The 46,439-nt window shown below is 44.4% G+C and carries 35 protein-coding genes and 2 tRNA genes; 24 read left to right on the top strand and 13 right to left on the bottom strand.

What is annotated here, in order from left to right; all coding sequences use genetic code 11:
* The first annotated feature begins 118 nt into the window (after positions 1–118).
* The 7 genes from CXF58_RS10090 to CXF58_RS10060 all read left to right on the top strand — a co-directional run bounded on the left by CXF58_RS10090 (position 119) and on the right by CXF58_RS10060 (position 7,381).
* Positions 119–1,135 carry a hypothetical protein gene (locus tag CXF58_RS10090; protein ID WP_228706599.1) on the top strand — a complete coding sequence of 339 codons (1,017 nt, stop codon included), beginning with the start codon at positions 119–121 and terminating at the stop codon, positions 1,133–1,135.
* A gap of 109 nt (positions 1,136–1,244) precedes the next feature.
* A complete protein-coding gene (locus CXF58_RS10085; RefSeq protein ID WP_102077415.1) occupies positions 1,245–1,973 on the top strand; it encodes a hypothetical protein in 729 nt (242 codons plus the stop codon).
* Between the two features lie 210 nt (positions 1,974–2,183).
* Positions 2,184–2,594, top strand: coding sequence for an OsmC family protein (locus tag CXF58_RS10080; protein ID WP_102077414.1), 411 nt, complete (start codon positions 2,184–2,186; stop codon positions 2,592–2,594).
* 68 nt (positions 2,595–2,662) lie between these two features.
* Entirely contained in the window at positions 2,663–3,127 is a 465-nt protein-coding gene (locus CXF58_RS10075; RefSeq protein WP_102077413.1) for a flavodoxin family protein, read from the top strand.
* A 12-nt stretch (positions 3,128–3,139) separates the two neighbouring features.
* On the top strand, positions 3,140–3,790 hold the full coding sequence (locus CXF58_RS10070; protein ID WP_102077412.1) for a DUF938 domain-containing protein: 651 nt from the start codon (positions 3,140–3,142) through the stop codon (positions 3,788–3,790).
* Positions 3,791–4,246: 456 nt separating this feature from the next.
* Positions 4,247–6,334 (top strand): catalase, encoded by a 2,088-nt coding sequence (locus CXF58_RS10065; protein ID WP_102077411.1) that lies wholly within the window; start codon positions 4,247–4,249, stop codon positions 6,332–6,334.
* 264 nt (positions 6,335–6,598) lie between these two features.
* On the top strand, positions 6,599–7,381 hold the full coding sequence (locus CXF58_RS10060; RefSeq protein WP_102077410.1) for an MBL fold metallo-hydrolase: 783 nt from the start codon (positions 6,599–6,601) through the stop codon (positions 7,379–7,381).
* Between the two features lie 96 nt (positions 7,382–7,477).
* Here CXF58_RS10060 and CXF58_RS10055 read toward each other — a convergent pair.
* From CXF58_RS10055 to leuS, 7 genes are all read right to left on the bottom strand, one after another.
* Positions 7,478–7,553, bottom strand: a tRNA-Lys gene (locus CXF58_RS10055).
* A gap of 156 nt (positions 7,554–7,709) precedes the next feature.
* Positions 7,710–7,785 (bottom strand) — tRNA-Lys (locus tag CXF58_RS10050).
* Between the two features lie 388 nt (positions 7,786–8,173).
* Entirely contained in the window at positions 8,174–10,168 is a 1,995-nt protein-coding gene (locus CXF58_RS10045) for a MacB family efflux pump subunit (RefSeq protein WP_102077409.1), read from the bottom strand.
* A 100-nt stretch (positions 10,169–10,268) separates the two neighbouring features.
* Positions 10,269–11,666 (bottom strand): permuted SH3 domain-containing protein, encoded by a 1,398-nt coding sequence (locus CXF58_RS10040; RefSeq protein WP_102077408.1) that lies wholly within the window; start codon positions 11,664–11,666, stop codon positions 10,269–10,271.
* Between the two features lie 248 nt (positions 11,667–11,914).
* Positions 11,915–12,994, bottom strand: a complete 1,080-nt coding sequence (locus tag CXF58_RS10035) for a DNA polymerase III subunit delta (RefSeq protein ID WP_102077407.1) — start codon at positions 12,992–12,994, stop codon at positions 11,915–11,917.
* Between the two features lie 154 nt (positions 12,995–13,148).
* Positions 13,149–13,868 carry an LPS-assembly lipoprotein LptE gene (locus tag CXF58_RS10030; RefSeq protein WP_228706598.1) on the bottom strand — a complete coding sequence of 240 codons (720 nt, stop codon included), beginning with the start codon at positions 13,866–13,868 and terminating at the stop codon, positions 13,149–13,151.
* 97 nt (positions 13,869–13,965) lie between these two features.
* Positions 13,966–16,683, bottom strand: a complete 2,718-nt coding sequence (leuS, locus tag CXF58_RS10025) for a leucine--tRNA ligase (RefSeq protein WP_416375578.1) — start codon at positions 16,681–16,683, stop codon at positions 13,966–13,968.
* A gap of 227 nt (positions 16,684–16,910) precedes the next feature.
* On the opposite strand from leuS, the gene CXF58_RS10020 reads away from it, so the two are divergent.
* Positions 16,911–17,288: an arsenate reductase gene (locus CXF58_RS10020; protein ID WP_102077405.1), complete on the top strand. Its 378-nt coding sequence runs from the start codon at positions 16,911–16,913 to the stop codon at positions 17,286–17,288.
* 81 nt (positions 17,289–17,369) lie between these two features.
* On the opposite strand, the gene argB is transcribed toward CXF58_RS10020, so the two are convergent.
* From argB to CXF58_RS09995, 5 genes are all read right to left on the bottom strand, one after another.
* Positions 17,370–18,281, bottom strand: a complete 912-nt coding sequence (argB, locus tag CXF58_RS10015; protein ID WP_102077404.1) for an acetylglutamate kinase — start codon at positions 18,279–18,281, stop codon at positions 17,370–17,372.
* A 106-nt stretch (positions 18,282–18,387) separates the two neighbouring features.
* Positions 18,388–20,124: a phosphohexomutase domain-containing protein gene (locus tag CXF58_RS10010; RefSeq protein WP_102077403.1), complete on the bottom strand. Its 1,737-nt coding sequence runs from the start codon at positions 20,122–20,124 to the stop codon at positions 18,388–18,390.
* A 122-nt stretch (positions 20,125–20,246) separates the two neighbouring features.
* Entirely contained in the window at positions 20,247–20,711 is a 465-nt protein-coding gene (gene dut, locus CXF58_RS10005) for a dUTP diphosphatase (RefSeq protein ID WP_102077402.1), read from the bottom strand.
* A gap of 146 nt (positions 20,712–20,857) precedes the next feature.
* On the bottom strand, positions 20,858–22,261 hold the full coding sequence (gene mgtE / locus CXF58_RS10000) for a magnesium transporter (RefSeq protein WP_102077401.1): 1,404 nt from the start codon (positions 22,259–22,261) through the stop codon (positions 20,858–20,860).
* 103 nt (positions 22,262–22,364) lie between these two features.
* Positions 22,365–24,398, bottom strand: a complete 2,034-nt coding sequence (locus tag CXF58_RS09995; protein ID WP_068406542.1) for a UvrD-helicase domain-containing protein — start codon at positions 24,396–24,398, stop codon at positions 22,365–22,367.
* 954 nt (positions 24,399–25,352) lie between these two features.
* Here CXF58_RS09995 and ndhC point away from each other — a divergent pair.
* The 14 genes from ndhC to CXF58_RS09925 all read left to right on the top strand — a co-directional run bounded on the left by ndhC (position 25,353) and on the right by CXF58_RS09925 (position 42,689).
* Entirely contained in the window at positions 25,353–25,964 is a 612-nt protein-coding gene (ndhC, locus tag CXF58_RS09990; protein WP_102077400.1) for an NADH-quinone oxidoreductase subunit A, read from the top strand.
* A gap of 124 nt (positions 25,965–26,088) precedes the next feature.
* The gene (locus CXF58_RS09985) at positions 26,089–26,757 is read left to right on the top strand and encodes a NuoB/complex I 20 kDa subunit family protein (RefSeq protein ID WP_102077399.1); all 669 of its coding nucleotides are present in this window, start codon (positions 26,089–26,091) and stop codon (positions 26,755–26,757) included.
* A 106-nt stretch (positions 26,758–26,863) separates the two neighbouring features.
* Positions 26,864–28,651: an NADH-quinone oxidoreductase subunit C/D gene (gene nuoC, locus CXF58_RS09980; protein ID WP_102077398.1), complete on the top strand. Its 1,788-nt coding sequence runs from the start codon at positions 26,864–26,866 to the stop codon at positions 28,649–28,651.
* 130 nt (positions 28,652–28,781) lie between these two features.
* Positions 28,782–29,291, top strand: coding sequence for an NADH-quinone oxidoreductase subunit NuoE (nuoE, locus tag CXF58_RS09975; protein ID WP_068406529.1), 510 nt, complete (start codon positions 28,782–28,784; stop codon positions 29,289–29,291).
* On the top strand, positions 29,288–30,712 hold the full coding sequence (gene nuoF / locus CXF58_RS09970; protein ID WP_102077397.1) for an NADH-quinone oxidoreductase subunit NuoF: 1,425 nt from the start codon (positions 29,288–29,290) through the stop codon (positions 30,710–30,712). Before nuoE ends, nuoF begins: the two co-directional genes overlap by 4 nt.
* A gap of 10 nt (positions 30,713–30,722) precedes the next feature.
* Positions 30,723–33,809: an NADH-quinone oxidoreductase subunit NuoG gene (gene nuoG / locus CXF58_RS09965; RefSeq protein WP_102077396.1), complete on the top strand. Its 3,087-nt coding sequence runs from the start codon at positions 30,723–30,725 to the stop codon at positions 33,807–33,809.
* Between the two features lie 49 nt (positions 33,810–33,858).
* Positions 33,859–34,854, top strand: a complete 996-nt coding sequence (gene nuoH / locus CXF58_RS09960) for an NADH-quinone oxidoreductase subunit NuoH (protein ID WP_102077419.1) — start codon at positions 33,859–33,861, stop codon at positions 34,852–34,854.
* 58 nt (positions 34,855–34,912) lie between these two features.
* On the top strand, positions 34,913–35,461 hold the full coding sequence (gene nuoI / locus CXF58_RS09955) for an NADH-quinone oxidoreductase subunit NuoI (RefSeq protein WP_068406521.1): 549 nt from the start codon (positions 34,913–34,915) through the stop codon (positions 35,459–35,461).
* Positions 35,458–36,225 (top strand): NADH-quinone oxidoreductase subunit J, encoded by a 768-nt coding sequence (nuoJ, locus tag CXF58_RS09950; RefSeq protein ID WP_102077395.1) that lies wholly within the window; start codon positions 35,458–35,460, stop codon positions 36,223–36,225. Before nuoI ends, nuoJ begins: the two co-directional genes overlap by 4 nt.
* Positions 36,226–36,323: 98 nt before the next feature.
* Positions 36,324–36,632, top strand: a complete 309-nt coding sequence (gene nuoK, locus CXF58_RS09945; RefSeq protein WP_102077418.1) for an NADH-quinone oxidoreductase subunit NuoK — start codon at positions 36,324–36,326, stop codon at positions 36,630–36,632.
* Positions 36,633–36,636: 4 nt separating this feature from the next.
* The gene (nuoL, locus tag CXF58_RS09940) at positions 36,637–38,511 is read left to right on the top strand and encodes an NADH-quinone oxidoreductase subunit L (protein ID WP_102077394.1); all 1,875 of its coding nucleotides are present in this window, start codon (positions 36,637–36,639) and stop codon (positions 38,509–38,511) included.
* Position 38,512: 1 nt separating this feature from the next.
* Positions 38,513–40,141, top strand: coding sequence for an NADH-quinone oxidoreductase subunit M (gene nuoM, locus CXF58_RS09935; protein ID WP_102077393.1), 1,629 nt, complete (start codon positions 38,513–38,515; stop codon positions 40,139–40,141).
* A gap of 3 nt (positions 40,142–40,144) precedes the next feature.
* On the top strand, positions 40,145–41,623 hold the full coding sequence (locus CXF58_RS09930) for an NADH-quinone oxidoreductase subunit N (protein WP_102077392.1): 1,479 nt from the start codon (positions 40,145–40,147) through the stop codon (positions 41,621–41,623).
* Between the two features lie 223 nt (positions 41,624–41,846).
* Complete coding sequence (locus tag CXF58_RS09925; RefSeq protein ID WP_102077391.1) at positions 41,847–42,689, top strand: ferredoxin--NADP reductase; 843 nt, start codon at positions 41,847–41,849, stop codon at positions 42,687–42,689.
* Between the two features lie 330 nt (positions 42,690–43,019).
* Here CXF58_RS09925 and CXF58_RS09920 read toward each other — a convergent pair whose 3' ends face one another.
* Positions 43,020–43,799, bottom strand: a complete 780-nt coding sequence (locus tag CXF58_RS09920) for a hypothetical protein (RefSeq protein WP_102077417.1) — start codon at positions 43,797–43,799, stop codon at positions 43,020–43,022.
* A 563-nt stretch (positions 43,800–44,362) separates the two neighbouring features.
* On the opposite strand from CXF58_RS09920, the gene CXF58_RS09915 reads away from it, so the two are divergent.
* Positions 44,363–45,280, top strand: a complete 918-nt coding sequence (locus CXF58_RS09915) for an energy transducer TonB (RefSeq protein ID WP_180952571.1) — start codon at positions 44,363–44,365, stop codon at positions 45,278–45,280.
* 113 nt (positions 45,281–45,393) lie between these two features.
* A partial coding sequence (locus CXF58_RS09910; RefSeq protein WP_102077390.1) for an RNA-guided endonuclease InsQ/TnpB family protein occupies positions 45,394–46,439 on the top strand: 1,046 nt, incomplete at its 3' end.

Raw genomic sequence — 46,439 nt, 5'->3', positions numbered from 1 at the left:
GGCTATTAACAAGTGTATAGTAGTGTATGATATTTTTTTGATTACTATATTATTAATCAGGATACTGTTACTAGATTTCCGGAATGATAAATTGTTATGTTTTTCTTTGAGGATGAGTATGATTGAAGTAAAAATACCTCAAAATTTATCTCTTACCAATGCATTAAATTTCTGCAATCGCTTGTGGGATTTAGAGCATTCAGATAAATATGCGTTCAATTTTGTTAACTTGAAATTCATTGAACCATTTACGATGGCGTATGTTGCCAATGAATTAAAAAGATTTAGAAAAACTAAGTCAGAAAGTGAATTTGTAGCTTTGAATCATCAAGACAATACATACGCTGCACATATGGGTTTCTTTAGAGCTTTTGGACTCAATTGGGGAAATGAGCCTGGTCAGGCTTCTGGCAGTAGCACTTATCTTCCTTTAACAATATTGAAGGTTGCAGAATTACAAAGAGAAGCTGCTGACTCATATGATCATGTTGGAAATATAATTGAAGCTAAATCGGAAAGAATTGCAAGAATATTAACTCGTCAAGAAAATGGTGATTTGGTTGATACTCTTACTTTTTCTATTAGAGAGATAATTAGAAATATTGTTGAGCATTCTGATTCTGAAGTAATTGAGTATTGTGCACAATATTGGCCAACTAAAAACCTAGTTGAACTCGCTATCCTAGATACTGGTAATGGAATTATGAAAGGGTTATCTACTAACCCGTATTTAAAGATCAAGGACGAGAGAGAGGCTCTACACCTCGCTATGTTACCAGGAGTATCCGGTAAAATGTACAAAGGTGTCAAAAAGCGAAGAGATGATGAGTGGCAAAACTCTGGATTTGGTCTTTACATGACAAGTAGGATTTGTAGAAATGGTGGCGATTTCTTTATAGTAAGCAATGATAAAAGTATCTTTTTGGATAGTAAGTCAAAGCGAGACATCGAATGTAAGTATAAGGGGACAGCTTTAAGGCTTCGTATAGATACTAGTCGAATATATACGTATAGCGATATGCTTGCCCAGTATCGTAAAGAAGGCTTTGAGACTGCTAAAAATTTTTCTGGTAAAGACGCAATTGAACCCTCTATTGCATCTACTATGCTAGCTAGAGACTTTAAGGAAAATTAAATAATATTTTAAAATGGTAATTAGAATTGGCTTTTGCTACTTTGTGTCTAATTTAAATCACGATGTTTTAACCCCTAAAAAAACTTTATGTTGTAATTGAGATTTCACGATGAACCATACGTTTATAGATAGATATTTTGAGAGTCACCGTGCATTATTGAGTCTTGATACCATTGGTAAACATGAGGTGAATAGCTTATTTACGTATTTGAATAACCTTCATTCGACGGCTGATAAGCTCAAGGATTTGTTTGATGTTAATATCAAAGATTTTCCTGATTTTAAATTATTAAGAATCGTTAGAAACTATTTTCATCATGTTGGTGATGTGAATGAAGTTAGAATGCTTGTTTCGATTGAGAAAAATGTCCATTTTGATCGTGTTCAACACTTGATCATTCCACTTGAAACTTTTGCAAAGAGCGTAAAGTCTTTTATTGATAATGCTATGGTTCCTGAAACTAATAGGCTGTATAAGAAAAAGTTAAAGTATATTTCAAAAGAAATGGTTTCAATTTCTGAAGCCTATTCGTACAACAGAGATATTCTGAATAATATGGAGATGTGCTGCAATAAACCATCTTTAAAGCTTGACGGTGAAGTTTATGAGCTTGGTTTTGATTTATTTAGATTAATTCACAATGTTACAAACTTAATTGCTGAGCGTTGTAAGGAAGTTAAAGAGTTATCATCTAAGCCGATTATTAAAGATCTAGGTAGCGAGTTTGTACTGTCAAATAACATTGATCGAATGGACTTATTTTGTACACCGGATAAAATGCCTATCACTACCACTCAAGGAATGATCTACGCGAAGAAAGTCGAATTAGTAATATAATAAATTCTTCAACACACATTAACGAATGTGTGCCGATTTTTGCTTTGCTACAAATTATAAGCAAATATTTTTTGCCTTTCTGAGACAAATTCCGTATATAAAGTCTTGTCTTAAGAGCTTTCAACCTTAGTACTTATGGTCTAACAGTAAGTCATCTAAAAAATTTTCAAAAATGATAATTTAATAACGATCACTATCAAAGAGAACCTTATGACAACCTCAAAAGTAACCTACCAAGGCGACCTGCGCACTAATGCTATTCACTTGCAATCAAATAATGAAATCATTACCGATGCACCGACTGACAATCAAGGTAAGGGCGAGACGTTTTCACCGACTGATTTATTGGCGACGAGCTTAGCCAGTTGTATGCTGACGATTATCGGTATTAAAGCTCGTGATATGGATCTCGATATTGCAGGCACTACGGCTGAAGTGCTCAAAGTGATGGCAGCTGACCCAAGACGAGTCAGTGAAGTGCATGTTGCTATCACCTTTAATAAACAGCTAGATGATAAGACGCAAAAAATATTCTATAACACTGCGCTGACTTGTCCGGTTGCGAAAAGTATTCATCCTGATATCATTCAAAAAGTAACTATTCATTCTAAGAGCTATTAACTCTAAGAGTTATTGATTACAAGAATTGTTAATTCCAAAAACCAGTGACCTTTATAAGGATGGTTGAGATGGCTAGCAAAACCTTACTTATCGTTGCGCATGCGCCTTCACCTAATACCAAAAAACTAGCACAAGCGGCTTATGATAGTGCCAATCATCCTGAGTTAGACATTAATGTCATATTGAAGCCACCACAAGATACCCAGCCTGAAGATGTATTGGCAGCTGACGCACTATTATTAGGAACGACTGAAAATCTAGCATATATGGCAGGGTTGACCAAAGACTTCTTTGATCGTTGTTATTACCCTGTGTTAGAGAAGAAGCAAGGCATGCCTTTTGCGGTATATATTCGAGCTGGGCATGATGGGACAGGTACTAAGCTTGCGCTCAAAACCATTACCACAGGACTGCGTTGGTCATGGATTCAAGAGGCGCTGATTTTGCAAGGTGATTGGCAAAAAAATTTTACTGAGCAAGTCGAAGAGCTAGCGATGACACTGGCAGCTGGGGTAGAAGCGGGCATTTATTAATAAGGTGTTTTTATGGTTAAGGATAACTTAGGTAATATAGTTTCTAATCTACCATTTTCTCAAGCGTGTGAAAATAATCAGCAGCCGATTTTAGATGTTTTACAGCAAGAGCTGCAAGACGCTACTCATGTCTTAGAAGTCGGTTCAGGGACGGGGCAGCATAGTGTCTATTTTGCGCCACGTTTGACGCATTTACACTGGCAGACCAGTGATGTGTTTGCCAATCATGCGATTATTAATGCTTGGCATGGTGCGTATCCTGCGCCTAATTTATATGCGCCGCTAAGCTTTGACGTATCGTCTGATTCAATACCGATAAATAAGACTATCAATGCGCCTTACGATGCGGTATTTACCGCCAATACTTTGCATATTATGTCGTGGTCTTTAGTCAGTAAGTTATTTGAGTTGGTCGGTAATATGCTACCTTTAGAGGGAAAGTTCATCATTTATGGACCCTTTAACGAAAATGGCCGTTATAGCAGTGAAAGTAATCGTCAATTTGACTACAGTCTTCGGCAGCGTGATAGCAACAGCGGTATCCGTGCTTTAGAAGACATCAGAGAAGTGGCGGAAAAACAGCATTTATTGCTAATAAATCGCTATAAGATGCCCGCCAACAATGAAATATTGGTTTTTCAGAAGAAAACTGGTATGCCATAATATTTAAAAAGTATATTTTAAAAATTAATTTTTATTTTCTTAATAATCTTAGTTATATTTATCCGCCAAAACCTTAAAGTCCTTTTTATAGCGTTTAGTCATCCTTCATACATATCTGCTCATCAGCTTTTTTTGTCTTTATTCTCATCATCATTTCACTATAAAAGCGTGTTTGCAAACAGACGTGATTTGGCTGATGCGTAACCAAAAATCAACACGCTTAACGATATATGTGACATACCTAGGGCAGATTTTGAGTAATATGATTGATGAGCTTATCGATGCTGTCATGACTTAATGTCTAACAGCATTCTCATCTATCAAGAAACAATCGCGCTGAACACAGAAAATTAAACGACATGTGAAGTCAAAGCTATCTCTAAGGATATAAAACTGTGTTGGTGCTTATTTGGTGGGCTACCTGTAGTCCATTTTACTCATTAGCTAGGATATTTTATGAAGAAGAATATTGATCATACCGACCCCGCTAAAAATATGAATACCGAACGTGGGAATGGCGGTGAAACGCATCAGCGTGCCGATGGTGATACAAGAGCGATGACCACCCAGCAAGGTGTTGTCATTTCTGACAATCAAAACTCGCTTAGAGCCAATACTCGTGGCCCTACGTTATTAGAAGATTTTGTTTTACGCGAAAAAATTACGCATTTTGACCATGAGCGTATTCCTGAGCGTGTGGTGCATGCGCGTGGTAGTGCCGCCCATGGTTATTTTGAGCTGACCGAATCATTAGAAGAGTATACGACGGCGAAAATCCTTACCGAAACGGGTAAGCAGACGCCTTTATTTACCCGTTTTTCTACCGTAGCGGGTAATAAGGGCTCAAAAGATACGCCGCGTGATGTGCGCGGTTTTGCGGTGAAAATCTATACCGAAGAAGGTAACTGGGATATCGTCGGTAATAATATGCCGATTTTCTTTATTCAAGATGCGATGAAGTTCCCTGATTTGGTACACGCGGTGAAACCTGAACCTGATCGCGGTTTCCCGCAGGCGGCCTCTGCTCATGATACCTTTTGGGATTTTGTCTCGCTTAGCCCTGAAACCATGCACAATGTCATTTGGCTGATGAGTGATCGCGCGCTACCACGTAGCTTTGGTATGATGGAAGGCTTTGGTATTCACAGTTATCGTTTTATTAATAAAGATGGCAAGAGCACCTTTGTACGTTTCCATTGGAAACCAGTCCTTGGCGTACAATCGCTGATTTGGGATGAAGCAGTCAAAATCTCGGGCGCCGATCCTGATTATAATCGCCGTGATTTGTTTGAAGCGATCAATAATGGCGATTATCCAGAGTGGGAGTTCGGTGTTCAGTTATTTACTGAAGAAGAAGCCAATGAGTTCCCATTTGATCACTTAGACGCGACCAAACTGATTCCAGAAGAGTTGGTACCTGTGCGTATCGTAGGTAAAATGGTACTGAACCGTTATCCAGATAACTTCTTTTCCGAGACTGAGCAAGTGGCTTTCTGCCCATCGCATTTGCCACCGGGCATCGACTTTAGTAATGACCCATTATTGCAAGGTCGCTTATTTAGTTATCTAGATACGCAGCTGTCGCGCTTGGGCTCGCCAAACTTTGCGCAGATTCCGATTAATGCGCCAAAATGTCCGTTTGCAAACAATCAGCAAGACGGTCATATGCAAATGCAAATACCGAAAACTCGTACTCTGTATGATCCACAAAGTTTAGATCCTGAGCGCCCACGTGAAAGCGTAAAAAAAGGCTTTGAGTCGTTCCACGAGCAGCTAGATGATGGCGTTAAAGGTCGCGTACGCGCTGAAAGCTTTGCGGACCATTATAGTCAACCGCGTATGTTTTACCGTAGCCAGACGTCAGCTGAGCAAGCCCATATCGCTTCTGCCTATGCGTTTGAGCTCGGTAAAGTAGATACGCCGCATGTACGTACACGTATGCTCGGTCATCTGCGCAATATCGATGAAGACTTGGCTAAGCGTGTCTCTGATGCGCTCGGTATGGAATTGCCAGAGGCCGTAGATCCAGCAGCGCCAGTACAAGATTTGCCAACCTCTGAGCCACTACAAACGATTGGTCGTACACCAAAGAGCCTAAAAGGTCGTATGATTGGTATCTTAGTCGCTGAAGGCTCAAAGCATAGTGAGATTCAGAAGTTCGAAGAGGCGGCTATGGCAGAAGGTGCGCGCGTTAAGATTGTAGCACCAAATAAAGAAGTCACTTTAGATGATGGCACTATCATACAAGCCGATGAGCGTGTCGCTGGTGGTCCGTCAGTCATGTTTGATGCGGTGGTTAGTATCATTATGCCTGACCAAGCGAAGAAGCTGGCTAAAGACAGCGCAACATTGGATTGGTTCAATGATGCTTATGTGCACTGCAAAGCGATTGCTTATTGCGGCGCGACCGATGAGTTTATCTTAAGCAAACTACCCGTTGAAAAAGATGCGTTTGTGACGCCACTCGCTGAGCTTGATAGCTTTATTGAAAATGCCAAATCACGTTTGTGGGAGCGTGAGCCAAAGGTACGCGACTTGGCCTAATTGACATTTAGCTTATTAACTCCCTCTTTTAATAATAAAAAACTCAGCCGCTGCGCTGGGTTTTTTATTGGGTAACGTTTTAAATATCCTATCAATGCGTTATCAGCGATTTATCTCTAGTCACAAGCGTTCACTCAAAGACATTTATTTTAGTATAACGGGCGTTATACTAAAGGATAAGTTTTCATCGTATTAGCAATAAGATTAATAAATCATTTGTGAATGAATCATAGGAATGACAAGATAAGCGGTCAAGGAAGATAAATGAGTTTATGTCAAATCGTACGTTTGGATGGCTATATTCAAAGTAGCTATCTGGCGGTTTATCCAGATAAATTAATGCTATTGGACGGCGGTTGTCGCCCTGATGTGGCGCTGGTGTTGGATTATATTAAAGATACGCTAAAGCGTCCTATTACTGATTTAAAAGTAGTGGTCGTTACCCATATGCATCCAGATCATGCAGGCGGCGCGCATAAGCTTAGAAAAGCGACTGGTTGCTTGATTGTCTCGGCTGCTAGAGAAACGCAGTGGTATAGCGGCATCGGCGGGCAAGTTATGCATTTGATTGATTTGGGTTTGGCTCACTATGTGGCCAAGCGTCAAGGGAGTCCTTTTAAAAGGCTCTGGTATCCTGCGCATTTACAGCCTGATTTGACCGTTAGTGATGGCGATACCGTACCGCATTTTGATGATTGGCAGGTGTTTGAAACGCCAGGGCATACAGATCGTGATTTATCCTTATTTCATCTGCCAAGTCGTCAAGTTTATACCGCCGATTTAATCATCAAGCTGCGCCATAAGTTTGTCGCGCCATTTCCTATTTATGATCCCAAAGTTTATATCCAGTCGCTACAAAAGGTAAAAGACTTACAACCGTCTAATGTCATGATGGCGCATGGCTGTGAGTTGGGTATCGATGCTGCAACTTTTGACAGTCTAATTGCACAAGCGCCTAAGCGTCGGCGCACCATCAAAGATACCATTAAACATAAATTGCTTTGGCGCCAAGATGATGGCTTTAGCCTCCGTAAGCGTAAAAGTTGAAAGCTAAAAACGTTTACGCTATAAACTAAAGCTTCACCAAAATAAAAAGCGCATAAAAAAAAGCCCAATCATTTAATGATTGGGCTTTCTTAAATATGGTGGGCCGACCGCGACTCGAACGCGGGACCAATTGATTAAAAGTCAACTGCTCTACCAACTGAGCTATCGGCCCTGAGAAGCGTTAAAAAATTGCATGACAATTTTAGCTTCGCAAGATAAATTTCCTTAAAGGGAAATTTATTAAAACTAGACATCAAAAACAATGTCTTTAAACTTATTACGCTACTACCGGATAGGGTAGCATACATGATAAGCATCATACTAAATATGGTGGGCCGACCGCGACTCGAACGCGGGACCAATTGATTAAAAGTCAACTGCTCTACCAACTGAGCTATCGGCCCTGAAGAGCGTATAAAAAAAGCAATGCTTTTTTAGCTCTGCAAGATAAATTTCCTTAAAGGAAAATTTATTAAAACCAGACATCTAAAAAATGTCTTAAGCTTAATTTCTTTATTTATGGATTAACCAATATCAAAAGAGGCAATAAGCTTGTTTACCCGTTTAGATTATTTGTATCTCTAAACGTGAGAGCACATTATATATATAATTATGACAATTACAACCCCGAATGCTAAAAAAAGTGCAAATCCGTGTAAATTAATCCTATTTTTTTAAATTTAAGCGTTAACTGACTTTTAGAGACCTTAGAATTTTATAATAATTACGTTTTGAGAGCCATTTTCACCCTTGTTTTTAACGCTATCCTTTAACTTTATTCCTAAAACTATTCTAATCTCTAGACAGTGCTTCTACTGGATCTAATTTGGCAGCGTTACGAGCGGGTAAGAAGCCGAAAACAACGCCAATCAGCGTCGAGCAAATAAAGGCGGCAATAATAGATGTTGGTGAGTAGATGACTTGAAAGCTGTCACCGCCAACACGATTGATGATTTCACCGATGGCAAACGCCAGCCCAATCCCCAATAGTCCGCCTAAAATACAGACCAAAACGGCTTCAATGAGAAACTGCTGCATAATATCGCTTTGACGGGCACCAACGGCCATCCGTACGCCAATCTCGTTGGTGCGCTCGGTCACCGATACCAGCATGATATTCATGACACCAATACCGCCGACGATTAACGAGATAATAGCGATAGAGGATATCAGCAAGGTCATCGTTGCGGTAGTCGCTTCAATGGTTTGGCGAATCGAGTCGGAGTTGCGTATGCGAAAATCATCGGTGCCATGCCGACCTATCATAAGCTCAGAGATGGCAGCTTCAGCGGCGGCGGAGGAGATATTGTTATCAATCAGCGCGACAAAGCTTTCAATATAAGCGCTGCCTATCAGCCGCGACATCATGGTGGTGTAGGGCATATAGAGCGTGGGCGAATCGACGCTACGACGAAAGCCGCCATCGTTTGGCTCTAAGACGCCAATAACGCGCCCAGGAACGCTGCCTATGAGTAAAACTTCGCCAATCGGATTGGCATTGTCGGGAAAAAAGGTTTTATTGGCATTATCATCGATAATAATATCTTGGGTACGGCGCAGGATACTTTGTTCATCGAAACCTTGACCTAGAGCCAATTTTTCACCGCTGACATCAAGATAGTCTTTACCAACACCGCTAATGCTAGCGGCTTCTTGGACATTACGATAGCGGACGTTCATATTGCTATTGAGTTGCGGGCTGACACTGACCACATAAGGTTGGTCAGCGACCGCTTGGGCGTCTTGCGGGGTTAGATTGTCATCGTTGTACTGCCGCCTAGGGTCGCCGTAGGGGTAGCCATCGGTGACGGTGATGGTATTGGTACCTAAAGAGCTGATATTGGACAATATCTGCTCTTGTGAGCCTTTACCAAGACCGACGACTGATACCACTGACGCAATACCAATGATAATTCCTAACATCGTCAATAAGGTGCGCATTTTATGAGCGCGCATGGCTAGCAAAGACATTTTAAACGCTTCAAATAAGCGGTCGATAAAGCTGCTAAACGCGCTTTTACGGTGCTTATCTATGACAGCGGCTGGCTGTGGTTCTGCATGCTGATAATCGTCGTTTTTATAGTCGGCAATGATATAGCCGTCTTTGATTTCGATGACGCGTTCGGCTTGGGCGGCAAGGCTAGGGTCGTGGGTGACCATGATGATGGTATGACCTTGGGCATTTAAATCTTTGAGGATTTGTACGACATCTTCGCCCGATTTACTATCAAGCGCACCCGTTGGCTCATCGGCTAAGATGATATCGCCGCCATTCATTAGCGCCCTTGCGATAGAGACACGCTGCTGCTGCCCACCTGAGAGTTGGCTTGGACGATTATTTACCTTGTCGCCGAGTCCTAAGTCTGACAGTAGCTTTTCGGCACGTTCGCTGCGCGCTTGCCCATCCATCCCTGCATAGACTGCTGGGACAGAAACGTTGTCGCGGGCGTTGATATCACCCAATAAATGATAACGCTGAAAAATAAAACCAAAGTGCTCACGGCGTAACTTTGCCAACTCATCGGCATCTAGGCGGCTGACCGATTGACCAAATATTTTATAGTCGCCCGCCGTTGCTTGATCTAAGCAGCCCAAGATATTCATCAAGGTCGATTTGCCTGAGCCCGATTGGCCAATGATAGCGACCATCTCACCTTGATTGATGGTCAAATTGATATCATGTAAGACGCGAATGGTCTGCTCGCCAGCTGGAAATTCTCTAATCAAGCCTTTGACTTCCATCAAAGGCTGATCAGTGGCATTAAGCGTCGGGTCTTGATTACTCATTTGCTATCCTGCTTATCTCAAATCTTAAGTCATTATCAAAGCCAAAGCTGATGTACTGCTGGCGCCGATTTATTTAAATATTCTTAGCAAACTTTAAATACTAGAAGGGTCGACCGCCTCTGCCACCTTTACCGCCTTTGCCTTTATCAGCACCTTCCTCGCTTAATATGACTTCATCACCTTCTTTTAGACCGCTTAATATTTCCGCATTAACCCGGTTATTGATACCGACTTTGACCGTTTGCTCAACGACTTCGCCATCGGCTTTAAGGACACGTACCATCGCCGTGGTTGCACCAGAGTCATTTTCCGAAAGAGAATTCTTATTGACACTCGCGGCAGTATTAGCAGTAGCTGCGCCCTTTTTAGCATTACCAGACTTGCGAGATTTACTGGCAGGCTGTAAGGCTGCAGAGGGAATAAGTAGCGCGTTTTTTGCTTGGTTGATGACGATATAAACTTGCGCAGTCATATCAATACGAAAGCGGCGCTCGGTATTGGGCACTTCGATATAACCGACGTAGTAGATGGCGGCATCGGTCGAGCTGGTATCACTGATTTTCTCAGGAGCTGGTTCAATCGCTTTGAGGGTTGCGTCGTATTTTTGGTCGGGATTACCGATAATATTAAAATAAACGGGTAAGCCTGCTTTGACGTTAATGACGTCGGCTTCAGAGATTTGCGCATTGATACGCACGGTGGATAAATCCGCTAAGGTCACAATGGTTGGCGCAGTCTGATTGGCGTTGACCGTCGTCCCTTGCTCAGTGGTCACCGATACCACTGTTCCTGACATCGGCGCACGGATGGTGGTATAGCTTAAATCTTCCTTAGCCGTGCTGACGTTGGTTTGAGATTTACGTAATGCTGCCTGTTGACTGTTGATATTGGCCTCCGTTGTTGCAATCGCTGCTTTTGCGGTATCGATAGCAGCGCGCGCATTGGCGACTGATGCTTGGGCAGTAGCAACTTTGGTCGCTTGCGTATCGTAATCTTGCTGTGATATCGCATCGATAGCCAGTAAACCTTGCAAGCGTGAGAAGTCTGCTTGCGCTTGTCTGAGCTCAGCTTGACGGCTGGCAAGATCCGCTTGCGCACTTTTTAGACTTGCTTGACGACTTAGCGACTCGGCACGGGCACTCTGTAGCGCCGCTTCACTTTGCTCGAGGCTCGCTTGCTCATTACTTAAATTATTCTTTTGGGTCACCTGATCAATCTGCGCAATTAAATCGCCTTTTTTGACTTCATCGCCGACGTCGACAAATAGCCGCGTTACTTCACCAGATACCTGCGCCCCAACATCGACGGTATTTAACGCCTTTACTTTACCCGATGCCATGACGTTATTTTCGATATCGCCAATCTCAGCGGTCGCCGTTAGATAGTTGGGTGTGGTGTCTTTTGGTTTGAAGGTTTTGTAGGCTAAAGCCCCTAAAGCTACGATGACAAGGGCAATAATGCCCCATTTAATAGCAGACTTTTTGCTCATTTTGCGCATGACAACAATCCAATCACAGTTAAATCAAGTGTAGCTATAGTAGAGGCTTGGCGCCCAAAAGGGAATGGCAATTAGTTTGCGAAACGTTAAGAGGAAGAATTGTAGCGGTAATAATTATTAAATTTTAAACAAAAAAATAACCCTATACAGAGGGTTAAATAAGAAAAAATGATGAGTTGTTTAGTAATAAATGCTTTAGATGATGACGCGGGACAGGAAGACGTTTTTTTGCTTGCTTGCCTGATAGTCTAATGGGCTTTAAACAGACGTTGCCCTGATAGCTCAAGGGCTGCTTGTAATAATAACTCCCACGCTGGTTGGCGCACCAAACCCTTAATCGCTTGGTCACATTTATAAAGCAATGCTGGCCAAGTGGCCGTTTGAGCTTTTGAGTGGCGGCGGCACGCTTGCTGATATAGGCCTTGTTTGCTACGCCAAATGCCAAGTGCTTGCGGGTCTTGTCCATCCATTAGTTGTATAATCTGGCGCATGTCTTTACTAATTGCCCATAAAACCAAAGTGGTTGGTTCATCAGTGGCTTTAAGTTGAAAGATAATTTTGGCAACTTGGGCGCTATTGCCAGCAAGCATGGCATCGGATAAATCGAACACACTAAACTGCGCATCACTGACCAATGCCGCTTGTAAATCATTAATATCTAATGCCACGTTTGTCAGAGGCTGGCTAGAAGGGTTTTCATGACTAGTATTTTTACTATCAACCTCTGCCATCAATTGCGGCGCAAATAAATACGATAGCCGCCACAAGGTTTGATAGGCACTAAGCAGATGATGTTCGGTATGTGACATCAAGAGTTGCCACGCTTCTTGCGATAAGGTTAAGCCAAACTGCTGGGCTTGTATCTGCAATAACTGCTGGCGCTGCTGCTCGTTATACAAATTGCAATCGATAATATGACCATATTGCGCAAACGGTGCAAACCATTTGCTGGTCTGCGCGCGTTTGTCTTGCTTTGGTGTGAGCCATAACAAGCTATGGCTATGCGCCCCTGTCTGCGCATCGATGGCAAAACGTTCAAGCTCGGCAATAACGGCTTTATCAGGTTTATGGTTGCCTGTTACGATAAGCGCACTTGCATCATCGAATAAAGACTGACTACCAAGCTCTGACAACACTTCTTGCCAACTCTTCACTGATACCAGCTCGATACGCTTAATGGCATAATTCTGTGCGCGCCAATGCGGACGCAGCGCATCGATAAGCCATTGACTGAGTAACGGCTCATCACCGTGCGCCAACCACAAGCCCGCTACTGCAACGGAAGGCTGTAGCAGTTTTGGATAAGCTTGTATAAAGGTATTTTGCATAGAGAGAATGACACAAGGTTATGAATAGGTGATTAAAGCTGGTTATATTTAAACGCTTTAAACAGAAAAGCGTTTAAATCAAAGTGTTTAAATATAGGCAGTTTTAATAAGGATGTTTTTAAAAACTTAATTTTTAAAACTAAATATAGCAATATTAAGATTGCGGTACGATAACAACAGTAGATACTGAGCCTTTACCATTTTGCATAGCTGATTTGGTGCTATTAGGCGCAACTTTAGGCAGCGCAATTGCCACATATTGGTCAGTAATTCGGCGTGCTAAACTATCGTAAAGCCAATCACGAATTTGATCGCCCTGCTGATCATCGGTACTTACCGATGCTTCGTTATACTGGTAGCTACGCTCAACTTGGATAGGGTTGGTTAGTGTTATCGGTTTGCCATTTTCTACACTTTGATAGCTAACATCAGCTGACATTACCAAGCGAATCTCTGTTAAGACGCCAACTAACTCGTAACGCTTAAAGCGGACATTGTTCACGGTGATTGCCGCGATAGGTTCAGCGCCCGCTTTTTGGTTATTGTTAGCGACATCTGCTAAGGTCATATTATCAATAACCTCGACCCCTAACGCTTTTAAGCGACTGACGAGGGGCAGTTTTAATGGAAATGAGGTGCGATTGTCTTCGATAATCACCGCGGTTTTGTTGACGTCAAACAACATCGGCGCATCATAGCCGCGTAGCTGAAAGCCGCAACCACTAAGACTAGCACCTGCGCCCAAAACTGCAAACATTGGCAAGGCGGTCAGTAGCATCGTTGCCAGTTTTTGCGCGCTTGATTTATAAGTCATGGTGCTTTGTCCGTCTGATTTTGCTTGCTGTGCCTGCAAAGCTCGGTGCTTATACGACATAATCGCTATCCTTATTTTGATAAGAAGACCCAAGAAAGAGAGTTTGAAAACGCCATGATTGAAGTCGCAGCGTTTAAAAACTTAATCCTTAAAAGATCTAGCCTGCCACCACGATATTAACCAGTTTATTCGGTACGACGATTTCTTTTTTAATCTCGCCTGTAAGGAATTTTGCCACGCCTTCAAGCGCTTTTGCTTGCGCTTTTAGCTGCTCAGGATCGCTATTAGGTGCGACATCCATTTTACCGCGCATTTTACCGTTCACCTGCACCACCATTGTAATCATATCTTGCACGAGAGCGCTTGTATCGACTTCTGGATAGCCTAGGGTAACGGTATCCATACCTAATTGCTCAAGCAAATGCTCACCGATGTGCGGCGCGTATACCGAGAGGATAATCAATAAATCAATCAAAGCTTCATGCTGTACTTGCAAGTCTTGCTCGCCGTTTGCTTTAAAGTTAGCAAGCTCATTGGCAAGCTCCATTAAGCTAGAAACTGGCGTATTAAGTGCCAAGCGTTTACCCAAATCACTATCAATCTTGCCAATGGTTTCATGGGTTTTACGGCGTAGGGCTTTGGCTTCTTTGCTTAAGTTATCGGTATTGAGTGCTGCATTATTAAGCTGCTCAAGGGTTAAATTGGCAGCAGTCAGTGCTTGCATGTGCTCGGTCGCAATGCGCCAAACTTTTTTAACAAAGTTATAAGGGCCTTTTAGCGCATCATCTGACCATTCAAGGGTTTGGTCGGCAGGCGCAGTAAATAGCGTATATAAACGAACGGTATCCGCGCCATATTTATCAATGGTAAGTTGTGGGTCGACGCCGTTGTTTTTTGACTTCGACATTTTCTCGATTTTACCAATGGTCACCGGTTGACCGTCAGATTTCAAAGTCGCTTTAATCGGCTGACCGCGTTCGTTATAGTCGATATCGATGTCTTCGGTGAAGTAATAAGTGGTACTGCCATCGCTATTTACGCGGTAGAAAGTACCAGCAAGTACCATACCTTGGGTCATCAGATTGGCAAATGGCTCATCGCCTGATACCAAGTTTTCATCGCGCATGAGCTTATGGAAGAATCGCGCATAAAGCAAATGCATCACCGCATGCTCGACACCGCCGATATATTGGTCGACTGGCAACCATTTATTGGCCGCAGATTTGTTGACCATATTGGTTGTATCGTGCGGACTGGCAAAGCGCGCATAGTACCAGCTTGATTCGACAAAGGTATCAAAGGTATCGGTTTCGCGCTCAGCAGGATTGCCACATTTAGGACAAGTGGTATTGACAAATTCTGGGATATTTTTTAGTGGATTACCGCGACCGTCGGGGACGACGTCCGTTGGTAGCACCACTGGCAAATCTTGCTCTTCAACCGGCACCGTACCGCAATGCTCACAGTTGACCATGGGGATAGGACAGCCCCAATAGCGCTGGCGAGAAACACCCCAATCGCGCAGACGGTATTGGATTTTTTTCTTGGCAAGCTGTTGCGGTTCAAGCTTCGCTAGCATGGCTTCAAACGCTTGCTCGAAGTCCATACCATCAAATTCGCCTGAATTGACTAAGGTATTGCGCTCGGTATAAGCGCGGTTACTTTGCGTATTATTGGCTTTGGCATCGGCTTCTACTTGATCTAAAAAGCCAGCAGGAATGTCAATCACTTGTTTAATAGGCAAATTGTATTTAGTCGCAAACTCGTAATCGCGCTCGTCGTGGGCAGGAACCGCCATCACCGCACCTGAGCCATAGCTCATCAGTACATAGTTGGCAACCCATACGGGCACTTCTTCGCCAGTTAAAGGATGAGTGACGGTCAGACCAGTATCCATGCCAATTTTTTCCGCTTTAGCCAAATCCGCTTCAGCAACTGAGCCTTTTTTACACAGCGCATTAAACTGGGCAATCGCCTCATCTTGTTCAGCAGCATATTGTGCCAATGGATGCTCGGCTGCGACCGCGACATAAGTCACGCCCATCAAGGTATCTGGACGCGTCGTGAACACATCTAAGGTGTTGGTTTCGCCTGCCAGCTCATAAGGGAAATGGACTTCCATACCGGCACTACGACCAATCCAGTTGCGCTGCATGGTCAGTACTTCTGATGGCCAGTGACCTTCTAACTGGTCTAAATCATCAAGCAGCTCATCGGCATAATCGGTGATGTTGAAGTAATACATCGGGATATCGCGCTTTTCGACTGGTGCGCCACTACGCCAGCCTTTACCGTCAATGACTTGCTCATTGGCTAACACGGTATTGTCGACCGGATCCCAGTTGACGGTGGCAAGCTTTTTATAAACCAAGCCTTTTTTGTATAACTGTAAAAATAACCACTGCTCCCACTGATAATACTCAGGGCTACAAGTGGCAAATTCGCGTGACCAATCAATCGATAAGCCAAGTAATTTAAGCTGTGCGCGCATGCTATCAATATTGGCAAACGTCCATTTAGCAGGCGGCGTCTGATTGGCAATTGCCGCGTTTTCTGCTGGCAGACCAAAACCATCCCACCCCATTGGCTGCATGACTTCATAACCTTTAAGGCGATAATAACGGCTTAGCACATCAGAGATGGTATAGTTACGCACGTGACCCATATGCAGCTTACCGCTTGGGTAAGGGAACATCGACAGCATATAGCGACTTGGTTTGTCACTTGGCTCGTTACTGACTTCAAAGCGCTTGTCAGTTGCCCATTTGGCTTGCTGCGCGGCTTCAATAAGTTGCGGCTGATACTGGGCGTTATCGATAGAAGTATTATTGGTATGGGTAGTATTAGCAGTTTCTGCTGTCACGGCGTTGCTCATAGTTGGCTCGGAATAGGTTGTTACAGATAAATTGGGTAAAATTTTACAATGCCATAGCATAGCGTAATTTGGCAAAAATTGCGACGATATGATGGGGTGTTTGCTCACCGTAAAGGCGATAAATCTGCAAAGTGAATACGCTTATGACTGTTTTTGTCGTCATAAACCACATGCTGATGTCAGTTAGGTATAATAACCAAAATAATGATCATTGATTTGGAGTTTTTATGACCATCACTATTTACGGCATCAAATCTTGTAGCACCATGAAAAAGGCTTTTACTAAGCTTGATGAGCTAGGCGTTAGCTATGACTTTCATGACTATAAAAAGCAAGGCATTGATAAAGAAAGTGTTCAACGCTGGATAGAAAGTTTAGGCATTGACAAAGTATTGAATAAACGCGGCACGACTTGGCGTAAGCTCACCGATGAGCAAAAACAAGCGGCCGATAGCGATGTGGATAACGCCATTGATTTGCTGATAGAAAATACCAGTATGATTAAGCGTCCGATCGTTGAAGGTCAGCTGGCAGATAAAAATAATGGTCAGCCGATACTGTTATGCGGTTTTGATGAAGCTGAGTTTGATAAAGCTTTTTCGTAAGGTAGGTTTTTAAACAAGCACAAAAGCCCGAACTTAAATGTTAAGCTCGGGCTTTTGTATACTAAAAATTACCACAGCTCACTAGCTCATTGATGAATCTAAATCACGGCTAATCAAGGTGCCGACGCCTTCGTTGGTGAAAATCTCGAGCAGCGTGGCATGTGGCACACGACCATCGACAATAACCGCGCTTTTTACGCCGCTACGTACTGCGTCAAGCGCGCATTGAATCTTAGGAATCATACCACCTGAGATAATACCATCTTCAATAAGACCATCGACTTTCTTTGGGGTGAGTCCAGTGACCACTTCCCCATCACGGCCCAACACGCCTTTAATGTTGGTCAGTAGCATCAGCTTTTCTGCTTGCAAAAACTCTGCAACCTTACCAGCGACCAAATCGGCATTGATATTATACGTATTGCCCTCAGAATCGACCCCAAGCGGGGCGATAACAGGGATAAAATCAGAGGCAATCAGCATATTAATCACGTCTTTATTAACGCTGACCACATCACCGACGAAGCCCAAATCAACGGGTGCCGCTACACCATCTGCGCCAATTTTTTCCATCATTAGTTTTTTGGCTAGGATTAAATTGGCGTCTTTACCCGTCAGACCAATCGCGCGCCCACCGTGCTTATTGATTAAGCTAACAATCGATTTATTGACGCTACCGCCGAGCACCATCTCGACGATATCCATGGTGCTTTTGTCAGTCACGCGCATGCCGTCGATACGATCAGATTGACGGCCGAGCTCTTTTAACAAATTATCGACTTGTGGACCGCCGCCGTGCACGACCACAGGATGCATACCAACGGTTTTTAATAACACGATATCACGGGCAAACGAGCTTTCAAGCGCAGGGTCGGTCATGGCATTGCCGCCGTATTTGACGACGATGAGCTTATCAACAAAGCGTTGAATATAAGGCAGCGCCGTGGTTAATACTTCTGCGGTAATTTTGGCTTCATCCAAATTAAGCGTCATGACAAGCTCCTAAAAGATAGGGTTAAGCGGTGGATTGATTGAAAGTTTTTGTTTCTCTCTGGCGTTTTCTAATAAAATAAATGGTAAAAAATCAGTTAAATAATACCTATTCAGCAACAATAGCCAAGATTTGCATCGCTAGCGTCTTGTTAAAGGGGCGGCATAAGGCGGCAAATCTCGTTTGAATATCGATAAGGTCGTCGATGCTATCACCAGCAAAGCGCACGGTCAGATTTTGACTGGTATTTGATTGGCGCAATACGCCAAACCCGCGCGCAAAATCTAAGCGCACGCCATCGATACAGCTAAGCTTGGTGCTCACTGGCAATAGCGTTTGCGCCTGCTCTAAAGTAGTAGATTGGCTTTGCTGCGAGCACATACAAAGTGACGGCGCACAGGCGACCACAGCTTGCGGGTCTAGTTGCTCAATAATGGCAGTCGATGTCGCATGAACCAATTGCTGTAAATACTGACAAAATCTTGCCAGTTGCTGCACAATAGAGCAGTCGTTAGCTATGGTTTTTGGTAGCGGTAAATAATGGTCCGCAGTACTAACGATAACCGGTAAGCCTTTAACAATACCGGCTAGATTGGTTGTGTGAGTTGGCTCGTTGCGTTGAGGTTTTGCCAACCAATGCAGCAGTCGTAGTGCCGCATACATGGCGTCATCGTAAAGTATAAAGCGGCTATCATTAAAAATAAAATGCCCAGATAACTCACCGGCAAAGATTATTTGACCGTCAGACTGCTGCATTTGTTGGCGCATGAGGCTGCTGCCAGTTTTACTAAGCACAGGCGTGGCGCCAATTTCACTGATAAGCTTTGGCAGATGATGACAGCATTTAATATCAAAGAGCACGTGCGCGCTTGTTAGCGAAGTCTTTAAGATTTGTGGACGCTCAATAACCGCTATTTTTGCTAATAAGTAAAGCAAATGGTCGGGCGTGACGACTTTGCCCCGATTATCAACCACCATTAACCGATCGCCATCACCATCAAAGGCGATACCTATATCTGCTTGATGAAGCAGTACGCTTTGCTGTAATTGCTTAAGACGCTGCGGCTCAGTCGGGTCCGGATTGCCAGTAGGAAAATCACCGTTTGGCGTATCGTTAAGTGTAATGACCTGCTCGCAAAAACGTGCAAATAAAGGCTTGGCGATATTGCTGGTAGCGCCATGCATACAATCAATGACTACCACCAAATCAAGTTTAGAGGAGGGTGGTTGATTATCTTCTACAGTTTGATTAAGAGGCTGATAGATTTGCTTAAAAACTTGCGTAATGGCGTCGCTATAAGCGCTTGCGACTTGCTTAGCAGGTAACTGCTGCTGTTTATAACGCACAGGCTGGTCATTGGTTTTTACAGACGAATTTTGCGAATTATAACTAGCTAGTTGTTGATATAACGTTTGAATATCGGCGCTGCTAGGCGAGATATGATTGACTAACCATTTCACCCCTAAAATATCTTTAGCAGAGTGGCTGGCAGTGACGATAATGCCATGACCCTGATATTGCTCCGCCCAAAAAATCATCATCGGCGTAGTCACTAAGCCCAGTTGAAAGACTTGTAGACCATGCTGAGACAAGATATCAGCAAATATTTGCGCCATGCTATCGCTACCGTCACGCACATCATGACCAACAACGACAATGGTTTTTTCGTTAGTGCTTTGGCTACTATTTTCGTCAATATTTTCGTTATGAATACTTGGCTGGACTTGATAAAGATGCGCAAACGCATTTCCCAAGGCATGAATAAAGGCATCGGTAAAAAGCTGGCGCGACCCACGAATATCATAAGCACGAAATAAGGAGTGCTGCGCAGCAAAAGACGGCATCGCTTACTCTCCTTATAGTCGTGATAAATGGGGTAATAGTGAATGAAAAATCGCTGATTATTTTTATTGCTACGATTGATGCTAAATGAAAATCCAATGATGTTTAATGCTTATATTCAATGCTACTGACGACCAGAATGGCCAAAACCGCCTGCACCGCGCGCGCTGGTATCGCTAAATTCTGTCACCACTTCAAACTCAGGGCGAGCAACTGGTACAACCACATACTGCGCCATACGTTCTGCTGGGTTTAAGACAAAATCTTCATTACTGCGATTCCAAATACTAACCATCAGCTCACCTTGATAATCAGCATCAATCAAGCCGACCAAATTACCCAAGACGATACCATGCTTATGACCGAGACCTGAGCGTGGTAAAATCATACCCGCAAAATTAGGGTCTTGAATATACACCGCAAGTCCAGTGCCAATCAAATGCGTCGCCCCAGCTTTAATGGTCAAAGGTTCATCAATGCAAGCACGCAAGTCAATACCTGCGCTGCCATCGGTGGCGCGCGTCGGTAGCGAGAACGCTTTATCTTCAATAATTTTAGGGTTTAAAACTTTAACTTGTACAGCTTGCATAACGCACTCACTTAACGATGTAATGGTTTTTTAAACGAAATAGATCACATTTTTAACGGTTAGGTTTTAAATGCTTAACAACAACTATTTTTATAAATAGCTGCTGATTTTTAATTTTTAGTTTTCAGATTTTCATGGGCGGTTGACTAAAGAATCAACACGCTCGCCAAGCCCAAAAACGACATAAAGCCGACAATATCGGTCACGGTGGTTAAGATAACCGAGGCGGACAGCGCAGGGTCGATATTCATACGTTTGAGCATGAGCGGAATACTAATGCCTGAAACGTTGGCGGCGGTCATATTAATCGCGATAGCAAGCCCGATGACGGCGCTGATTTTAACATCATGAAACCACAATTGGGCAATAATCGCCATGATTATCGCCCATATGATACCGTTTATCGCGCCAACCCACAGCTCTTTATTTAATAACCATAGGCGATTCGACCCACCGATTTGACCCATTGCCATCCCGCGAATGACCACCGTCAGCGTTTGCGAGCCTGCAATCCCGCCCATACTGGCGACCACCGGCATCAATATCGCCAGTGCCACAACCTTCGCTAGCACCGCTTCAAACTGGCCAATCACCGCGGCCGCCAATAGCGCGGTACATAAATTAATGCCAAGCCAAATACTACGGCTTTTGGCACTGGTTAAAATAGGCGCAAACAGCTCTTCATCTTGACTGACACCAGCAAGATTTTTCATAGTGCTATCGACATCATCTTGGATAATTTCCATGATATCTTCGCCGTTTAACTGACCAACTAACTCGCCGTGGCTGTTAATCACTGGCGCAAAGCGGATATCTTCTGAGCGGAAAATCGACGCCGCATCTTGAATATCTAAGCGATCATTGACAGTGATGGCGCTATGAATCAAATCGGCGACTAAGGTGCTTTGCTGGTGTTTAATCAAGTCCGCCAGACTTAACAGGCCAAGTAGCTGCTGGCTTTGGTCGACGACCAGCAGCTCTTGGCTTTCATCATCAAGTAAATCAGCATTTTCTCGCAGCCAGTTTTGTACTTCTGCAAGAGTGATATCATCCCGAATCTGAATAAGGTCAGGATCCATATAACTGCCGACTTCCCAGTCTTCATAGGTATCGAGCTTATTGACCTGCACTCGGATGTCTTCATCCAAGGTTGCCATCACCGAGGTGCGCACACTTTCGGTAACGGTATCTAAAATCTCGGAGATATCTTGCGCATCCAGGTCTTGGGTAAACAGCGATATCTCTTTTGAGGAGACGTTTTCTAACAGCGGTTGGCGGGTATCAAACTCTAGCTCTGCAAGTACTTCACCTTTGATGTCTTCTGGCACCTGCGCCCAAATCAATAAGCGATTTTGGCTAGGAAAGGATTCAAGTAAGCTGGCAATCTCATATTCTGATTGCTTTTCTAGAAACTCAGTAATCGCCGCATATGCTTTTTCTGCTACCAATGCTTGCAAATATAATAACTTATATTCGCCGCTCGCTTCTGCCGGATTATAGTCAGCCTGCCTTGTCATTGGTCGTTCAGGATTCGGCGTCGAGGTGGGCATAAAATTTCCAAGTTTTTAAAAAGGTATTCATATAAAAATTGAGTTTACCACCCATTTAAAGAGCGGTAAGCATAAGTCTAAGCGGCTTTTCTAAGAGTTAGGCTTAACGATTACCCAGTAACGCCCGAATATTCGCCAAGTATTCATCAGCGACTTTTTCAGGGTCTTTGCTGGCTTTTTTCTTTTTCGCTTTGGCTGGCCAGTCGATATGATCTTCTGGTAGCTCATCTAAAAAGCGTGATTCAGAGGTGACGCGCATTTGCCCGCCTGCACGGCGCTGGGTCGCAAGCGTCAACGTCAGCTCACGGCGAGCACGAGTAATACCCACGTACATTAAACGCCTTTCTTCCTCAATGGTTTCACTGAGGATAGAGTTGCGGTGCGGTAGCATTTCTTCCTCAAGTCCCATGATATAGACAAAATCAAACTCCAAGCCTTTTGCTGCATGTAAGGTCATGAGGTTGACTTTATTGGTATTTTCTTCTTCTTGCTGCTGCTCGAGCATATCAAGGAGCACCAATTTGCGAATGATGGTATCAATCGTACGGTCTTCGTCTTCTTCAGCGCGATTAATCAATGACTGAATACTGGTATAAAGCATGTCGATATTATCGATACGATTTTTTTCTTGTTGCGGCGTTTTGGCGTCGCTACGTACAAAGTCGATATAGCCGGTTTCATCAATCATTTGACGGACGATAGGCACGGGGTCGGGGTGCTGATCGAGCTCACGGGTATAATGCTCGATAAAATCGCCAAACTCTTTTAAGGTACCATAGGCTTTTGACGGTAACACATGAGCAAGACCAGCGTGGGTGCAAGAGGCGAGTAGCGAAATGCTATGCTCTTGCGAAAATAAACCAAGCTTTTCAAGGGTAGCAGGGCCCATGCCGCGCTTAGGCGTATTAATAATACGTAAAAATGCGCTGTCGTCTTCTGGGTTTAAAATCAGACGCAGATAGCCCATGATGTCTTTGATTTCGCTACGGGCAAAGAACGACTGACCGCCTGATAATTTATATGGTACTTGCAATTGGCGTAATTGCGCCTCAAGCATGCGCGCCTGAAAGTTACTGCGATAAAGAACGGCGTATTGCTCCCACTCATTACCGAAACGCAGTTTATGGGTGACGATTTCTTTTGCCACACGCTCAGATTCGTCGTCATCGTTACGACAATTAATAATACGAATTTTTTCTCCTTGACCTTTATCTGACCACAGTTTCTTTTCAAATAAATGCTCGTTATTGGTAATAACGGCGTTGGCAGAGGTCAAAATACGCGTGGTCGAGCGGTAGTTTTGCTCAAGCATGACGATTTTTAATTTGGGGAAATCTTCTTTTAGCAGTGCCATATTTTCAGGTTTTGCACCGCGCCATGCATAGATAGATTGGTCGTCATCACCCACGACGGTAAAACGCCCTTGTGGTCCGACCAGATATTTAATCATCTCATACTGGGCGGTATTGGTATCTTGATATTCATCAACCAATAAATAACGAATACGGTTTTGCCATTTATCGCGTAGCTCAGCGTTTTCACGTAAGATTTTGGTCGGCAGTACAATCAAATCATCAAAATCAACGGCATTATAAGCGCGCAAGTTACGCTCATATAAGGCATAAAGCGTGGCAAAAATCATATCTTCTGGATCGTCTAAGGTTTCCATTGCCTTATCCGGTTCAATCAAATCGTTTTTCCAGTCAGAAATCATTTTTATTGCTTTGCCGACCAGCTCGCGGCTTTCAGCGCCGCTTAAATTGTCACGCATCATTAGCTCCATCAGCAGACGTTTACTGTCGTCGCTGTCCATGATGGAAAAGTTACCTTTAAGCGGCGTATGAATCAGCTCGTAACGCAAAAACTGCAAGCCAAATTGGTGAAATGTCGATACCGTTAAACCGCGAGTTTTTTCACTTGGCAGCAATTTACTGACCCGTGCTTTCATCTCACGCGCCGCTTTATTGGTAAAGGTCACCGCGGTGATACGCTCGGCTGGCATGTTGCATTCTTCGATGAGATAAGCGATTTTACGGGTAATCACCGAGGTTTTACCGGAGCCTGCCCCAGCCAATACCAATAAAGGTCCTGAGACATAAAGCATGGCTTCTTGTTGTTTGGGATTAAGTTGACTCATAAAATGACCTGTAAGACAAAAGCAAAAAAGAAGATAAAACGGATAACGGATAGTAGCATCGTTGACGAAAGGCGTTGTTAAGCAAAATATGATAAAAGGCTGCGATGCTTGGGCTACAACGATGATTTTAATCAAACGCTGATTTTATTAAGATGATAATAATAAGATAATAATAAAAATCATAACGTCAATAAGGATGGTATTTTTAATAAAGACGATATTTTCGGTAAAGTACACCCAATAATAAAGGGTAACAAAATGTGTGTTCAAATAACGCCAAAGCGTCAAAATGAGGTGGGCTATTATAAAGCAAAAACCCTGTCTTTGGGGGAGGAGTTGGCAGCGGGTTTTGAGTTAAAAAAGTGTTTGCTTTGCGCAGCTTACACTATATATAGCAGCGCCCACATAAAAATTCAGATTCGCACGTAATATAAGGTAACGTCTATAACATAGTTTATGGTAAAAAAAACATATTTTTTTTGTAGATAAAATGACCATTCAATGCAGTTAAAAACTAGCTTTTGATTGCCGATATGCGTATAGTACGTAAATAATTTATGCCAGTTGTCACGTCATTGTTGACCACGTGTATGAGCTATTAAATCAATTAAGTACGCCAATAAATACGATATTGATTTAATACGTTGATCTTACGTTGTTAAAAGATGCGTTGGGCGACCAGCCTTTTATCCGCGTGCATGCCGGAATATCTATAGTTGGTCATGTCTGACATCGTCGTCAATAAGCTTGATAATTGGTTATTACCAGCACAGTAGCTATCATAGTCATGGGTTTATCACAGTCCTTGAGTTGTTTAAATATATTTACTCAAAAGTGAGTCAACGACAGCTACTTTGTGTTTTCGTCTGCGTTATGCTTATCGCCATTACCACCATTATTCGTGAGTATTCGCGGTGCGCTTGACACTCGATTGGGTGAGGAGCACGTATTATCATGTCTGCTTTTAATTGGTCAGCAATTGCTTTTATTTTAGCCGCCATTGGGCTAGTTGTCTTTATGCTGGTCGTTCCGCGCTTGCTTGGCGGTCGCTCTCAGGGCACACAAAAAGAAGAGATATTTGAAGCGGGTGTTGTCGGAGCTGGCAATGCCCGCATTCGTTTGTCTGCAAAATTCTATTTGGTGGCGATTTTCTTTGTGATTTTCGATTTAGAAGCGCTTTATCTTTATGCGTATGCCGTTTCAGTGCGCGAAGCCGGCTGGTTAGGGTTTGCTGCCGCCGCCATCTTTATCACAATCTTAATCATCGGTCTGATATATGAGCTGAGTCTGGGCGCGATGAACTGGGCACCAGCGGATAAACGCCGTAAACAAGCGCGTCTATATGCGGCGCCAGCCGGTTTTAATTTGGCCGACATCACCAAGTTTGATGGCGTTGATGAGCTGATGGTTGACCCAACAGGCAAGATACCGGCGCAGTCTTCAGGGCAAATTAATGTCTCAAACAATATCGAGACCAATCGTCGCCATTTACAAAATATCGATCATATTAATACCACGGGTAATGTGACGTCAGTGGATTTTGCCACTGCTGCACAACAAGACTAGCTTTAAGTTCATTGCTTATAGCAGTCTTGTTTACACCTAAATGGTCATTTATTAATAATAGAAGTTATGGCGCTAGTGATGATAAATACTTGTCACGCAGCGCTTAAAATAAAGGTTGTATGTTATGAAATACACATTAACAAAAGCCAACCCTGATGCAGATATCTATCCTGCACAGACCAGTCAAACGGTCAATGACCCTATCGAAGAAGAAGTCAATAAAAACGTCTTTATGGGTCGTCTTGAAGACCTTGTCCATTCAACAGCAAACTGGGGGCGCAAGCACTCACTGTGGCCATTTAACTTTGGTACCTCTTGCTGTTATGTCGAATATGCCACCACCTTAACCGCGGTTCATGATTTGTCACGTTTTGGTGCCGAAGTTATCCGCGCCTCACCCCGTCAGGCAGACGTAATGATTGTCGCTGGTACTTGCTTTGTGAAAATGGCACCGGTTATTCAGCGCCTTTATGAGCAAATGCTTGAGCCAAAATGGGTCATCTCGATGGGCGCGTGTGCCAACTCGGGCGGTATGTATGACATCTATTCAGTGGTGCAAGGCGTCGATAAAATCATTCCTGTCGATGTCTATGTGCCTGGTTGCCCGCCGCGTCCAGAAGCTTTGATTCAAGGTTTGATGCTACTGCAAGAGTCGATTACTAAAGAGCGTCGTCCGCTGGGTATTCATATTAATGAGCAGGGCATTTATCAGCCGCAAATGACGCCTGAGCGTGACCGTAAGCAAGCGGACCGTATTGCGGTGAAAAACTTGCGTAGCCCAGACAGTATCTAGTTTATTAGCTCAATTGTTCATAATTCTTAGAAGTGCGCGTACGCTTATCACAGCTCGGTTATGATTGACATAGCTGGGTTATGATTAATGAAGGAAGACATCATTCATGGTCACGGTAGTTGAAAACATAGATCCTAACAACAGGGATAAGATCAAACCTGTCCCAGCAGTTATCAAAGAGCTGGAAGAAAAATATGCTGGTAAGTTTGTCGTACAGCACACGGTGGATGAGATTCCAACGGTGTGGGTGGCGCGTGCCGACTTATTAGACGTCTTATTATACCTGCGTAAATTGCCAAAACCTTACGTTATGCTCTTTGACTTATCCGCGATAGATGAGCGCTTGCGTCAGCATCGTCAAGGTTTGCCAGACAGTGATTTTACAGTGTTTTACCACTTGATGTCGCTTGAGCGTAATAGCGATGTGCGTATCAAAGTCGCCCTAAGCGAGGACGATCTCAACGTACCAAGCGCGACTAAAATTTGGCCAAATGCTAACTGGTATGAGCGTGAAGTCTGGGACATGTTCGGCATTGTCTTCAGTGGCCATCCACATTTAACGCGTATCTTATTGCCTAAATATTGGGAAGGTCATCCACTGCGTAAAGAATATCATGCGCGCGCGACGGAATTTACCCCGTATTTCTTAAATAATGCCAAGCAACAATACGAGCAAGAAAACCTGCGTTTTGTCCCTGAAGAATGGGGCATGAAACGCTCGGGTCGTGATGAAGACTTTATGTTCTTGAACATTGGTCCTAACCATCCCTCTGCTCATGGTGCATTCCGTTTAGTGCTACAGCTTGACGGTGAAGAAGTTGTCGACTGTATTCCTGATATCGGCTATCACCATCGCGGCGCCGAAAAAATGGCTGAGCGTCAAACGTGGCATTCTTATATTCCTTATACCGACCGTATTGATTACCTCGGCGGCGTCATGAACGAGCTACCGTATATCATGTCGGTTGAAAAGCTTGCTGGGATTACGGTGCCGCCGCGCGCTGAAACCATCCGTGTGATGATGAGTGAGTTTTTCCGTATTACCAATAACTTGCTGTTTGTCGGTACTTTTATTCAGGATGCTGGCGGTATGACGCCGGTATTCTATATGTTTACCGATCGCCAAAAAGCTTATGACGTCATCGAAGCGGTGACTGGCTACCGTATGCATCCTGCTTGGTTCCGTATCGGCGGTACAGCACACGACTTACCGCGTGGTTGGCAGCGTTTGGTTCGTGAGTTCCTAGATTGGATGCCAAAACGTTTAGATGAATACGTAAAAGCAGCATTGCAAAATAGTGTGTTAAAAGGTCGTACCCAAGGCGTTGCCCAGTACAATACCAAGCAAGCATTGGCGTGGGGCGTCACTGGCGCAGGTTTGCGAGCCACAGGTTTGGATTTTGATTTACGTAAAGCGCGTCCGTATATGGGCTACGAGAACTACGATTTTGAGATTCCAGTTGGTTATAACGGCGATGCTTATGATCGCTGTATGGTAAAAATCGAAGAGATGCGCCAGTCGCTACGTATCATCCGTCAATGTATGGATAATATGCCGCAAGGTCCTTATAAGGCGGATCATCCATTGGCCGTACCACCGCCGAAAGATCGTACCTTAAATGATATTGAGACTTTGATTAATCACTTTATCTCGGTTTCTTGGGGTCCTGTGATGCCAGCGGGTGAGTGCGCCACGATTGTGGAAGCAACCAAAGGTCTAAACAGTTATTACATCACCTCAGATAAAGCGACGATGAGCTATCGTACCCGTATCCGTACGCCGACATTTGCGCACCTGCAACAGATGCCATCGGTGATTAATGGCTCGTTGGTCTCTGATGCCATTATGTATTTGGCATCGATTGATATTGTCATGGCCGATTGTGACCGTTAAGTGCTAGATGTTAAATATTAAAAGTACGCCAAGTTTTATTAATATGTTATCGCCAGACTGGCACACCAAAACGCTGTTGCTGCGCCAAGCACTATATAAACAGTGGGCTGAGTGAGGAAAGAAGAAGATTATGAGAATTGTTTCCGATAAAATGCCAAAAGTAGATGTGGCAAGTATCTTAACCGCAGAAGAGATTGCGGCTATCCATGAGTTTATGCATCATTATCCCCATCCGCGGGCAGCGTCTTTAGATGCCCTAAAAATCGTGCAAAAGCGTAACGGCTGGGTCGATGATGCGCAAGTTAATGCCATCGCTAATATTTTAAATATCCCTGTGACCGACATGGATGGGGTGGCAACTTTCTTTAACCGTATTTATCGTCAGCCGGTCGGTCGCAATGTCATCCTTATTTGTGATTCAGTGGCTTGTTATTTAACGGGCTACGAAGCGCTGGCGGCTGAATTAAAAGCGCAGCTGGGCATCGACTATGGTCAAACCACTGCTGACAACCGCTTTACGCTATTGCCGATTTGCTGTTTGGGCAACTGTGACAAAGGTCCTTCTGTGTTAATCAATGAAGACACCTATGGTCCTGTGCAGCCCACTGAAGTCGCCCAATTGTTGGAGCTATACGCATGAGTTTAACCATTTCAGAGCAGATTGCTCGTCGCGGTCAAGGCAAAGCGCCTAGCCAATTAAATGACCAGCGCATTCCTGTTTATGGCGATAAAGCAACCGCTACCAGTGAAACCAAACCGCTAACATGGCGCCTTGCCCATCACGATGCGGTATTGGACTTAGCCACTTATGAGTCGCTACGCGGTTTTGAAGCCTTAAAAATGGCTTTAAACCAATCACCAGACGATACTCTAAATACCATTAAAGAAGCAGTGGTCAAAGGTCGCGGCGGTGCAGGTTTCCCAGCTGGTATCAAATGGTCGCTCATGGCGCCACCCGATGGCGGTCCACGCTACCTAGTCTGTAATGCTGATGAGATGGAACCGGGTACTTTTAAAGACCGTTTGCTCATGGAGCGTCTACCGCTACAACTTATCGAAGGTATGCTGATTTCTGCCTATGCGATTGGGGCAACGGCCGGTTATATCTTTATTCGCGGTGAATATATTTTAGCAGCAGAGCGCTTAACGGCAGCGCTCGAAGAATTGCGTGCCAATAACTTGGTTGGCGACAATATTTTAGGCTCAGATTTTAGCTTTGATTTGCACGTCCATACCGGCGCTGGTCGTTATATTTGCGGCGAAGAAACCGCTTTGATTAACTCCCTAGAAGGTCGCCGTGCCAATCCCCGTACTAAGCCCCCATTTCCACAAGTGGCGGGAGCATGGGGTCGTCCGACTGTGGTTAATAACGTTGAAACTTTACATAACGTTTCAGCGATTATTTTGCACGGCAGTAAATGGTATCAAGACTTACCAAAAGCTAAAGGCGTGGTCGAAACCCCAGGTACTAAGCTATTTGGTTGTTCAGGTTTGGTCAATGACCCAGGACTATGGGAGCTACCATTTGGTTATACAGCACGTGAGATTATCGAAGATTTTGCTGGCGGTATGCAGGAAGGTAAAAAGCTTAAAGCATGGTTGCCGGGCGGCGCATCAACCGACTTTTTAACCGCTGAGCATTTAGATACCGTTGTCGATTTTGACACCATTCAAAAAGCTGGTAGCCGTATGGGTACTGGACTGATTATGGTCGTCGATGAAGAACAAGACATGGTGCCATTACTGCGCAACCTTGAGATTTTCTTCCAGCGTGAGTCGTGCGGTTGGTGTACACCATGCCGTGATGGTCTACCGTGGGGCGTGAAAATATTGACCGCTATTAATGATGGTCAAGGTCAAATCGGTGACGTTGAGAAATTAGAAGGCTTAACCCGTGACTTGTGGATCGGTAAAACCTTCTGCGCCCATGCGCCGGGTGCGATGGAGCCACTGATGAGTGCAATTAAATATTTCCGTCCTGAGTTTGATCAAAAAATTGCGCAGGCGGTTGGCGAAGATGTCATTGAGGCTGCAGCTCATCAACAGCCAGAAGTGAAATAAGGAGAGCGGCATGGCAGTCATACATATTGATGGAACCACTGTCGAAGTAGATAGCAGCGACAACTTGCTCCAAGCCTGTTTGTCACTTGGCATTGATGTGCCGTATTTTTGTTATCACCCAGCCCTTGGCTCAGCGGGTGCTTGTCGTCAATGCGCGGTTAAGCAGTATCAAAATAAAGAAGATATGGAAGCGGGTCGCGGGCGCTTGGTGATGTCCTGTATGGTCGCCCCTAGCGATGATATGTACATCTCGGTCACCGACGATGAAGCCAAAGCCTTTCGTAAGTCGATGGTTGAGCTGTTGATGGTCAACCATCCGCACGACTGTCCAACTTGTGAAGAGGGCGGACATTGTCATTTGCAGGACATGACCTATATGTCAGGTCATAGCCGTCGTCGCTATCGCTTTACCAAGCGTACCCATCACAATCAAGAGCTTGGACCGTTTATTGCGCATGAAATGAACCGCTGTATTGCTTGTTATCGCTGCGTCCGTTTTTATAAAGACTACGCGGGCGGCGAAGATTTGGGCGTCTATGGCTCAAATGAACGCGTGTATTTTGGCCGTGATAAAGACGGTCAGTTCGAAAGCGAGTTCTCAGGTAACCTAACCGAAGTCTGCCCAACGGGTGTATTTACCGATAAAACCCACTCTGAGCGCTATAACCGTAAATGGGACATGCAATACGCGCCAAGCATTTGTCATGGCTGCTCAGCGGGCTGTAACATCTCAGCGGGCGAGCGTTATGGCGAATTGCGCCGTATTGAAAACCGTTATAACGGTGAAGTAAATCGTTACTTCTTATGTGACCGTGGTCGCTTTGGTTACGGTTATGTCAATCGCGCAGACCGCCCAACGCAGGCGCTTGAGCGTATCAATGATAAGCATGTCAAAATCAATATCGATTATGCGCTTGATGAAACCATCAAACGTATCAAAGACAAAAAAGTTATCGGTATTGGCTCACCACGTGCCAGTCTTGAGACTAACTTTGCGCTAAAAAACATGGTTGGCTTTGATAGCTTTTCAACCGGTCTAAACCATCAGCAGCAAGCACTGGTCAATAAATGTATTGAAGTATTAAGCACTGAAGGTATTTATAACCCCGGTATGGCTGATATCGAAAGCCATGACGCGGTATTGGTATTGGGTGAAGATATTACCCAAACCTCATCGCGTGTGGCGCTATCGATTCGTCAAGCGGCGAAAAACGAAGCCATCAAAATGGCAGCAGCGACCAAAACCCAATCTTGGCTGGCTGAGCCCGTCAAACGTATTGGTCAAGGCGTGCAAAGTCCGGTCTATATCATCGATGTTATCCAAACCAAGCTAGAAGATATTAGTAAAGTTAGCGTCGTTGCGACACCAGAAGATATTACTAAACTTGGTTTTAAAGTCGCCGATGCGATTGCCAATCTTGTAGATGATTTAGCCCAGATAGCAGACGCGCAACGTGCCCAACAAGATGCTGATGAAGCGTCTGATCCAATGCAAGCGCTAGCCCAGCAAATTGCTTATGACTTAATTCAAGCTGATAAGCCGTTGGTGGTCTCGGGAACTAGTTTATCATCGATTGCTTTGATAGAAGCAGCGGCGCAAATCACCCAAGCGCTGACCCAAAAGCGTGCGGCGATTAAAGCCGCTGAGCAGCAGCAGGTCGAAGCGCATAACGCTAAGGTCGAAGCTGCTGAAGCACAAGCAGCAACGGCGCAGCAAAGCGAAGACAAAGACTTATCTGCTAAACCAAATAAACCAGAGACTGGCGTTGATACCGAAGCGCAAGACGATGTCGAGCGCGAGCCTGCAACCAAGCTTGAGCTCAAAGAGGTTAATAAAAACTATCACGCGCAAGCGGGTATTTATTTGGCGGTTCCCGATGCCAATAGTATTGGCGTTTGTATGCTTGGTGGTCAATCGGTTGAAGAGTTATTAGCGACCGATTTTGATGTGGTCATCGTGGCCGAAAACCAATTAACCGATGCCATTGATGCGCATAAGTTAACCCAGCTATTGGCGGATAAAACCGTTATTGCCCTTGACCATCAATTGCTTGATTGGCATAAAGACGTCGATATCGTCTTGCCAGCCGCAAGCTTCGCAGAAGCAGATGGTACGCTTATCTCTGCTGAAGGTCGTGCACAGCGCTTCTTCCAAGTTTATGATAACGAATACTATCATCCAATGAGCAGTATCAAAGAAGGCTGGCGCTGGTTGCATGCAGTCCATAGCAGCTTAGAAGGTCGTGATGTCGATTGGACGCTGCTTGATGACGTTATCAATGCTCTAATCGCTACCCATCCTAAGCTTGCGGGTATTAAAGACGCCGCTCCTGACGCTGATTACCGCATGACTGGTCTAAAAATTGCCCGTCAGCCGCGTCGCTACTCAGGTCGTACCTCGATGCGTGCGCCCGTATCTGTGCATGAGCCGATGCAACCAAAAGATTTGGATACCGGCTTAACCTTCTCAATGGAAGGTTATAGCGGTAAGCAGACGCCAAGCTCGATGATTCCTTTTGCCAGTGCGGCCGGTTGGAACTCACCGCAAGCGTGGAATAAATACCAAGACAAAGTTGGTGGTAGCCTGAGAAATGGCGATCCGGGCGTCCGTTTATTTGATCGCTTAGAGCGTCTTGCCACGCGTCAATACGTTGCACCAGAAGCTACCTCGGCAACGACGACAGATATGCAGCAAGGACAAGCCAAACTGGTACCGGTTTATAATCTGTATGCCAGCTCGATGATGGCCTCGCGTAGCACAGTGGTTGCTGAGCAATTGCCGCTCGCTACATGGCGCGTCGGTATCGATGATGCCAAAGCATGGGGTCTTGCAGCGGGTGATTATCTAGCGATTGAGATTGATAAACAGCAAATCACCTTACCTGTTGAGTTCGTTGATTACTTAGCAGAAGGCTGTATCGGCTATCCGGTTGGGCAAGTGAGTATTATCCATCCGTCCATGCCAGCGTCAGTACGCAAAGTCGATGCGCCAGTGACGATGATGGGCAGTATGGCAACTGATAATGCTACAACAGCCAATAACAATAATCGCGCCACGCCAATAAACAGTGCGCCGACCACCACACAGGAGGTGTAATTTGCAAGTTACCCGTATTATCCCTGATGTGCCAAGCTTTTTGGCTGGTATGATGACTTTTGATACCTGGTCGATACTTTTTATGGTCGTGCAGGCGTTGGTTATCTTTTTGGTGGTCGTTATCGTGGCAGCGTTGATGATTGTTTATGAGCGCCGCATGCTAGCGCTTTGGCAAGACCGTTATGGTCCGAACCGTGTCGGTCCGTTTGGCTCATTGCAACTGGTTGCCGATATGCTCAAAATCTTCTTTAAAGAAGATTGGACGCCAAACTTTACCGATAAGTTTATGTTTACCTTGGCGCCAGCAGTTGCCATGTTTACCGCCTTGGCATCCTTTGCCATTATTCCTGTCTCGCCAACCCTCGGGGTAGCTGATTGGGATATCGGTATTTTGTTTTTCTTTGCCATGGCAGGTATTGCAGTTTATGCGGTGATGTTCGGTGGTTGGGCGTCTGCCAATAAGTTCTCACTACTCGGCGGCTTACGTTCAGCAGCACAAACCATCAGTTATGAAGTTTTCTTAGGCTTGTCATTGATGGGTGTGGTTGCGCTAACGGGCTCATTTAACCTACGTGAAATTGTTGAATCGCAAATTGACGGCTGGTATATCATTCCGCAATTTTTTGGCTTTTTAACTTTTGTGGTCGCTGGTGTTGCTGTCACCCATAGACATCCGTTTGATCAGCCAGAAGCCGAGCAAGAGCTTGCTGAAGGGTATCATGTCGAATATTCTGGCATGAAGTTTGGTATGTTTTTTATTGGCGAGTATGTCAACGTCGTACTGATTTCGGCATTGATGACCTGTTTGTTTTTTGGCGGTTGGCTTGCGCCGTTTAATTTAGATATTCCTTTTATTCCACCAGCTTTTTGGTTCATGATTAAAACGCTATTCTTTATGACCATGTTTATTTTGGCTCGAGGCTCACTCATGCGTCCGCGCTATGATCAGGTGATGAACTTTGGCTGGAAAATCTGCCTGCCGGTAACTTTGATTAATCTCTTGGTAACTGCCGCAGTGATTTTGATTTTCTCCCCAACGTTATAGTCATTACTAGTAGCCATCACTGATGAACTAGGGTAAAGCTGATAAGGATAATAATCCCATGTTTACTACGATAAAAAAGACCGTCATTGGTATGTTTACCATTGTCCGCAGTATGTGGATGGTCAATAGTCATGCAATCAGGCCGCGCGACACTATTCTTTATCCAGAAGAGCCGGTGCCAGTACCGCCACGCTTTCGTGGCCGTATTGTGCTGACGCGTGACCCTGATGGTGATGAGCGCTGCGTGGCTTGTAACTTATGTGCCGTGGCTTGTCCGGTCGCCTGTATCTCTTTGCAAAAAGCAGAGCGTGAAGATGGTCGCTGGTATCCAGAATTTTTCCGCATTAACTTTTCACGTTGTATCTTTTGTGGTTTGTGTGAAGAAGCTTGTCCGACGACGGCTATTCAGATGACACCTGATTTTGAGATGGGTGAATATGTCCGTCAAGACTTGGTTTATGAAAAAGAGCATTTGCTGATTTCAGGACCGGGTAAATATCCCGATTATAACTATTATCGCGTGACGGGTATGGCGGTAGCAGATAAACCAAAAGGCGCGGCGCAAAATGAAGCGGCACCGATTGATCTAAGGAGCTTGCTACCATGATGAATATTTTAAATAGTCCTGAATTGGCAGGGTTTTATGCGCTGGCAGCGGTGGCAATATTTGCCAGCTTGCGCGTGGTAACCCTCGCCAATCCAGTGCATGCTATTTTATCGATGATTGTGTCGTTATTGGCCATCTCAGGTATTTTCTTTGTCTTAGGTGCGCCGTTTGCTGGTGCGCTTGAAATTGTTGTTTATGCCGGTGCCATTATGGTGCTGTTCGTATTCGTTATTATGATGCTAAATCTTGGCATGAGTAATGATGAGCGTGAAGAGCGCTGGCTTGATGCGGGTACTTGGGCGGTACCGACGGGGCTTACGATTATCATCGCGGTTGTGCTGTATGCGTTGATAGGTCTTAACCATACCGATACGGCAATGATTGGTGGTACGACGATCTCAGCTAAAGCGGTCGGTACGGTATTGTTTACCAAATACGTTATGTTGGTCGAAGTGGCAGCATTGCTATTATTAGCGGCGTTGGTTGCCGCTTATCATTTGGGTAAAGAGTCTAGTGATGATGAGATTATCGGTCACGACGCTAAAGGCTATGATAAAGGACATAATAACAAAGCAAGCCAGGCCTCTAATCCAAATGTGGCTAGTATCAAACATTACGATGATAATGGCATGCCGATCGATACTGATGCGCTAAACAGAGCTGAACCATACGAATATAAAGAGGTTGATCCGCTTGACTATGTCGGTATGAATGTCGGTAAGCAGGCGGATATACAACAAGTCACGCGCAAGGAGTCAGACTGATGGTACTAGCAGCGAGCGTGGCACAGGAGGTTGTAAATGTGCCGTTTGCCCACGAGGTCGCAGGCTTTATGCAGCCTGCTACTGAGGCGCAAAATGTACTGGGTATGATACCCATGAGCCATGGATTGATTTTGGCCGGTATATTATTTGCAATCGGTCTGTGCGGTGTCATGGTACGGCGTAATCTCTTATTTATGCTAATGAGCCTTGAAATCATGATGAATGCGACGGCTTTGGCATTTGTGGTCGCCGGTAGCCGCTGGGTCGATCCAGATGGACAGATTATGTTTATCTTTATTTTGACACTAGCAGCAGCAGAGGCGGCCATTGGTTTGGCAATATTATTGCGGTTTTACCATCAGCGTGGGCATCTCGATGTCGATAGCGCCAATGAGATGAAAGGATGATGTCATGAGTTTATTACCATTAACCTTTATATTCCCGCTCGTTGGCTTTTTGATTTTAGCCTTTATGCGCGACAAATTAAGCGAGCAGGTGGCAGCGATTGTTGGTGTCGGTAGCATGCTGCTATCAGCGCTATGCACGCTGGTAGTTAGCTACACCTTTTTGACCAGTAATCCTGCCGGTACAGTCATCGAGATTCCGCTATGGACGTGGTTTCAAGTTGGCGATTTTGCACCAAGTTTTGGCTTAAGCTTTGATGGCTTGGCATTGACGATGACGGGTGTGATTACCGGTATCGGCTTTTTGATTCATCTGTTTGCCGCCTGGTATATGAAAGGTGAAACAGGCTTTGCGCGCTTTTTTAGCTATATGAACTTATTCGTCGCCAGCATGTTGTTGCTGGTATTGGCCGATAACTTGTTCTTACTTTATCTTGGCTGGGAAGGCGTCGGTATTTGCTCGTACCTTTTGATTGGTTTTTATTATCAAGACCGCGCCAATGGTCGGGCAGCGATGAAAGCCTTTACCGTCACTCGTGTTGGTGATGTGTTTTTGGCCTTTGGTTTGTTTTTATTATTCCGCGAATTTGGCACCCTGCATATTCAAGAGATTATCACCCGCGCGCCAGAAATCTTTGATATCAATAATCCAACGATGATTTTGACCACTATTATGCTCGTTGGTGGGGCGATGGGTAAATCAGCGCAGCTGCCACTACATACGTGGCTTGCTGATGCAATGGCAGGTCCAACGCCTGTATCGGCTTTGATTCACGCTGCGACCATGGTGACCGCCGGTGTTTATCTGATTGCGCGTCTACATCCGTTATTTCTCCTTACCCCGGGCGTACTCTTGTACTGGGTTGGGGCAGTGGGCGCCTTGACGCTAGTCGTTGCTGGATTTTGTGCGCTGGCACAAACCGATATTAAACGTATCCTTGCTTATTCGACCATGAGCCAAATCGGCTATATGTTCTTGGCACTCGGCGTTGGGGCATGGCAAGGAGCTATTTTCCACTTGATGACGCATGCTTTCTTTAAAGCCTTGCTATTTTTATCATCAGGTGCGGTCATACTTGCGGTACATCATGAACAAAACATCTTTAAGATGGGCGGTTTACGCAAAAAGATACCGCTAGTATTTTGGTGCTATATCGTCGGTGGCGGTGCGCTTGCAGCAATCCCTTGGGTCACCGTTGGTTTCTATTCTAAAGAAGCAATTCTATGGGAGAGCTATGCAACCGGTCACCAAGTTCTATTTTATATGGGTGTATTCGGTGCCTTCTTAACTGCGCTTTATACCTTCCGTATGATTTGGATTATCTTCTTTGGTAAAGAGAAAACCCCTGCGCATAAACTATCTGGTGTGTCATATTGGCTGCCATTGACGGTGCTACTGGTATTATCAACTGCCGTTGGTGCGTGGATTACGCCGCCATTACAAGGCGTCTTGCCAGAAAGCGTTGGGCATTTATTAGAAGTAGCTGGTCAAGCGCATGAAAAACATACGGCGGAATATATCGCCATGGGCGCTATGCTTGCAGGCTTAATTCTCGCAGCACTGTTATATGTCGCCGATAAAGGTCGCATGCTAACCCGCTTTAAGCACACCTCTATAGGCGCAGCGTTATATCATTGGTGCTATCACGGTATGGGCTTTGATGCGCTATACGATATAGTTTTTGTAAAACCCTTTTTGTTCATCGGCCGCTTATTTAAAGCCGACCCTATCGATAAAACGTGGCTTATTTTACCGAAACTGGCATCCGCTGGTAATAAGGTATTGTCTGCGACGCAAACAGGGTCACTTCGAGGTTACGCTGCAAGCTTTGGCTTGGGTGTGGCTGTGCTGTTGGTGCTGGTAATGATGACGGTGGTATAAGATGATAGAGTTACAACAAACGTGGATGCTACCAGCATTAATCGCAATTCCTTTTATTGCAGGGTTGCTCTGTTGGTTGGTCGAACGCTTTAATAAACGTCTGCCGCGCTGGATTGCTCTAATCGGTATGACGTTGACCTTTGCCTTGTCACTGGTATTGTGGCAATACGGTGATTATAGCGGCATGAGTAAGCAGGTGATTGCGCCTCAGGCAAACGTGCCATGGGTCGCAGAATTCATGGTGCCATGGATACCAAGCTTTGGTATCAGCTTTCATTTAGCGCTAGATGGTTTATCGCTGCTGATGGTTGGTTTAACAGGCCTGCTCGGTATTGCGGCGGTTGCCTGTTCGTGGAATGAGATTCAACGCCGCGTTGGTTTCTTCCATCTTAACCTTTTATGGAGCTTGGGCGGCGTTATTGGCGTTTTCTTAGCCATTGACCTGTTCTTATTCTTCTTCTTTTGGGAGATGATGCTGGTTCCTATCTACTTCTTGATCGCTATTTGGGGTCATGATGTGGTTGGCGGCAAGACCAAAGAATACGCAGCAACTAAATTCTTTATTTATACCCAAGCCTCGGGTCTTATCATGCTGGTCGGTATTTTGATATTGGTCATTATCAGCTATGCGCAAAAAGGCGTGGTCAGCTTTAATTATAATGACTTACTCGGCACCTCACTTGGTGGCTGGGAATATCCGATCATGCTGTGCTTCTTTATTGGTTTTGCCGTTAAGTTACCGATTTTCCCTTTTCATGGCTGGCTACCTGACGCCCATGCGCAGGCGCCAACCGCAGGTTCGGTGGATCTGGCAGGGGTTTTGATTAAAACTGCTGCTTATGGTTTGATTCGTTTTGTCATACCGTTATTCCCAGCAGCGTCACAAGATTTTGCGCCGATTGCCATAACCTTGGGTACCATAGGTATCTTTTATGGGGCATGGCTGGCCTTTATGCAAACTGATATGAAGCGTTTACTGGCTTATACCAGTATCTCGCATATGGGTTTTGTGGTCTTGGCCATTTACGCGGGTACCCTAATCAGCTTGCAAGGTTTGATGATTCAAATGCTGGCGCACGGTTTAAGCTCGGCGGCACTGTTTATTATGGCAGGGCAGTTATACGAGCGCTTGCATACGCGCGATTTGACCTTGATGGGCGGTATGTGGGGTCAGTTCCGTTATTATGCGCCGATTCTGATGTTCTTTTGTGCCGCTTTACTTGGTATTCCGGGTACAGGTAACTTCATCGGCGAATTCTTGATTTTATTTGGCGCCTTTGCTGATTATCCAGTGTTTGTGGTATTTGCGACATTTAGCTTGGTATTGGCAGGTTTATACTCGCTTATCTTGATTCACCGTGCCATGTTCGGTAGCAATAATATTAAAGAAGTGGCTTTACGAGAAACCGAAACCCATGGTTTGCCTTCCCGTCCATTAAAAGACTTGGGTAAGCGCGAGCTGTCGTTATTACTGATGCTCGCAGCAGGTTTGGTCTGGCTCGGTCTGTATCCACAGCCGTTCCTTGATACTTCAAGTCACGCCATGCAGTGGATTAATAACGCATATATGTACAGTCAAGTGACACAAGTAGATGCATCGCAGCTGCTTGATGCAATGGAGGCACGTTAAGTCATGAATGAATTTACGATGAATGATTTGATGGGGCTGATGCCTTATGCGCCAATCATTGCGGTAGTGTTGACTGTATTGGTGGTGATGATTGCCATTACTATTAAGCGCTCACATATGGTGATCGGTACCATTTCGGTGGTTGGTTTAAACATAGGTCTGTTTGCCTTGCTTGGGCAAATGGCTGGCATTATTGATAGCGGTACGCTTGTGCCAACAGCTGAGCAGTTGTTTGTGATTGATAACTTTGCCCAGTTTAATATGGTGGTTATCTTAATCTGTGCTTTGGCCTGTTTTACGCTGTCTTATGCCTATCTAGCCGATTTAGATGATCATAAAGAAGAGCTGTATTTGCTCATGCTGCTATCGACTGTCGGTGCGCTCCTCATGGTCAGCGCCCAGCATTTAGCCTCATTCTTTATGAGCCTTGAGATGCTATCGATTCCGTTATACGGCATGCTGGCTTATACCTATATGCGTAAGCGCTCGCTTGAGTCGGGGCTAAAGTATTTGGTGCTCTCAGCCACGGCATCAGCAACGCTGCTGATGGGGATGGCGTTTATTTATGCAGAAGTGGGTTCGCTTGCTTTTAAGCCTATCAGTATGACGTTGGTCGATCTCTTTGAGTCGCCACTATTAATCGTCGGTACGGCGATGATGATGTTTGGTATTGCTTTTAAACTGTCGGCTGCGCCATTTCACATATGGACGCCAGATGTGTACGAAGGCGCACCAGCACCTGTCGCTACTTATTTGGCATCGGTCACCAAAGTGGCGATGATGGCGCTTGCCGTCCGCTTCTTAATTGATACGTCGCTATTGGCGCTGCCATCAGTACAGATGCTATTAATGGTCATGGCAACCTTATCGATACTAGTGGGTAACTTATTAGCGGTACGTCAGACCAGCCTTAAGCGCCTGCTTGGTTATTCGTCGATCGCTCATATGGGTTATGTGCTTATCGTGATTGTCAGCATTGGCTCAGCCGCTGATAGTATCTCAAGCATGTATATGGCAATTTATGCCTTTACCTCTATCGGTGCCTTTGGTGTTGTTACTTTGATGTCGAGCCCGTATCGCTTGGCGGGTGAAGCAGATGAATTGACCCATTATCAAGGGCTGTTCTGGCGTCGTCCGGTATTGACCGCGGTTATGACCATTATGATGTTGTCATTGGCAGGTATTCCATTAACCGCAGGCTTTATCACTAAGCTATTTGCGATTCTTGCCGCCGTTCAAGGTACCAACTGGTTCTTGGCTGGCATGATTATCTTGGGTAGTGCCATTGGTCTGTTTTATTACTTGCGCGTCATGCTCACGCTATTTAAACGTCCGAAACAATTTATTGAATTTGACGTCTCAAAGCAGTGGGGTTTGCGTACGGGCGGTATCATGGTCATCGCCGTCACCGCTATCATTCTCTTCTTTGGTATATTGCCGAATAGTATGATTGAATGGGCAAGTTTGGCTCGTATTTGGTAGGCATAAAATATGAGCATATGAGCAGGGGTTTTCGATATTGATAACCGCTGCTTATTGATAATGACGGTTAGAAAACCAAGATGCGCTAGCTTTATGATAAGCTTGGCGCATCTTTTGTTTTAGAGCCTTTAAAAAGTCAAAAACATAGCCATCTATAACCATAAGCGATTATCAATAACCATAAGCAATCATAAATCATAAAAAACGAGGGTGAATCATTATTATGAGTGACAATATTCAAAAAGTAACGGTGCTCAGTAAAACCACGTGGACGCCCAATCTCTTTAGCTTTACCGTCAGTCGTCCTGTTAGTTTTAAATTTACCGCAGGGCAATTTGTGCGTTTGGGCGTTAATCCCAGTCAATTAAACTACTATAAGCAATTGAGTAAAGTAGCTGATGCTGAAGAAGACGAAGACCTGAACGAAACATTGGATGAGGATATCTTCCGCGCGTATTCTATTGTATCGTCACCCTTTGATGAGGTATTAGAATTCTTCTCTATTGTTATCCCTGATGGCGCCTTTACCTCGCAGCTACAACACCTAGAAGTCGGCGATGAGCTATTATTAAACACCATGCCTTTTGGCTTTTTAACTTTAGCGCGTTATCAAAAACCGCTGCCAAAAGACTTATGGTTACTGGCAACTGGAACAGGTTTAGCGCCTTTTTTATCGATGCTGCAGGACTTAAAAACCTGGGAAGACTACGAGCATATCGTCTTGGCTTATAGCGCACGCTCGACAGAAGAGCTTGCTTATATTAAGAAGATTGAAAGCTTACAAGAAGATTTTGGCTCGTTGGTGGACAATCCAGCCAATCTTATCTTTATTCCTATCGTTACTCGCGAGCCTGTCGAGGGCGCATTAACTGAGCGCTTGCCAAAACTCTTATTAGATGGCACGTTGCAAGCGCGCGCTGGCATTGATTTGGACGTTGATAGCACGCACGTGATGCTATGCGGCAACCCAGAAATGGTCGAAGATACCAAGGAAACGTTAAAGAGCTTAGGCTTGGTGATGAATCGCCGCGGCGAGGGCAATATCGCGGTAGAAAACTATTGGTAGTGATATGATTGCAAATTAGTATAGACAGTATTCAACCCCAGTTCGGGATAAGCCAGTGCTTAAGTTGTTGATACTATTTGTATAATTATTATCTGACCTTATAAAGTCATGCTTTTGACAGTAGTTTATAGAGAAGCCTGTCTTCAAAGACTTAGCTGGTCTTCAAGAGTAATAGAAAATATCAATACTATCAGCAGCTTAATGAATCACTTATCCCGAACTGGGGTTATTCACTAAAAAGCACTGCCCCTTAAAAACCCTGTCTTTAAGGGGCAGTGCTTTTTTATCGGCAGCGTCTAGGGAACTTTTAAGGTATTCATAAAAATAGGCTTATAAAGAAGGTTCTAAACTTGGCTCCGTGGCGTCAGCAATCGGATTGATAGGCCCTTGTATCAATTCAGGCTCATCCTTATCGCTAATGATATCTTCATTGGCATTGCTGGCCAGCAAATCACGATAATTGATTTGGGTTTTAAGCACCAATTGTTCTTCTTCAAGCTCACCATAATTGACTTGCACTTTATATAAGGTGCTCATTATTTTTTTGTTCTTTTTTAGCCAGCGATTGATATCAAGGTAGATAATCTCTTCTTTGGCGCGGGCGATATTGATATAAGACAAGATGAAACCTAACGGGTCTTTTTTAAGCACGCTATGATAAAACCAAATAAACAGTTTAAGCCCTTGGCGTTTGATAAAAGATTCGCAGCGTAGATTAAGGACATCGGTATAAGTCAGCTGTCCAAAAACAAAACGCTGGACGTTGCGATCCAGCTGCACATGAACCAAGCTAAAATTACTTGCTACTTCTGCATAAATCCCGCCAACATCAATAGTACAATATAAACGGAACCAGTCGTCATGTATCTCAACGCGCAGCTCTAAAATGGCTTTGACGTTATCGGTGACAAATTTTTGCAGCGCATCGTTGACGTAAATTTGGGCAACCGGCAAGGACAGCTCTTCCTCAAATTTATCCGTGGTTCTGTCATAGATAGTTTTGACGGCTTGGCTAAGACGCTCCCAGCCATCGCTAAAGGACTCGTCAAAACGGTCAGCGATACTGTCAAATAACTCTTCAAAACTGTCTGAATTATCCATATTGTCCATATGCTCAAAGTTACTCAAACTTATTATCCTTATAATTATTCATTATTTAATGGCAGGCGCAAAAAGGGTATATAAAACAGTATATATCAAAATGACAGTAGGCAAAATGGACGTCTACGTTTTGTATCATTGGGCAGTTTGGCTGTCTACTATCAAATGTAGAAAACTTTCAAATGTATAAAACCTTTGTGAGGTTTTCTCTAAAAACGCGGTTTTTAAAGTTGGCAGTGAATAAATTGATAAACAAGCCTGCATATAAGTGATTGATTGAGTAGCGACAGTATAAGCTTGTGCTAGCGACGCAATTCTATCTCATGGTATGATAGCGCCGGCATTGGTCGACGAGTGCTTAGTTTATCTAAGAGCTTTTATGACGCCTTGTATCGACCGCCCTTATATAGCCAATTCAATATAAAAGTGGTTGGTTTAAAATAGGGCTCTGCTAGAATAAATTTTCCTCGCTTGCTGTGCGCTTCGCACTCCAGAGGCTTCGCAAAATTTATTCCAGCAGTCCTATAACATTTCTAAATGGAATCTACTATATTCATCAGCTGAGACCCACTGTGACTTCGATTAAAGACTCGCAAAGCTATCATTTTTCAGCGCAAGCGCCCAAGCGCGATATCAGTTTGCCGATGGCGGCGGTGATAGCCGTCAGTGTTCATGTGCTGATTATTTTTGGCATTAGTTTTTCGCTGGGGCAAGACCCTGCTGGCATGATGCAGGACGTTGCAAAAGCTTTGACCGAGAATATGCAGCCAAATGAAGATGCGCAGTTTATTGCCAATGCGTCGCAACAAGGCGGCGGCACGGTGCAAGAGCAAATACGCCAAGAAACAGACCAGAGTAGTCCGGTGGCAGCCGAGCAAATGAGCGAGACGCAAGATGTGATTGACCTGCAGCGTCAAGTTCGGCAGCAGCGCTATCAAGAAAGCTATCTACGTACCACGCTTAGCTGGCGTCAAGCGAGTGTCGAGTCTGATAATGACAGCAAGCAAGAACAAGATGACATGAAGGCGCAAGAAGAGCGTCTGCGTAAGCAAATCGCGACTTTAGAGGCGCAACTGTCACAGCGGCAACAGCTGTATGCGACCAAATCAAAAGTCGTGACCGTCGATAGTAACTCGACCACCCGCGGCGCCGCTGCCGATTATATCAACACTTTTCGTGAGCACGTTGAGCGCGTCGGGAATCTGCAATATCCTGCGCAAGCACGCGCACAAGGTATCACCGGCGAGGTACGTTTGATGGTGATTATCAGCAATGATGGGAATATTAAGGCGATTCGTTTACTTGAGAGCTCAAACTCGACGATACTAGATGAGGCGGCCAAGCAGTCGGTCAGACAAGCGGCGCCCTTTGGTAAATTTACCGAAGATATGAATGATATTGTTGAGCTGCGTCTGATACGTACCTATCGTTACAGTGATAGAGTAGACGTCACCTATCTAAAAGCGAAAGAGGACTCCACCCGACATTAGGGTGGAGGTGAATTTCGCCTAGTGTTTATTATATTTTTATACAAATTAGCTACTGTATGAAATCTAAATAATCTTTAGAATTTATATTCTATCAAACAAAATTAGTTGCGGTAATGAAAATCAACAAAGCGTATAAATTTAGGCTTGAGCCTAATGCAGAGCAACAGATTATTCTAAATAATCTTGTCGGCTCTGCACGCTTTGTTTGGAATCAAATGCTAGCGATCTCATTTGAGATGTTTGCCAAAAATGAATTTATTAATGCCACCAACTTGGTTAATAAAATCATGGATCTAAAGAACAATCCTGATTTTGACTTCTTAAGAACCCATGCCAATGCCGTGTCCTTACAACAAAAAGTACGTGATCTCGCCTCTGCTTGGTCACGTTTTTTTGATCCTAAAGTTCATGCCAGGCTCAAAGAAAATAAAAAGAAACCTCGTAAACCCAAGTTCTTTAAGCTAAGCGATGGCACAGAGATTCAACTACGACAACTGATGCCAAGATTTAAACGTAAATCCGATGGCTGCGACTCAATCAGGCTTGTTCAGTTTGATAAGTATTGCCGTATTGAAGGCAACCGCATCAAACTACCTAGCGGTATTGGCTTTGTGAAGTTTAGAAAATCGCAAGACATCATCGGCACCATTAAAAACATCACTATTAGCAAGAAATTAGGGCACTGGTACGTGTCTTTTGGGTGTGAGCGAGCACTGGATCAAAACCCAATTCACCCCTCTACAAGCGCCATAGGTATTGATTTAGGTGTCACTAAACTGATTACTACCTCAGACGGTCAGCACATCAAACCCAAAAACAGCTTTAAAGCCAATCAAATTAAACTGGCCGCATTACAGCGCCAATTAAGTAGAAAAGTCTTATTCAGTCAAAACTGGAAAAAGCAGAACCGTAAGATTCAAAAATTACACCATCATATTGCCAACATCCGCCATGACTACTTGCATAAAATCACCACCACAATCAGCAAAAACCACGCCATGATTGCTTGTGAGGACTTAAAAGTAGCCAATATGTCGAAATCTGCTAGTGGCTCTGCTACTCAGCATGGGCGCAACGTCAAAGCCAAGTCAGGATTGAATAAATCCATTTTGGATCAAGGCTGGGGCATGATGATTGATATGCTTGAGTACAAGCAGCA

This window comes from Psychrobacter sp. Sarcosine-02u-2, assembly GCF_002836335.1.
Classification (GTDB): Bacteria; Pseudomonadota; Gammaproteobacteria; order Pseudomonadales; family Moraxellaceae; genus Psychrobacter; species Psychrobacter faecalis.
Note: the sequence above shows the minus strand (reverse complement) of the source record. Positions and strands in the feature narration are given on the sequence as shown.

What these genes read in the sequence shown, in the direction of transcription:
- CXF58_RS10020 (WP_102077405.1), top strand. Translation starts at nt 16,911, where the DNA reads ATGACCATCACTATTTACGGCATCAAATCTTGTAGCACCATGAAAAAG.
- CXF58_RS10030 (WP_228706598.1), bottom strand. Translation starts at nt 13,868, where the DNA reads ATGTCGTATAAGCACCGAGCTTTGCAGGCACAGCAAGCAAAATCAGAC.
- nuoJ (WP_102077395.1), top strand. Translation starts at nt 35,458, where the DNA reads ATGATGAATATTTTAAATAGTCCTGAATTGGCAGGGTTTTATGCGCTG.
- CXF58_RS10065 (WP_102077411.1), top strand. Translation starts at nt 4,247, where the DNA reads ATGAAGAAGAATATTGATCATACCGACCCCGCTAAAAATATGAATACC.
- nuoF (WP_102077397.1), top strand. Translation starts at nt 29,288, where the DNA reads ATGAGTTTAACCATTTCAGAGCAGATTGCTCGTCGCGGTCAAGGCAAA.
- nuoC (WP_102077398.1), top strand. Translation starts at nt 26,864, where the DNA reads ATGGTCACGGTAGTTGAAAACATAGATCCTAACAACAGGGATAAGATC.
- CXF58_RS09920 (WP_102077417.1), bottom strand. Translation starts at nt 43,799, where the DNA reads ATGGACAATATGGATAATTCAGACAGTTTTGAAGAGTTATTTGACAGT.
- nuoG (WP_102077396.1), top strand. Translation starts at nt 30,723, where the DNA reads ATGGCAGTCATACATATTGATGGAACCACTGTCGAAGTAGATAGCAGC.
- CXF58_RS09930 (WP_102077392.1), top strand. Translation starts at nt 40,145, where the DNA reads ATGAATGAATTTACGATGAATGATTTGATGGGGCTGATGCCTTATGCG.
- nuoH (WP_102077419.1), top strand. Translation starts at nt 33,859, where the DNA reads ATGATGACTTTTGATACCTGGTCGATACTTTTTATGGTCGTGCAGGCG.
- CXF58_RS10040 (WP_102077408.1), bottom strand. Translation starts at nt 11,666, where the DNA reads ATGCGCAAAATGAGCAAAAAGTCTGCTATTAAATGGGGCATTATTGCC.
- CXF58_RS10060 (WP_102077410.1), top strand. Translation starts at nt 6,599, where the DNA reads ATGAGTTTATGTCAAATCGTACGTTTGGATGGCTATATTCAAAGTAGC.
- CXF58_RS10070 (WP_102077412.1), top strand. Translation starts at nt 3,140, where the DNA reads ATGGTTAAGGATAACTTAGGTAATATAGTTTCTAATCTACCATTTTCT.
- nuoI (WP_068406521.1), top strand. Translation starts at nt 34,913, where the DNA reads ATGTTTACTACGATAAAAAAGACCGTCATTGGTATGTTTACCATTGTC.
- CXF58_RS10075 (WP_102077413.1), top strand. Translation starts at nt 2,663, where the DNA reads ATGGCTAGCAAAACCTTACTTATCGTTGCGCATGCGCCTTCACCTAAT.
- ndhC (WP_102077400.1), top strand. Translation starts at nt 25,353, where the DNA reads ATGTCTGCTTTTAATTGGTCAGCAATTGCTTTTATTTTAGCCGCCATT.
- nuoE (WP_068406529.1), top strand. Translation starts at nt 28,782, where the DNA reads ATGAGAATTGTTTCCGATAAAATGCCAAAAGTAGATGTGGCAAGTATC.
- CXF58_RS10035 (WP_102077407.1), bottom strand. Translation starts at nt 12,994, where the DNA reads ATGCAAAATACCTTTATACAAGCTTATCCAAAACTGCTACAGCCTTCC.
- CXF58_RS10045 (WP_102077409.1), bottom strand. Translation starts at nt 10,168, where the DNA reads ATGAGTAATCAAGACCCGACGCTTAATGCCACTGATCAGCCTTTGATG.
- dut (WP_102077402.1), bottom strand. Translation starts at nt 20,711, where the DNA reads ATGCAAGCTGTACAAGTTAAAGTTTTAAACCCTAAAATTATTGAAGAT.
- CXF58_RS10010 (WP_102077403.1), bottom strand. Translation starts at nt 20,124, where the DNA reads ATGCCGTCTTTTGCTGCGCAGCACTCCTTATTTCGTGCTTATGATATT.
- CXF58_RS10080 (WP_102077414.1), top strand. Translation starts at nt 2,184, where the DNA reads ATGACAACCTCAAAAGTAACCTACCAAGGCGACCTGCGCACTAATGCT.
- CXF58_RS09985 (WP_102077399.1), top strand. Translation starts at nt 26,089, where the DNA reads ATGAAATACACATTAACAAAAGCCAACCCTGATGCAGATATCTATCCT.
- nuoL (WP_102077394.1), top strand. Translation starts at nt 36,637, where the DNA reads ATGAGTTTATTACCATTAACCTTTATATTCCCGCTCGTTGGCTTTTTG.
- CXF58_RS09925 (WP_102077391.1), top strand. Translation starts at nt 41,847, where the DNA reads ATGAGTGACAATATTCAAAAAGTAACGGTGCTCAGTAAAACCACGTGG.
- leuS (WP_416375578.1), bottom strand. Translation starts at nt 16,683, where the DNA reads ATGAGCAACGCCGTGACAGCAGAAACTGCTAATACTACCCATACCAAT.
- argB (WP_102077404.1), bottom strand. Translation starts at nt 18,281, where the DNA reads ATGACGCTTAATTTGGATGAAGCCAAAATTACCGCAGAAGTATTAACC.
- CXF58_RS10085 (WP_102077415.1), top strand. Translation starts at nt 1,245, where the DNA reads ATGAACCATACGTTTATAGATAGATATTTTGAGAGTCACCGTGCATTA.
- nuoM (WP_102077393.1), top strand. Translation starts at nt 38,513, where the DNA reads ATGATAGAGTTACAACAAACGTGGATGCTACCAGCATTAATCGCAATT.
- CXF58_RS09995 (WP_068406542.1), bottom strand. Translation starts at nt 24,398, where the DNA reads ATGAGTCAACTTAATCCCAAACAACAAGAAGCCATGCTTTATGTCTCA.
- CXF58_RS10090 (WP_228706599.1), top strand. Translation starts at nt 119, where the DNA reads ATGATTGAAGTAAAAATACCTCAAAATTTATCTCTTACCAATGCATTA.
- mgtE (WP_102077401.1), bottom strand. Translation starts at nt 22,261, where the DNA reads ATGCCCACCTCGACGCCGAATCCTGAACGACCAATGACAAGGCAGGCT.